The sequence below is a fragment of the Sphingorhabdus sp. genome (assembly GCF_044239045.1).
GTDB lineage: Bacteria > Pseudomonadota > Alphaproteobacteria > Sphingomonadales > Sphingomonadaceae > Sphingorhabdus_B.
In genome coordinates, this window is the sequence record NZ_JBIICD010000004.1 from 1 (window position 1) to 57,671 (window position 57,671).

The 57,671-nt window shown below is 56.5% G+C and carries 51 protein-coding genes and 3 tRNA genes (1 of these 54 running past the window's edge); 28 read left to right on the forward strand and 26 right to left on the reverse strand.

What is annotated here, in order from left to right; translation table 11 throughout:
- The 4 genes from ACILP4_RS02260 to guaA all read right to left on the reverse strand — a co-directional run.
- Positions 1–150: glycerophosphodiester phosphodiesterase family protein (locus ACILP4_RS02260; protein ID WP_395619232.1), on the reverse strand; the 150-nt coding region annotated here is incomplete at its 3' end.
- A 97-nt stretch (positions 151–247) separates the two neighbouring features.
- A complete protein-coding gene (locus ACILP4_RS02265) occupies positions 248–601 on the reverse strand; it encodes an arsenate reductase (RefSeq protein WP_395619132.1) in 354 nt (117 codons plus the stop codon).
- Positions 602–629: 28 nt separating this feature from the next.
- On the reverse strand, positions 630–839 hold the full coding sequence (locus ACILP4_RS02270) for a DUF2805 domain-containing protein (protein ID WP_395619133.1): 210 nt from the start codon (positions 837–839) through the stop codon (positions 630–632).
- Positions 840–852: 13 nt separating this feature from the next.
- The gene (guaA, locus tag ACILP4_RS02275) at positions 853–2,427 is read right to left on the reverse strand and encodes a glutamine-hydrolyzing GMP synthase (RefSeq protein ID WP_395619134.1); all 1,575 of its coding nucleotides are present in this window, start codon (positions 2,425–2,427) and stop codon (positions 853–855) included.
- Positions 2,428–2,499: 72 nt separating this feature from the next.
- Between guaA and ACILP4_RS02280 the strand changes: the two genes are divergently transcribed.
- Entirely contained in the window at positions 2,500–3,024 is a 525-nt protein-coding gene (locus ACILP4_RS02280) for a TetR family transcriptional regulator (RefSeq protein WP_395619135.1), read from the forward strand.
- Here ACILP4_RS02280 and ACILP4_RS02285 read toward each other — a convergent pair.
- The 7 genes from ACILP4_RS02285 to tgt form a co-directional block, all read right to left on the reverse strand.
- Positions 3,021–3,371: a hypothetical protein gene (locus tag ACILP4_RS02285; RefSeq protein WP_395619136.1), complete on the reverse strand. Its 351-nt coding sequence runs from the start codon at positions 3,369–3,371 to the stop codon at positions 3,021–3,023. The two genes, ACILP4_RS02280 and ACILP4_RS02285, sit on opposite strands and share 4 nt — an antisense overlap.
- A 198-nt stretch (positions 3,372–3,569) precedes the next feature.
- Positions 3,570–4,358: an exodeoxyribonuclease III gene (gene xth, locus ACILP4_RS02290; protein ID WP_395619137.1), complete on the reverse strand. Its 789-nt coding sequence runs from the start codon at positions 4,356–4,358 to the stop codon at positions 3,570–3,572.
- Between the two features lie 155 nt (positions 4,359–4,513).
- The gene (locus tag ACILP4_RS02295) at positions 4,514–4,840 is read right to left on the reverse strand and encodes a HesB/IscA family protein (protein ID WP_395619233.1); all 327 of its coding nucleotides are present in this window, start codon (positions 4,838–4,840) and stop codon (positions 4,514–4,516) included.
- A gap of 132 nt (positions 4,841–4,972) precedes the next feature.
- Positions 4,973–5,704, reverse strand: coding sequence for a M23 family metallopeptidase (locus ACILP4_RS02300; protein WP_395619138.1), 732 nt, complete (start codon positions 5,702–5,704; stop codon positions 4,973–4,975).
- A 324-nt stretch (positions 5,705–6,028) separates the two neighbouring features.
- A complete protein-coding gene (locus tag ACILP4_RS02305) occupies positions 6,029–6,487 on the reverse strand; it encodes a peroxiredoxin (RefSeq protein WP_395619139.1) in 459 nt (152 codons plus the stop codon).
- Between the two features lie 13 nt (positions 6,488–6,500).
- The gene (glnE, locus tag ACILP4_RS02310) at positions 6,501–9,191 is read right to left on the reverse strand and encodes a bifunctional [glutamate--ammonia ligase]-adenylyl-L-tyrosine phosphorylase/[glutamate--ammonia-ligase] adenylyltransferase (protein ID WP_395619140.1); all 2,691 of its coding nucleotides are present in this window, start codon (positions 9,189–9,191) and stop codon (positions 6,501–6,503) included.
- The gene (gene tgt, locus ACILP4_RS02315; RefSeq protein ID WP_395619141.1) at positions 9,188–10,315 is read right to left on the reverse strand and encodes a tRNA guanosine(34) transglycosylase Tgt; all 1,128 of its coding nucleotides are present in this window, start codon (positions 10,313–10,315) and stop codon (positions 9,188–9,190) included. The genes glnE and tgt overlap by 4 nt, the downstream gene beginning before the upstream one ends.
- A gap of 243 nt (positions 10,316–10,558) precedes the next feature.
- Here tgt and tldD point away from each other — a divergent pair, with 243 nt between their 5' ends.
- The 4 genes from tldD (at position 10,559) to ACILP4_RS02335 (ending at position 14,749) form a co-directional block, all read left to right on the forward strand.
- Positions 10,559–11,986 carry a metalloprotease TldD gene (gene tldD / locus ACILP4_RS02320; protein ID WP_395619234.1) on the forward strand — a complete coding sequence of 476 codons (1,428 nt, stop codon included), beginning with the start codon at positions 10,559–10,561 and terminating at the stop codon, positions 11,984–11,986.
- Between the two features lie 54 nt (positions 11,987–12,040).
- Positions 12,041–12,745, forward strand: a complete 705-nt coding sequence (locus ACILP4_RS02325) for an endonuclease/exonuclease/phosphatase family protein (protein WP_395619142.1) — start codon at positions 12,041–12,043, stop codon at positions 12,743–12,745.
- Between the two features lie 170 nt (positions 12,746–12,915).
- A complete protein-coding gene (locus tag ACILP4_RS02330; RefSeq protein WP_395619143.1) occupies positions 12,916–13,254 on the forward strand; it encodes a P-II family nitrogen regulator in 339 nt (112 codons plus the stop codon).
- 31 nt (positions 13,255–13,285) lie between these two features.
- Positions 13,286–14,749 (forward strand): ammonium transporter, encoded by a 1,464-nt coding sequence (locus ACILP4_RS02335; protein ID WP_395619144.1) that lies wholly within the window; start codon positions 13,286–13,288, stop codon positions 14,747–14,749.
- An 890-nt stretch (positions 14,750–15,639) separates the two neighbouring features.
- Here the strand turns inward: ACILP4_RS02335 and ACILP4_RS02340 are convergent.
- Both ACILP4_RS02340 and ACILP4_RS02345 read right to left on the reverse strand, forming a co-directional pair.
- A complete protein-coding gene (locus ACILP4_RS02340; RefSeq protein ID WP_395619145.1) occupies positions 15,640–16,053 on the reverse strand; it encodes a polymer-forming cytoskeletal protein in 414 nt (137 codons plus the stop codon).
- Positions 16,054–16,060: 7 nt separating this feature from the next.
- Entirely contained in the window at positions 16,061–17,239 is a 1,179-nt protein-coding gene (locus tag ACILP4_RS02345) for a peptidoglycan DD-metalloendopeptidase family protein (protein ID WP_395619146.1), read from the reverse strand.
- 290 nt (positions 17,240–17,529) lie between these two features.
- Between ACILP4_RS02345 and ACILP4_RS02350 the strand changes: the two genes are divergently transcribed.
- The 8 genes from ACILP4_RS02350 (at position 17,530) to ACILP4_RS02385 (ending at position 23,522) form a co-directional block, all read left to right on the forward strand.
- Positions 17,530–18,783, forward strand: coding sequence for a glutamate-5-semialdehyde dehydrogenase (locus ACILP4_RS02350; RefSeq protein WP_395619147.1), 1,254 nt, complete (start codon positions 17,530–17,532; stop codon positions 18,781–18,783).
- 14 nt (positions 18,784–18,797) lie between these two features.
- Positions 18,798–19,427 (forward strand): nicotinate-nucleotide adenylyltransferase, encoded by a 630-nt coding sequence (locus ACILP4_RS02355; protein ID WP_395619148.1) that lies wholly within the window; start codon positions 18,798–18,800, stop codon positions 19,425–19,427.
- Positions 19,428–19,490: 63 nt separating this feature from the next.
- Positions 19,491–19,835, forward strand: a complete 345-nt coding sequence (gene rsfS / locus ACILP4_RS02360) for a ribosome silencing factor (protein WP_395619235.1) — start codon at positions 19,491–19,493, stop codon at positions 19,833–19,835.
- A gap of 24 nt (positions 19,836–19,859) precedes the next feature.
- A complete protein-coding gene (locus ACILP4_RS02365; RefSeq protein WP_395619236.1) occupies positions 19,860–20,297 on the forward strand; it encodes a 23S rRNA (pseudouridine(1915)-N(3))-methyltransferase RlmH in 438 nt (145 codons plus the stop codon).
- Between the two features lie 82 nt (positions 20,298–20,379).
- On the forward strand, positions 20,380–21,747 hold the full coding sequence (locus ACILP4_RS02370; protein WP_395619149.1) for a S41 family peptidase: 1,368 nt from the start codon (positions 20,380–20,382) through the stop codon (positions 21,745–21,747).
- Positions 21,748–21,863: 116 nt separating this feature from the next.
- A complete protein-coding gene (locus tag ACILP4_RS02375; protein ID WP_395619150.1) occupies positions 21,864–22,343 on the forward strand; it encodes a disulfide bond formation protein B in 480 nt (159 codons plus the stop codon).
- On the forward strand, positions 22,322–22,870 hold the full coding sequence (locus ACILP4_RS02380; protein ID WP_395619151.1) for a demethoxyubiquinone hydroxylase family protein: 549 nt from the start codon (positions 22,322–22,324) through the stop codon (positions 22,868–22,870). The genes ACILP4_RS02375 and ACILP4_RS02380 overlap by 22 nt, the downstream gene beginning before the upstream one ends.
- A gap of 64 nt (positions 22,871–22,934) precedes the next feature.
- Complete coding sequence (locus ACILP4_RS02385) at positions 22,935–23,522, forward strand: hypothetical protein (protein ID WP_395619152.1); 588 nt, start codon at positions 22,935–22,937, stop codon at positions 23,520–23,522.
- Position 23,523: 1 nt separating this feature from the next.
- Here the strand turns inward: ACILP4_RS02385 and ACILP4_RS02390 are convergent, their stop codons facing one another.
- From ACILP4_RS02390 to ACILP4_RS02410, 5 genes are all read right to left on the reverse strand, one after another.
- Positions 23,524–25,275, reverse strand: coding sequence for a DUF885 domain-containing protein (locus ACILP4_RS02390; RefSeq protein WP_395619153.1), 1,752 nt, complete (start codon positions 25,273–25,275; stop codon positions 23,524–23,526).
- A gap of 114 nt (positions 25,276–25,389) precedes the next feature.
- Complete coding sequence (gene gltB, locus ACILP4_RS02395; RefSeq protein WP_395619154.1) at positions 25,390–29,916, reverse strand: glutamate synthase large subunit; 4,527 nt, start codon at positions 29,914–29,916, stop codon at positions 25,390–25,392.
- Positions 29,913–31,355, reverse strand: coding sequence for an NAD(P)-dependent oxidoreductase (locus tag ACILP4_RS02400; protein WP_395619155.1), 1,443 nt, complete (start codon positions 31,353–31,355; stop codon positions 29,913–29,915). The genes gltB and ACILP4_RS02400 overlap by 4 nt, the downstream gene beginning before the upstream one ends.
- 159 nt (positions 31,356–31,514) lie before the next feature.
- Positions 31,515–32,315 carry an undecaprenyl-diphosphate phosphatase gene (locus ACILP4_RS02405; RefSeq protein WP_395619156.1) on the reverse strand — a complete coding sequence of 267 codons (801 nt, stop codon included), beginning with the start codon at positions 32,313–32,315 and terminating at the stop codon, positions 31,515–31,517.
- Entirely contained in the window at positions 32,312–33,235 is a 924-nt protein-coding gene (locus ACILP4_RS02410; protein WP_395619157.1) for a complex I NDUFA9 subunit family protein, read from the reverse strand. Before ACILP4_RS02410 ends, ACILP4_RS02405 begins: the two co-directional genes overlap by 4 nt.
- A 196-nt stretch (positions 33,236–33,431) precedes the next feature.
- Here ACILP4_RS02410 and ACILP4_RS02415 point away from each other — a divergent pair.
- From ACILP4_RS02415 to ACILP4_RS02435, 5 genes are all read left to right on the forward strand, one after another.
- A tRNA-Leu gene (locus tag ACILP4_RS02415) sits at positions 33,432–33,518 on the forward strand.
- Between the two features lie 115 nt (positions 33,519–33,633).
- Positions 33,634–35,757 (forward strand): autotransporter assembly complex family protein, encoded by a 2,124-nt coding sequence (locus tag ACILP4_RS02420; RefSeq protein ID WP_395619158.1) that lies wholly within the window; start codon positions 33,634–33,636, stop codon positions 35,755–35,757.
- Complete coding sequence (locus ACILP4_RS02425; protein WP_395619159.1) at positions 35,757–39,914, forward strand: translocation/assembly module TamB domain-containing protein; 4,158 nt, start codon at positions 35,757–35,759, stop codon at positions 39,912–39,914. The genes ACILP4_RS02420 and ACILP4_RS02425 overlap by 1 nt, the downstream gene beginning before the upstream one ends.
- A 247-nt stretch (positions 39,915–40,161) precedes the next feature.
- Positions 40,162–40,833 carry a glutathione S-transferase family protein gene (locus tag ACILP4_RS02430; protein WP_395619160.1) on the forward strand — a complete coding sequence of 224 codons (672 nt, stop codon included), beginning with the start codon at positions 40,162–40,164 and terminating at the stop codon, positions 40,831–40,833.
- Between the two features lie 215 nt (positions 40,834–41,048).
- On the forward strand, positions 41,049–42,557 hold the full coding sequence (locus ACILP4_RS02435; protein WP_395619161.1) for a YifB family Mg chelatase-like AAA ATPase: 1,509 nt from the start codon (positions 41,049–41,051) through the stop codon (positions 42,555–42,557).
- Positions 42,558–42,619: 62 nt separating this feature from the next.
- On the opposite strand, the gene ACILP4_RS02440 is transcribed toward ACILP4_RS02435, so the two are convergent.
- The 5 genes from ACILP4_RS02440 to aroA all read right to left on the reverse strand — a co-directional run bounded on the left by ACILP4_RS02440 (position 42,620) and on the right by aroA (position 47,264).
- Positions 42,620–42,705 (reverse strand) — tRNA-Leu (locus tag ACILP4_RS02440).
- Between the two features lie 57 nt (positions 42,706–42,762).
- Entirely contained in the window at positions 42,763–43,041 is a 279-nt protein-coding gene (locus ACILP4_RS02445) for an integration host factor subunit beta (RefSeq protein ID WP_395619162.1), read from the reverse strand.
- 214 nt (positions 43,042–43,255) lie between these two features.
- Positions 43,256–44,962, reverse strand: coding sequence for a 30S ribosomal protein S1 (gene rpsA / locus ACILP4_RS02450; RefSeq protein ID WP_395619163.1), 1,707 nt, complete (start codon positions 44,960–44,962; stop codon positions 43,256–43,258).
- A 249-nt stretch (positions 44,963–45,211) separates the two neighbouring features.
- The gene (locus tag ACILP4_RS02455) at positions 45,212–45,838 is read right to left on the reverse strand and encodes a (d)CMP kinase (protein WP_395619164.1); all 627 of its coding nucleotides are present in this window, start codon (positions 45,836–45,838) and stop codon (positions 45,212–45,214) included.
- Between the two features lie 91 nt (positions 45,839–45,929).
- Positions 45,930–47,264, reverse strand: coding sequence for a 3-phosphoshikimate 1-carboxyvinyltransferase (aroA, locus tag ACILP4_RS02460; RefSeq protein ID WP_395619165.1), 1,335 nt, complete (start codon positions 47,262–47,264; stop codon positions 45,930–45,932).
- A gap of 155 nt (positions 47,265–47,419) precedes the next feature.
- On the opposite strand from aroA, the gene ACILP4_RS02465 reads away from it, so the two are divergent.
- The 7 genes from ACILP4_RS02465 (at position 47,420) to spt (ending at position 52,678) form a co-directional block, all read left to right on the forward strand.
- Positions 47,420–47,737 (forward strand): FYDLN acid domain-containing protein, encoded by a 318-nt coding sequence (locus ACILP4_RS02465; protein WP_125231048.1) that lies wholly within the window; start codon positions 47,420–47,422, stop codon positions 47,735–47,737.
- Between the two features lie 73 nt (positions 47,738–47,810).
- Positions 47,811–47,886, forward strand: a tRNA-Ala gene (locus ACILP4_RS02470).
- A gap of 163 nt (positions 47,887–48,049) precedes the next feature.
- Positions 48,050–49,102 (forward strand): GTPase ObgE, encoded by a 1,053-nt coding sequence (obgE, locus tag ACILP4_RS02475; RefSeq protein WP_395619166.1) that lies wholly within the window; start codon positions 48,050–48,052, stop codon positions 49,100–49,102.
- Positions 49,087–50,217, forward strand: coding sequence for a glutamate 5-kinase (gene proB, locus ACILP4_RS02480; RefSeq protein WP_395619167.1), 1,131 nt, complete (start codon positions 49,087–49,089; stop codon positions 50,215–50,217). Before obgE ends, proB begins: the two co-directional genes overlap by 16 nt.
- Positions 50,214–51,122, forward strand: a complete 909-nt coding sequence (locus ACILP4_RS02485) for an NAD-dependent epimerase/dehydratase family protein (protein ID WP_395619168.1) — start codon at positions 50,214–50,216, stop codon at positions 51,120–51,122. Before proB ends, ACILP4_RS02485 begins: the two co-directional genes overlap by 4 nt.
- 90 nt (positions 51,123–51,212) lie before the next feature.
- Entirely contained in the window at positions 51,213–51,458 is a 246-nt protein-coding gene (locus ACILP4_RS02490; RefSeq protein ID WP_395619169.1) for an acyl carrier protein, read from the forward strand.
- A gap of 20 nt (positions 51,459–51,478) precedes the next feature.
- Positions 51,479–52,678, forward strand: coding sequence for a serine palmitoyltransferase (gene spt, locus ACILP4_RS02495; protein ID WP_395619170.1), 1,200 nt, complete (start codon positions 51,479–51,481; stop codon positions 52,676–52,678).
- Positions 52,679–52,744: 66 nt separating this feature from the next.
- Here spt and ACILP4_RS02500 read toward each other — a convergent pair whose 3' ends face one another.
- Genes ACILP4_RS02500 through ACILP4_RS02510 form a run of 3 tightly spaced genes read right to left on the reverse strand, consistent with a single transcriptional unit; the run spans position 52,745 to position 55,160 of the window.
- Positions 52,745–53,668 carry a hypothetical protein gene (locus ACILP4_RS02500; RefSeq protein ID WP_395619171.1) on the reverse strand — a complete coding sequence of 308 codons (924 nt, stop codon included), beginning with the start codon at positions 53,666–53,668 and terminating at the stop codon, positions 52,745–52,747.
- A 33-nt stretch (positions 53,669–53,701) separates the two neighbouring features.
- Entirely contained in the window at positions 53,702–54,673 is a 972-nt protein-coding gene (locus ACILP4_RS02505; RefSeq protein ID WP_395619172.1) for a diacylglycerol/lipid kinase family protein, read from the reverse strand.
- 10 nt (positions 54,674–54,683) lie between these two features.
- Positions 54,684–55,160, reverse strand: a complete 477-nt coding sequence (locus ACILP4_RS02510) for a DUF2141 domain-containing protein (protein WP_395619173.1) — start codon at positions 55,158–55,160, stop codon at positions 54,684–54,686.
- 127 nt (positions 55,161–55,287) lie between these two features.
- Here ACILP4_RS02510 and lptF point away from each other — a divergent pair, with 127 nt between their 5' ends.
- The 3 genes in view from lptF to ACILP4_RS02525 are tightly spaced (at most 35 nt apart) and all read left to right on the forward strand, a layout consistent with a single transcriptional unit that may run on beyond the window.
- Complete coding sequence (gene lptF / locus ACILP4_RS02515) at positions 55,288–56,526, forward strand: LPS export ABC transporter permease LptF (RefSeq protein WP_395619174.1); 1,239 nt, start codon at positions 55,288–55,290, stop codon at positions 56,524–56,526.
- A gap of 3 nt (positions 56,527–56,529) precedes the next feature.
- Positions 56,530–57,618, forward strand: coding sequence for an LPS export ABC transporter permease LptG (gene lptG, locus ACILP4_RS02520; RefSeq protein ID WP_395619175.1), 1,089 nt, complete (start codon positions 56,530–56,532; stop codon positions 57,616–57,618).
- 35 nt (positions 57,619–57,653) lie between these two features.
- Positions 57,654–57,671 carry the 5' portion of an N-acetyltransferase gene (locus ACILP4_RS02525; RefSeq protein WP_395619176.1) on the forward strand. The gene runs 1,134 nt beyond the window's last position, so the window shows 18 of its 1,152 coding nt (coding positions 1–18); it begins with the start codon at positions 57,654–57,656; the stop codon falls past the right edge of the window.

Here is a 57,671-nt window from a genome sequence, read left to right on the forward strand (position 1 = left end):
GCCATCCTTGGTCAGCACAAGGTCCGGCTCAATATAGTCGGCGCCTTGTTCAATCGCGAGGCTGTAGCTTGCCAGCGTATGTTCGGGCCGCTCGCCACTCGCGCCGCGATGGGCGATGACGATGACGTTGCCTTCAAGTGGTTGTTCCATGGCGTAGCTTTCCGGAATGGAGAAGGGCGACAATAAGAGGGTGGCGATCAAGAGGGGAAGCAAAAGTTTCATAATGCCTCTTTGCCCCCGCGAAGTTTCAATTCTGCGACAAAATCCCGTCCCATTCGGGTTCCTTGAATCCCACGAGCAAAGTCGCGCCACCTTCGACCACGGGCCGTTTGATCATCGACGGGTTGGCGACCATCAGCGCAATCGCCTTGGCCGCATAGATATCTGCCTTGTCGGCATCGGGTAGCTTCTTAAACGTGGTGCCCGCCTTGTTGAGCAGTCTCTCCCAGCCAACAAGTTCGCTCCAACGTTCCAAATCGGCCGCCGTGATGCCCGCCTTTTTATAATCGTGAAATTGATAACCAAGGCCGCGCGCGTCCAAATAAGTGCGCGCTTTCTTGACGGTGTCGCAATTGGGAATGCCGTATAGGGTAAGGGTCATGTGCTGGGTCCGTTACTTGCCGTAAATATCACTTATAATGCGCGCGCCGGTCGCCGAAGTCGCGGACGCGCTTGCGCCATGCGCGATAGCTTCCGGGTTTCAATTGCGTGCGCATGATGATTTTGACTTCGTCGGGTGTCACCTTGTGCTGCGCTGTGATCTGAGCGAAGCTGACATGGTCGGACAGCGCCATTTCGACGATCTCGCTGATCTGTGCAGGCGATAGCAAGCTGGTCATGACGGTGGAACGCTTATTCCCACTCAATCGTCCCGGGCGGTTTCGACGTATAGTCATAGACCACGCGGTTAATGCCCTTCACCTCATTGATGATGCGCGTCGACACACGGCTTAGGAACGCGCTTTCGAACGGATAAATATCCGCCGTCATGCCGTCGGTGGAAGTCACCGCGCGCAAGGCGCAGACATTGTCATAAGTGCGGCCATCACCCATCACGCCCACAGTGCGGACGGGCAGGAGAACGGCGAATGCCTGCCAGATTGCGTCATATAATCCGGCATTGCGGATCTCTTCGAGATAGACCGCGTCCGCCTTGCGCAGCACGTCGCAACGTTCTTTGGTCACTTCGCCCGGAATACGGATTGCAAGACCGGGGCCGGGGAAGGGGTGGCGGCCAACAAATTGGTCATTCAGGCCAAGCTCACGGCCCAAAATGCGGACCTCATCCTTGAACAATTCGCGCAATGGTTCGACCAGTTGCATATTCATCCGCGCAGGGAGTCCGCCGACATTATGGTGGCTTTTGATCGTAACCGATGGCCCGCCGGTGAAGCTGACGCTTTCGATGACATCGGGGTAGAGCGTGCCTTGCGCCAGGAAATCTGCGCCGCCGATTTTCTTGGCTTCTTCTTCAAAGACGTTGATGAATTCCGCGCCGATAAATTTGCGCTTCTTTTCAGGGTCGGTCACACCCGCCAACCCAGCCATGAAGCGTTCTTCGGCGTCCACGACCACGAGCGGGATGTTATAATGGTCGCGGAACAGGGTTTCGACCTGTGCGCGTTCGTTCATGCGCAGCAAGCCATGGTCGACAAACACACAAGTGAGTTGAGCGCCAATGGCTTCGTGAATCAGGATCGCGGCGACCGAGCTATCGACGCCGCCCGACAGGCCACAAATGACGCGGCCGGAGCCGACCTGCGCGCGAATTTCTGCGATTTTCGTCGCGCGGAATTCGGCCATCGTCCAATCGCCGGCGAGGCCGCAGACCTTATGCACGAAGTTAGAAATCAGCTTTGCGCCATCGGGGGTATGCACAACTTCGGGGTGGAATTGGATGCCATAATATTGCCGCGCTTCGTCGGCGATGAAGGCATAAGGCGCGCCATCGCTGGTGGCTACCACTTCAAAGCCCGGGGCAAGGCTGGTGACCTTGTCGCCATGGCTCATCCACACCTGATGCTTTTCGCCCGTCTGCCAAAGGCCATCGAACAAGGCACAAGGTTTTTCCACCTCAATAAAGGCACGGCCAAATTCGCCGCCATCGCCTTCGCTGACATGGCCGCCGAGCTGCATCATCATTGTTTGCTGGCCATAGCAAATGCCAAGAATGGGTAGGCCGCTGTCGAACACGCATTGTGGCGCGCGCGGGGAACCGGCCTGTGTGGTGGACGCTGGGCCACCGGACAAGATGATGCCCTTTGGCTGCATCCGCGCGAACGCCGCCTCGGCATTATTGAACGGGGCGATTTCGGAATAGACCCCGGCTTCGCGCACGCGACGCGCGATAAGCTGCGTCACCTGGCTACCGAAATCGATGATCAGGATGGAGTCCGAAGGTTCGCTATGTGTTTTGGATTCTGGCATGCCCAGCCGATAGAGATACTGGCGCACGCTGTCCAGTTGCCACCTTTGTCTTTGACGCGCTATGCTGCGCGCGTGAACAAGAATGACACCCGCCGCGCGGAGATTATCCAGCGATTGACCGATTATGTCTTAATAGAGGGATTGTCGGCGGCGAGCCTGCGTCCATTGGCCAAGGCGGCGGGGACGAGCGACCGGATGCTGCTCTATTATTTTGCCGATAAGCGCGCGATTATCACGGCGGTGTTGGAACAGATTTCGGCGCGGCTGGTGGCGCTGATGTCCGAACGGACCGCGTCTGAGCCATTGCCGTTGGAGGATCTGCGCCGCTTATTGGCCGGAATATTATTTGAGGATGCTTTATGGCCCTATATGCGCATCTGGCTTCAGGTGGCGGCGCGTGCGGCGATGGGCGATGCCTTTTATCGCGGCGTTGGCGAACAGATTGGCCGTGGCTTTTTGGACTGGGGTAAAATGCAGTTGAAGGCAGAGAGCGCGGCGCAGCTGGAGGTTGATGCCGCGCGCCTGCTGGTCAGCATGGAAGGCATGCTGTTCCTCAAAAGCATTGGCCTGGACGACGTAAACGCCAAGGCGCTTTAACGCCGGTTGTCGGCCCGTGCTTTGCCTAATAATATCGCTGCGCTGTCGCCTTTATGCCGGACGCTTTCGACAAGCAGATAGGCCGCCAGAAATGGCGCGCCCAAGTTGAACGCCGCAATTCCCAAGATCAGCCCGCCCACCGAAAAGGCATGCCGCCACGCGACCCACAGGCCCGACATTAAGAGGAAGCCCAAAAAGTCGAGATTAAACTGCCCCGGCCACGCCATCGCGGCGATGTCACCGAAAAATATCGGATATAATCCCATGCCATGATTAATGATGACGATGGCAGTGTAGACACCGATAACGGCAATGATAATGACGAGAAAAAGGCGGAACAAGGTCATGGTTCGGCTCCCAAAGCTGGAGCCCCCTCATAACAAATGTAGCGAGTGCTACAAGCGCTGATTTAGTCTGCCAGCTCCACCTAACCCTATCGTCATCCCTAACTTGTTTCGGGATAACGCACTGCCGTTGCTTGTTATCCCGAAACAAGTTAGGGATGACGAAGGCGGTTCAGGATAACAGGTTGCGGTGGTTCAGGCTTACGAAGTGCGCACGTCGTCCGCCAGCTCCACCCAAGTCGGCGCATGGTCGCTGGCTTTTTCGCGGCCACGATGGTCCTTGTCGACGCCGCAGCTTTGGAGTCGGTCGGCGACGGCAGGGCTTAACAAGAGATGGTCGATACGAAAGCCATGGTCACGTTGCCATGCGCCTGCCTGAAAGTCCCAAAAGGTCCACACCCCGCCTTGCGGATAATGCGTCGCGAGCGCATCGGTCCAGCCTTGGCCAAGCAAGGCGCGATAGGCGGCGATGCTTTCGGGCTGACGCAGCGCATCATCCAACATCGCCGCTGGCGCCCAGATATCATGTGCGTGCGGGATGACATTATAATCGCCCGCCAACACGGCCGGAATTTCCGCCGCCAGCAGTTCCGCTGCGCGGGCATAAAGTCGCTGCATCCATGCCAGCTTATAGTCGAATTTTGGGCCGGGCTGCGGATTGCCATTGGGCAAATAAATGCTCGCGACGCGGACACCGAAAACATCGGCCTCCAAATAACGCGCATGTTCGTCCAACGGATCGCCGGGCAAAGTGCGCTGCGTCTCTACGGGCTGTGCGCCCTTGGCGAGGATGGCGACGCCATTGAACGATTTTTGTCCATGCCAGATTGCGCCATAGCCCGCGCGTTCAAAGTCGGCGATGGGAAAACCCTCATCTTGCGACTTCACCTCTTGCAAACAGGCAATGTCGGGCTGCGTTTCCTCCAGCCATTCGAGCAATCGGGGCAGACGCGCCTTGACGCCATTAATATTGTAAGTCGCTATACGCATGCTGGAGCTTTAGCCGGAAAATCGGGATTACGAACCTATTTTTCGGACTGCGGGCGTTTCTAACCGGCTTCTTTATGTCTTCATGTCTTTGTGCGAACCCAACATTTTTGAAGGTTCGCACGAAGACGCGAAGATATGAAGAAATGAAGCCTCGATTAAACCGAAAAGCTGGATCCACAGCCGCAGCCGGCTTGGGCTTGCGGGTTGGTCACCTTGAAGCTCTTGCCGCCAAGCGATTCGACGAAGTCCACGGCGGACCCGCGCACGAGATCAAGGCTGATGGGATCCACAACCAGCGACGCGCCTTCGCCTTGCGCCTGAATATCGTCGGCCTCAATCGAGTCAGCCAAGCCAAAGCGATATTGAAAGCCCGAACAGCCGCCGCCTTCCACCGACAGACGCAGCACGGGATCTTTGCCCAATTTGGTTGCGATTTCGGCTACGCGGCGCGCGGCGTTAGGTGTCATGGAAATATCTGTCATGGAGATGACTTCAGTGTCGGTCATGAAGCTTATGTAGGCCATGCCACAGATAAAGAAAAGGGGCGGCAAAGTATCCGATGCCAGCCCCCAAGATTACACCCTCTCCCAAAGGTGATGCGTTAGCCTGTCCGCTTACTCACCTTCAGCAGGACCGCCAATGGCATTGCTATCAGCAGATTTTGAGGCAAGCAAGAAATTTGCGCCAGTCGGGTCTGATTGCTGTGGGGCAAGGAAAGCAATAGGGTTGATCGCTTCACCAGCGATGCGGACTTCATAATGCAGATGGCTTCCGGTGGAGCGGCCAGTTGAGCCCATATAGCCCAAGATGTCGCCCTTGCGGATGCGTTGGCCGGGGGTCACATTCATCGCCGACAAATGGCCATAACGTGTCTGCACCGCGTTGCCGTGGTTCACTTCCACAAATTTGCCATAGCCGCCAACCCATTCAGCGCGGCCAACGGTGCCGTCTGCGGTTGCGAAAATAGGGGTACCCACGGGGCCGGGAATATCGATGCCCTTGTGATTGCGGCTTGCGCCACGTGTGGGTGCATTACGATAGCCGAACCCGCTGGAGAATTTCATAGTCTCAACAGGGTTGATCGACGGAACGGCAACGGCAACCTTATGAACGGCGCCGTTGATGCGGCCCCAGCTGTCGTTCAGCGCGCGAAACTCAGGGTCCGAAACGCCAAGCGCAGTTTGGTTGGCCTTCAAATCTTCGGGTGAAATGCGGAAAGTGTCAGATGAAGCGGCGGCTGAATTTGCAACAGCAGGCGTAGCGACTGCCACAGCCACCAAGATGCTGATCGCAGAGGCAGCTTTCAGGATCAGTGATTGGCACGAAGCCAAAGCGCTGGATACCATGTGTGACGTTACCTTGTTGTTGCGACCCGCACCGATTTTGGCGCAGCCCCGAAAAATGACCAAGGCAGATTATCTGCCCACTTCTTATGAAAAGGGTCGTGTCCGATGGCTCAAATGAATGCAAGTTCTGTGTCCTGAACGCGGGACAAGCCGCCGCTCAAACGCGTTGAGTCGTTGAATTGAGGCTATGGCGCCTTACAAAATGACGGTTTACCGATGTTTTTAACGCGGCCATCGGCGTTTTGTTCCGGATGAACTGCAGGCGATGAACAGGATTCGGCCTATGTACGTTGCAACGGCGAAGTGCTTTTCAGCTACGCGGCCTTATAAAGCCTTCGCCGCTGCTAAAACCTCGGCCGCATGGTCCTTAACCTTCACCTTGCGCCAAATTTGGGCCACTTTGCCGTCCTTGCCGATCAGATAAGTCGACCGGTCAATGCCCATATATAATTTGCCATACATCGATTTTTCGACCCAAGCGCCCATTTGCTCGGTGGCATCACTCGATTCGTCGGACAGCAAATGGACATTCAGCGCATATTTCGCCGCGAATTTGGCGAGCTTGGCGGGCTTGTCCTTCGACATGCCGTAAACGGGGCAATGCAACGCGGCAAATTCGGCGGCCAATTCCGTAAAATCCTTCGCCTCATTGGTGCAACCGGGCGTATCCGCTTTGGGGTAGAAATAGAGCACGAACGGGCCAGAAAGCGCCGCCAGATTGACCGCATTGCCGGCGCTATCGGCGACGGTCACGTTGGGCAGCGTGTCGTTGATATCGGTCATTTCTTGGTCCTTTTCAAAAATCGCGTGCACCAAATAGGCTGTGCCATTGGGGCATAACAACACCGCGATAATCCCTAAGCGCCTGTGTTAACCCATCCCAGTCGTTAAAGCCCAAGCTGTGTGCAATCAGCTTTTGTGCCGCCTCGGGCGGGGCGGCGCAATCGGGCGCAATTAGGCGCACCATGACCAACAACCGCGCCATCAAGGCAAAGGCCTTGGCAAAGTCCGCTTGCAAATGTCCGGCTGCCACCAACGCGTCAATTGCTGGGCCAAGCTGTGGTTGCATGCCATCATGCGTTTCCAACTGCAGTGCGTGAATGATGAACTCCATATCCACCAATCCGCCCGGCAGCAGCTTTACGTCCAGCTCCCCTTTTGCTGGCTTATGCGCCGCCATATCCTTGCGCATCGTTGCAATATCGTGGCGCAGCGTGTCGGCATCGCGTGGTGTATGCAAAACATCGCGGATGATCTCGGCGACATCTGTTCGCGCGCCGGCTGATCCAAAAAGCACGCGCGCCCGGGTGAGCGCCATATGCTCCCACGTCCACGCGTTCACCCGCTGATATTGGTCAAAGCTTTTTACCGACGCGCATAATAGTCCGTCCGCGCCCGATGGCCGAAGCCGTGTGTCAATTTCATATAAAGCGCCTGAGGCTGTGGCCACGGACATCGCCGCAATCACCCGCTGCGTGAGCCGGTTAAAATATTGCGTCGCACCCAGCCCGCGCGGTCCATCGGATTCCGCCAGATGATCGCCGGTGAATAGCAGGATGAGGTCCAGGTCCGATGCGTGCGTCAATGCCTCGCCACCCAGCCTGCCTAAAGCGAGAATGATCAGCTCGCCGCCATTTATCTTGCCATGCGCCTTTTCAAATTCGGCCACGGTCGCTGCCGTTAGCGTCTTCAGCGACGCCTCCGCCAAATGCGCATACGCCCGCGCAATCGCCAAAGCGTCGCTGCGGCCCTCAATCAACTGCACGCCCAGGGCAAAGCGTTTTTCGCCGACATAATCGCGGACGATGTCGAGGGTGGATTGATAATCGGAATTGCCAATCCGGCGCTGCATCGCGTCCTGCAATGCCGACACATCACCGGGCAAATGCATGGCGCTGGTATCGATCAACGCATCCAGATAGCGGCTTTGACGGCCCAGATCGTCGGCCAAAGTCGGCGCATAGCTTAAGATATCTGCGACCAGTTGCACGAGGCCGGGGCGCGCTTCCAGCAAGCGGAAGACGTTTATCGCGCTGGGCATTGCCTCAATCATATTGTCAAAGCGCGCAATCGCACGGTCCGAATCGGGCGCTTGCGCCAGCGCCGCCATGATTGCGGGCAACACCGCCTCAAACGCGTCACGCGCCGACGGGCTGCGGATCGCGCGGATTTTGCCGCTACGCCAACGGGCCAATCGCTGCATCACAGCGGCAGGGTCGGCATAACCAAGATCAGTGAGCTGTTCTTCCAGCGGCAGACCTTCCTCCGCCAATCTGGGCCCTTCGCTACCCCCTGCATCGACCATGCGGTCATAGATCGCCGCCACTTGCGCCGTGATTGGCGCAATCGCCGCAATCAACGCGTCGGCATCCTGTAAGCCATGCAGCCGCGCGACAGCATCGGCAGTTTCGCGATTGGCGGGTATTTCATGCGTTTGCCGGTCGCTGTGCATTTGCAAGCGATGTTCGAATATCCGCAATTGCGTATAGGCAAAGGACAAGGTCTCGGCCTCTTGCAAGCTGATCGGCCCTGCCGCCGCTAGCGCTAGGAGGGCCACGCGTGTGTCGGGGATTCGCAAAACGGGGTCGCGGCCGCCATGGATGAGCTGATGCGCTTGGGCGAAAAATTCGCATTCCCTTATGCCGCCATGGCCACGCTTGAGGTCAAAACCGAGGCCCATTTTCTGCCCCTTGGCATAATGGTCGCGGATTTGCGCGGTCATCGCAGTGATGTTTTTCAACTGTCCGAAATCAAGCGATTTGCGCCAGATGAACGGCTGAATGGCCTTCAAGAAATAATCACCCAATGCGCGGTCGCCTGCGCTGACCCGTGATCGGATGAAGGCCGCTTGCTCCCACGCCAAAGCGGACGATTCATAATAGCCGATAGCGGCCTCCACCGGCAGGACGATGGGGCTGACCTCCGGCGAGGGGCGCAGCCGCATGTCGACGCGAAAGACATAGCCATCTCCGTCCAGCGCGGAAAGCAGCTCAATCACCCGCCGGCCATATCGCACCGCCGCCTCCGCCACATCATCGCGTTCGCGGTGGGGCAAGGTTTTGGGATCGAACAAAAATATCGGGTCAATGTCCGACGAATAATTTAGCTCCTGCCCGCCATGCTTGCCCAATGCGATAACGGCAAAGCCTTGGTTGGGCGCACCCGGCACACGTTCTTCAATGGCCGCGGCGATGGCTTGATCGAGGGCATGGTCGGCAAAATCGGACAGGATGCGCGTGACGCAGCCGAGGTTCCAGATACCCGCTAGGTCCGCAATGGCGGTCACCAATGCAACGCCTTGACGCTGTTTCCGCAATGCCGTGCCGACCGACTCCGCGCTGCGGGCAAGGGCCATATTGAGCGCTTCGTCGAAATTGCCCGCGTGGATCAGCGGCATTAGGTCCGCATTGCGGTCGATCAGGCCCGAAAGAAACGGACTGTTGGCCTGCACGCGTTTCAGTGCATCATTGATCGATGCCGCGCTCATGCCTTCAAATAATCCCGTCGGAAATCTTGAGCGAAGGCTGCAAAGCGCTTTTGCGCTATCGCCGCGCGCATGTCGGCCATCAGCATCTGGTAATAATGCAGATTGTGCTGCGTCATCAGCATCGCGCCCAAAATCTCGCCCGAACGAATCAAATGATGGACATAGGCCCGCGTCCATGTCGCGCATACAGGGCAGGTGCAGCGGTCATCAATCGGGCCTTGGTCCTCCGCAAATTTGGCGTTGCGGATGTTGATGGGGCCATGATGGGTAAAGGCTTGGCCGTTGCGGCCCGACCGTGTGGGCAAAACGCAATCGAACATATCAATCCCGCGCTCGACCGCGCCGACCAAATCGTCGGGCTTGCCCACGCCCATTAAATAACGTGGCCGGTCGGCGGGCAATTGGTCAGGCGCATAATCGAGGCATCCGAACATTGCCTCTTGCCCTTCACCCACCGCAAGGCCGCCAACGGCATAGCCGTCAAAGCCAATGTCGATGAGCGCATCGGCGGACCGCTTGCGCAATTCTTCGTCCAAGGATCCTTGTTGAATGCCGAACAAAGCCGCGCGCGCCGCATGTTCGCCGCCGCTGTCAAAGCCGTCACGGGAACGCTTTGCCCAGCGCATCGACAACTCCATCGATTTGATAGCTTCGTCCCGTGACACGCCATTGGCAGGGCATTCGTCAAAGGCCATAACAATGTCGGAACCCAATAGGCGCTGGATTTCCATCGAGCGTTCGGGGGACAGCATATGTTTCGACCCGTCCAAATGGCTTTGGAATGCTACGCCTTCTTCGGTGATCTTGCGCAAGGCCGACAGGCTCATCACCTGATAGCCACCGCTGTCGGTCAGGATCGGACGGTCCCACCCCGAAAATTGATGCAAGCCGCCCAACCGCGCCACCCGCTCCGCACCGGGACGCAGCATCAGATGATAGGTATTGCCAAGAATGATGTCCGCACCCGTCGCCCGCACTTCGTCTGGGCGCATGGCCTTGACCGTGGCAGCGGTGCCCACGGGCATGAAGGCGGGCGTACGAATTTCGCCGCGCAACATCTGAATGCTGCCCGTGCGGGCCTTGCCATCCGTGGCGGAAATCGAAAAATGGAATCGCGTGGTCATGAGGAAGCTTTACTAGCATCCAACAGCTTTGTCATTGCTGCCTTCGCCAAATCCATAGTCATCCGAAGTTAAACCTATCGTCATCCTGAAACAAGTTCAGGATGACGAGGAAGGTGTATGTTCAGGATGACGAAGCGGGGTGAGTCAGTTCAGGATGACGAAGCCGTGGCGTTTGAAAGTCGCTGGCGCACAAAAACACAAATTGCCCTTTCAACCGCCGCCGCACAGGCCCATATAGGCGCCATGACTTATACAGACCCACGCGCCTATCTTTATCAACCCGGCTTGCTTGATCCTGACGCAGCGCAGCGCATTACGCGGGATGCTTTGAAAGCCTGCGATGATGGCGAGCTGTATCTCCAATATAGCGCGACCGAGAGCTTTGGTTTTGATGATGGTCGCCTCAAAATGGCGGATTATTCGACCGGATCGGGTTTTGGCCTGCGCGGCGTTTCGGGCGAGATGACAGGGTTCAGCCATGCCAATGACATGAGCGAGGCCGCGATCCGCCGTGCTGGCGAGACGTTGAAGCTGCTGGATCCCACAAAGGATCAACCCGCGCCGCCACCGCGCCAGAACAACCGGCATTTATACACCGATGGCAACCCGCTGGAGCTGGTGCCCTTTGCGCAAAAGGTCGCGCTTTGCCAACAAATCGACGCTGCCGCCCGCGCCCGTGATCCGCGCGTTGCGCAAGTGAGCGTCAGCCTGTCGGGCAGCTGGAGCGTGGTAGAAATCGTCCGCGCCGATGGCTTCATCGCCACCGATGTCCGGCCCTTGGTGCGCCTCAATGTCGGTATCGTCGCGCAAGATGGCGAACGCCGCGAAACTGGAAATCATGGTTTTGGCGGACGCTATCTCTACGATAAATTATTTGAAGAACAGGAATGGGAACATGCCATTGACGTCGCCTTGGCGCAGGCGTTGACCAATTTGCGGTCCGTCGCTGCGCCCGCCGGCGAAATGACCGTGTTGCTTGGGCCTGGTTGGCCCGGCGTTTTGCTGCATGAGGCAGTTGGCCATGGTTTAGAAGGCGACTTCAACCGCAAGGGCAGCAGCGCTTTCTCCGGCAAAATCGGGCAGCGCGTGGCCGCGCCCGGCGTTACCGTGGTCGATGATGGCACGATGCAGAACCGACGCGGGTCGCTGTCCATTGATGATGAAGGCACGCCGACTCAGGAAAATGTCCTGATCGAAGACGGCATCTTGCGCGCTTATATGCAGGACCGCATGAATGCACGCCTGATGGGTGTGGAGCCCACCGGCAATGGTCGCCGCGAAAGCTTCGCCCATGCACCGATGCCGCGCATGACCAATACATTTATGCGCAGCGGCCAAGATGATCCGGCTGAACTGTTTAGCCGCGTCAAAAATGGCATTTTCGCCAAAAGCTTTGGCGGCGGCCAAGTCGACATCGTGTCGGGGAAATTCGTGTTTAGTTGCACCGAGGCTTATTTGGTGAAGAACGGTAAGCTTGGTGACCCAATCAAGGGCGCGACCTTGATCGGCGATGGCCCAACGGCGCTCAACAAGGTCATTGGCCTTGGCAATGACATGGCGCTGGATGAAGGCGTTGGCGTCTGCGGCAAGGCGGGGCAAAGCGTGCCTGCGGGCGTTGGGCAACCTACGACTTTGGTCAGCGCGCTGACGGTGGGCGGGACGGCTGGTTGATCGGTGCCTGTATTCGGCCAGAACGCCGATAGGGCCTGACCTTGTGACCGATATATGAGCCACGCGGTCAAGATTGCGACCTATAATATCCGCAAGGCGGTGGGGTTGGATCAACGCCGCAACCCAGAACGAATCTTGTCGGTGCTCAACGAAATCGACGCGGATATTGTTGCGTTGCAAGAGGTGGACCGCCGTTTTGGCGCACGGGTCAGCGCGCTTCCCTTGGCGATGTTAGCGGCGGATACGCCTTATGTGCCCGTGCCGTTGAACTTTCGCCCTGCGGCGATTGGCTGGCACGGCAATGTGATTTTATTGCGCAAGGGTATTGAGGTCCGCCATGCCCAACCCATCGATATGCCAACGCTGGAACCGCGCGGCGCGGTGATGGCGGAACTGTCCGTAAGCGGGCATAGCTTGCGCGTGATTGGCGTGCATCTGGATTTGTCGGGGCTATGGCGGCGTAAGCAAATTCGGGCTTTATTGGCCGCTGTGGATGCCAGCCCCCGATACATGCCCACGGTGATGATGGGTGACTTTAACCAATGGTCGGACAAAGGTGCACTCAGCGAGCTTGCCTTTCACCATCACCGCTTGGTGCAGACGCCCAAAAGCTTCCACACGGCGCGCCCAGTCGCGCGATTGGACCGGATAATTGTCAGCCACGATGTGCGCGTCACTGCTGCGGACAGCCATATTTCGGCTTTTTCGAAACAAGCATCGGACCATCTGCCTTTGTGGGCGACGATAGAGATTGGTTAATTGCCTAAATATTAGGCATCAAAAAATGCCTGATTAAATAATAGGCACATATTGCTTCTGCGCAGCGCCAGCGCCTCTCACCATAACTGAATAGCGACGCTTTTGCGTGCTTCCTGCGTTCTGGCACGGGGTTTGCATATTGCATTGCACAACCAAAATTGGGGGCGTGCATGAAATATATTATCGCTGTGATTAAACCGCACAAGCTGGACCCGGTGCGCGAAGCGCTCACCGCGTTGGGCGTGTCCGGCATGACCGTGACTGAGGTCAAAGGCTTTGGCCGGCAAAAGGGTCAAACCGAAATCTACCGTGGCGCCGAATATGCAACCAATATGGTGCCAAAGGTAAAGATCGAGATTGCCTGCGCGTCCGATCAAGCGCCTGCGGTTATTGAGGCCATTCAGATTGCCGCCGAAACCGGCGCCATTGGGGATGGCAAAATTTTCGAATTCGATCTTGCGGGCGCGTTACGCATCCGCACCGGCGACACCAACGAAACCGCGCTTTGACGCGATCATATCAAGCTAGGGGAACCAGATAATGTCAAAGGCACTGAAATTTTTAGGCGCGGCGGGGGCGACAATATTCGCTGCCTTGCCTGCCTTTGCGCAGGAGGTTGTGGAGAAAGCAGCTGACGGCGCGGCGGCGGCTGGCGCTGCTGTTGCAGACGGCCCGATCAAGGCCCCGACGGTCGAACAAATGGCGGGCATGGTCGACAAGGGCGATACCACATGGATGCTGATCAGCTCTGCCTTGGTATTGCTGATGTCTATTCCGGCATTGGCCTTATTCTATGGCGGCCTGGTCCGTACAAAGAATATGTTGAGCCTGTTGATGCAGGTGTTCATGATTGTGTCGGTCGCGGCACTTGTCTGGGTGACCTATGGCTACAGCCTGTCCTTCACCAGCGGTAACGCCTTCATTGGTGGCTTCTCTAAGATATTCCTTCAAGGGGTCGATACGACTACGTTCGCTGCGACATTCAGTAATAATGTCTACATCCCTGAATATGCCTTTGTGGTGTTCCAGATGACCTTTGCTTGCATTACGCCGGCGTTGATCGTCGGGGCATTTGCCGAACGGATCAAGTTCACGCCGTTGATGATTTTCACGATATTGTGGCTGACCTTCGCATATTTCCCCATCGCGCATATGGTTTGGTATTGGGCAGGGCCAGATTTCCTCGCTGATGCACCAACGGACATGGGCCTGTTATGGGGCTGGGGCGCGCTGGATTTTGCCGGTGGTACCGTCGTACACATCAACGCAGGCATCGCAGGGCTTGTAGGCTGCCTCATCATCGGCAAGCGTGTTGGCCATGGCAAGGAAGCCACGCCGCCACATTCGATGACGATGACGATGATCGGCGCGTCGCTTCTCTGGGTGGGCTGGTTCGGCTTTAACGCGGGCTCCAATTTGGAAGCCAATGGCTTGGCGGCTCTGGCGTTCATCAACACCTTTGTCGCGACGGCTGCGGCGGCGGTGGCATGGTGCCTGATTGAGCAATTCCACCATGGCAAGCCTTCGTTGCTGGGTGCGGTTACCGGCGCTGTTGCGGGTCTGGTTGCGATTACGCCTGCCAGCGGATTTGCCGCGCCCATGACCTCAATCCTGCTTGGCTTTGCCGCATCAGGCCTGTGCTATGTCTTCGTCGCTTATGTGAAGAACAAGCTGGGCTATGACGACACGCTCGACGTCTTTGGCGTGCATGGTGTCGGCGGTATTGTTGGCGCGATTGGCGTCGGCATCGTGGCGGACCCCGCTTTGGGTGGTCAGGGCTGGATCGACTATACGGTGTTCCCGGCGATTCCCGGAGAATATGACATGGCCAGCCAAGTGATGACGCAGCTTTGGGCGGTCGGCACGACTGTTTTGTGGACGGGTATTGTCTCGGCCATCCTGTTCTACGCGCTGAAATTCACCACGGGCCTGCGTCCAACCGAAGATGCTGAGCGTGAGGGCCTAGACCTCACCGAACATGGTGAGCGTGCTTACAACTATTGAGTTTTACGACTTGGCGGCGGGGCGTTCTCTCCTCTCCTTTTGCGCCCCGCCCCCTCCCGATGTTCCTCCCGCGAACATCCAACTTATGGCCCGGACCCTTTATGGTTCGGGCCTTTTTTATGGGATGCGCGCCTGTGTAAGGCTGCCACCCCCCACTTCGTCACCCTGAACTTGTATCCGAATGAATTCACAAAACTCGTCATCCTGAACTTGGTTCAGGATAACAGGTGACGTCGGTGTGTTATCCTGAAACAAGTTCAGGATGACGATAGTTGGTTCAGGATGACGATGCGGAACTTAAAAAACCACTTTCCTACAAATAACCAGATAGGTTATTTGATTCGCGTCATGCAGGCTGCGGTCTAGAACGTGGGTCGGGATGATGGGAACGCTGGCGCGGAAACGCGCTGGCACGGCCGGCGCGATAGGGTGCTTGCTTCAGCCTCTCAAAAGGGCCTGTTGCATCAAGCTCTGAACAGCGCACAAAAGGCTGGGTGTGGCGGCGTTATCCGCCCCGTTCGTCATGGACGGCCTTGGGGTCTTTAGGAACCTTCACCCCCAAGGAAGCAGCCCAGCCAAGATAAAGGCGGCTCCTGGAATGAGACTGATGGAACAAACGAGCCTTAATCCACAAACACCATCAGCCGGAAGCAGCACCAGCGCTTCCGCGTCGGCCGTCCCCCTTTTCATGCGTGTAAACGCGCGCGGATTTTGTTGGAAATATTGTTGCGCGTGTAGGAAATTATGCTGTCGGCTTCAAAACCGCCATCCTGAACTTGTTTGACCTGCGGTCATTTCATTCCAGGATAACACGCCACGATTGTGCGTTATCCCGAAACAAGTTAGGGATGACGATGAGGGTTGTGCGATGAGGGTGGCGCACCTTCCGTTTAAGCGACTTTGGAATCGCTTGTGAGGATTAAGGGATCGCTATTCTTGCCGACATTCGCCTGCGCGCCTGAACTGCTTGGCTTGGTGGCGGACTTGTGGCTGAACTTGCCCTCAATCTGGCCGCCGGGTGCGATGGTCAGATTGCCGTAGATCACGTCGCCTTTAACACGGGCGGACGATTCGATGACGAGGTCATTGGCCTCGATCGAGCCTTCGACATGGCCAGAAAGCTTCGCCGATTCGGCGGTAACTTTGCCCGCGATAATGCTGCCTTCGCCCTGCACCAGATTGCCGCAGGTCACATCGCCCTGCACCTTGCCGTCGATATGAAGGTCGACTCGCGCCGACAGATTGCCGACGATTTCGACGTCGGATGCAATGATCGAGAATGTATGACCTGAATTGTTGCGCACGCTTATATTATTCCTTTGTGGCAGAGTCGGCTCGGTTTCCGGCGACTGTTTGGACCTTGAGAACATCTGGATTTGCCTCCAAAAACTTACGTGGGTTAATCGCCTGACCGTTTAAGCGCACCTCGAAATGCAGATGGCTTCCGGTTGACCGACCCGTGCTGCCCATCCGTCCGATTTGAACGCCGCGTTCAACCATCTGACCCCGCCGGACATTTAAGCCCGACAAATGTGCATAGCGTGTAACCAAGCCATTGGCATGTCTAATTTCGATCGTCTTCCCATAGCCGCCATTAAAGCCAGCCAGCACGACCGTGCCTTTCGCTGCAGCAAGGATGGGGGTGCCGACAGGGCCTTTAAAATCCAGACCAGCATGCATCGCGCCGCCGCCGGTGAAGGGATCGCTACGATAGCCAAAGCCGCTCGACATCATCATCGAGGCAGCAGGCATTGCGGTGGGGATTGCGGCCAGGGCGCGTTCCATCGCGTCCATGCGGCCAAGCGCTGCGGCGAGTTTCAAGAAACGCGGGTCGCGGACATCCTTTTTACCTTTGCCGAAGAATGGCTCAAACAGACCGCCCTGCGCATTGCGGGCTTGGCGGGCCAAGACTTCGGGATTGAGCCCGAATTGGCGGATGGCGGCTTCGGCCTTCAATGTCCGCGCGTGCGCCACCTTCGTCATTTTTTCGGCGAACCGAATTTGCCGGGCTTCGACACGGGCAAGGCCCGCAGCTTCGGGGACCATCGCGCTAATGGTCTTCACGGCCTTTTCTTCTTCACGCGACTCGGTCGATGCTGCGGGCGCTTGGGCTTCGGCCTCGGATAAATCACCCAGATATTGGTCGCCCAGGCTTTCCAGCATTTCCTGCCGACGTTCCAAATCTTTCGTCACTTCGTCGATAGAGCCACGATAGCTGGCCACGCGCTCTTCGGCGGATTCCACCTTTGCCTCTTGCTCGGTCAGCGCCAGGCGCTGTGCGGTGACGGTCATTTGATTGATGGCCATGCCAAAAGTGACCAATAACCAAACACCGATTACGGACGCCAAGGTAAAAGCGGTGCGGCGTTGCAATTGCGCCGATATTTTCAAAAACCGGACTTGGCCATTGGCCCGCATGAAAAATTCGCGGTCAATAAACCATCCAGCTATCCGGTTTTTCCAACCGGACATTCTGATTTTTAGCGACACGACCCACCCCGTTATATTGGATGTCCGTATCTAGCAGAGGAGATGGGGCCCGGCGAATCAGCGAAAGCCGACTCGTGACGAGTCGGTTGAGTCGTGCGATGAGCTGTGGAAAACCCTCTCAAATGCCTCTCCGGATATGCCCGAATCGGCATTCATCATTCACGTTAAGTACGTAAAATTACGTAAATTCAGATATATATCTTCGATTCGCATTTGTTCCTTCTGCGATGCATGTGAAATAGGGACGACCGCTTTCCCTTTTGGAACCATTTCTCTACGAGTATCTGGCAATGACACACAGCAACATTTTGATGACCGAGCTAACGGCGAAGGCGCGCATCGCAGCCCGGCATTTGGCGGGCGTGGATGACGCGGCGAAGGCGACTGCGCTCACCGGCGCGGCGCAGGCATTGCGCGATCGCATGGCAGAGATTCTCGCGGCCAATGCCCGGGATGTCGACGCTGCGGTCGCGGCTGGAATTTCACCTGCAATGCTGGACCGGTTGACGCTGGATGCCGCGCGCGTTGCGGCGATGGCGTCTGCGGTCGAAGTGGTCGCAACGCTGGACGATCCTGTTGGCAAAATCATCGACCGTAGCGAACGACCCAACGGCTTAGTGATGGAGCGCGTGCGCGTACCCGTCGGCGTGTTGGGGATCATTTATGAAAGCCGGCCCAATGTGACCGCCGATGCGGCGGCCTTGGGGCTGCGGTCGGGTAATGCCGTTATCCTGCGCGGCGGCAGCGAAGCGGTGCATAGCAACCATGCTATCCATGCCGCGATGGTGCAAGGCGTGACGCAGGCTGGCCTTCCCGCCGAGGCGATTCAGCTTGTCCCAACACAGGACCGTGCGCTGGTCGGCGACATGCTGCGCGCGCAAGGGCAAATTGACATGATCATCCCGCGCGGCGGGAAATCGCTTGTTGCGCGGGTTCAGGATGAAGCCCGCGTCCCTGTGCTCGCGCATCTGGACGGGATTTGCCACAGCTATGTGCACAAGGACGCCGATCCCGATATGGCGCAAGCGATTGTGGTCAACGCCAAAATGCGGCGCACCGGCATTTGCGGCGCGACTGAGACGGTATTGATTGATCAGGATTATCCCGCGCCTGCCGCGTTGATAACGGCGCTACTCGATGCCGGTTGCGAAGTGCGGGCGGACGATGTGTTGATGGAACTGGATGCACGGACGGTCTCTGCCGATGCGCAGGATTGGGATACCGAATATCTCGATACGGTCATTTCGGCTTGCGTCGTGTCCGGCCTAGATGAAGCTATGGCGCATATTGCCCGCCATGGGTCGCACCATACCGACGCGATCATCACGCAAGATACGTCCGCCGCCGCACGTTTCTTGGCAGAGGTCGACAGCGCGATTGTCATGCATAACGCCTCCACCCAATTTGCCGATGGCGGCGAATTTGGCTTGGGCGCGGAGATTGGCATTGCGACGGGCCGCCTGCATGCCCGTGGCCCGGTCGCGCTGGAGGGGCTGACGACCTATAAATGGGTCGTGCGCGGACAGGGCCAGACGCGCCCTTGAAAAGAGATGCGTCCTTGAAAACCATTGGTCTCATGGGTGGATCATTCAATCCTGCGCATCAAGGGCACCGCGCGATTAGCCTGTTCGCGATAGATTCGCTTGGCCTAGATGCATTTTGGTGGATGGTCTCGCCGGGTAACCCGCTAAAGCCCAAATCGGACATGGCCCCCTTGCCCGCGCGCATGGCATCGGCCAAGGCGCAGGCGCGCGGCACGCCGATTAAAGTCACCGCTATCGAGCGTGAATTTGGCACGGTGTACACCGCAGAAAGCTTACAAAAACTGGTGGCGCGCTATCCGAAAACCCGGTTCATCTGGATCATGGGGGCGGACAATTTGTTGCAATTTCACCACTGGCGGCGGTGGCGCGATATAGCGCGGTTGATGCCGATTGCAGTTATCGCCAGACCCGGCTATAAGGGTCAAGTCGTTGCGGGTCCCGCAATGGCCTGGTTCAGACGGTTTGTCCGGCGTCCGGAACAGCGTCATCACTGGACGAAATGGAGTACGCCAGCGCTTGTCTTTTTGCGCTTTCGTCCAGATCCGCGTTCGGCCACCGCTCTTCGGCGCGCTGACCCATATTGGTTTCACCGATATAAGGAACTTGGAACGCGGGACGGCGTTACCCGAAATATTGTGCTTTAAGGAGCCATCTTGATCGACACTGCTTCCGTTCCTGCGCCGACTGCAAAGTCCAAGGAACCCACATTGACCCCTGACGCGCTCCACGCGCTGGTTCTCCAATCGCTCGACGATGATCAAGCGCAAGAGGTGGTCACCATCCCGCTTGAAGGGAAAAGCAATATTGCCGACCATATGGTCGTCGCATCTGGCCGCTCGTCGCGCCAAGTCGCGTCCATGGCGCAGAAACTTGCCGAGCGTATCAAAAAGGCTGGACGGCATGCCCGTATTGAAGGTCTGCCCTCGGCGGACTGGGTGTTGATTGATGCCGAAGATGTCATCGTGCATCTGTTCCGCCCCGAAGTCCGCAGCTTCTACAATCTGGAACGCATGTGGGCCTTTGGCGACGCGCCCGAAGTCGCGTCGCAATAAGACCGATTGCCCGCGCCGATGGCGATGCGCCTGCACATCATCGCGCGCGGCAAAATTGGCCGTTCCCCGGAAGCGGAACTGGTCAATCGCTATCTGAAACGGATTAGCTGGCCGACCAAGCATAGCGAACTTCCAGATGTTCCTGATAAGGGGCGGGGCGGAGATCTTCCGGCATCCGATTCTCCTTACAAAACCATCATTTTGGATGAAAAGGGGGCGCAGCTCAGCTCGGTTGAACTGGCGCGCTTGTTGGAACGCTGGCGCGACGATGGCGTCCGCGAAGTGCGCTTCCTCATCGGTGCAGCCGACGGCTTTGACGATACGGCCCGTGCAGGCGCTGACAAGCTGATCGCCTTTGGCACAGCGACATGGCCGCATTTAATGGCGCGCGCGATGTTGGCCGAACAATTGTTCCGCGCGACATCGATTATCGCCAACCATCCTTATCATCGCGAGGGATGACGGCCCTGCACATTGCAAAGCTGCTTTCACACTGGGTTAAGGCGGGATATAGCAGCGACAATAAGATGAATTGGAAATGTTTATGAAGAACCGCTTGCTGACCGCCACCCTTGCCATTGTCGCGGCCATAGCCGTGCCCGGTACGGTGCTCGTTGCGCAAAATATGCAGCAACAACAAGCTCAGGCACAGCAGATAGAGGATCTTGACGCATTCCTTGCTGTCTATCGCAAGGTCAAATCCAGCTATGTCGACAAGGTCGATGACAAAAAATTGATGGAAGGCGCAATTCAAGGGATGCTGTCCAGCTTGGATCCGCATAGCGGTTTTCTGGATCGCTCCGACTTTAGTTCGCTGCAGACGCAAATTGATGGGGAATATGGCGGTCTTGGGCTTTCGGTAACGCTTGAGGACGAAGCGGTGAAAGTCATCGCGCCGACTAAGGATACGCCCGCCGACAAAGCAGGCATCAAATCCGGCGACTTCATCACCCATCTCGACGGCAAGCTGATTGTCGGCGGCACCTTGGATGAAGCGGTGGAGGCCATGCGCGGCGCGCCGGGCACAAGAATTAAGCTCACAATTTTCCGCCCCGGCCGCGATGCGCCATTTGACGTCACGCTGACCCGCGCGATTATCGATCTGAAACCCGTGCAGTGGGAAGTGAAAGACCGCATCGGCATTATCTCCGTCTTGGGCTTTTCCGAACAGACAGGTGCCGACGTTGTTTCTGCAGTGGCGGGCATTAAGAAGAGTTTGGGCGGCAATCCGCTGGGATATATCATCGACCTGCGCTCCAACCCGGGCGGCATATTGGATGAGGCGGTTGTCGTATCCGATGCGTTTTTGACGAAGGGGGAGATTGTGTCCGAGCGGGGTCGCGACCCGCGCAATGTGGACCGCTGGTGGGCCGAACGCGCCGTTCCTGGTGACGTGACGGGCGGTGCGCCGATCATTGTGTTGATTGATGCCGGGTCGGCTTCGGCCTCTGAAATCGTCGCGGGCGCCTTGCAAGACCATCATCGCGGCCTCGTCATGGGGGAACGCAGCTTTGGTAAGGGATCGGTGCAAAATGTGCTGCCCCTGACACGCGACACGGGCTTACGCCTGACGGTCGCGCGTTACCATTTGCCATCGGGCCGTTCGGTTCAGGAAGGCGGGATCAAGCCTGATATTCGCGTGCCGCAGTTGACGGACCCGGATTACAAAAACCGCGTGTCGATCCGCGAATCCGACCTGCGCCGTCATTTGGTCAATGAATTGAAAGACAATAATAAGGATCTCGAACAAGACCTTACGGACGATCCCCGCTTCGCCATGACTGCCGAGCAGTTGAAGGCAAAGGGCATAGAGGATTTCCAGTTATATTATGCGATGGAAACGCTGCAACGGCTTGGCCCCCGGACGATGAAGTTGGCGGCAAAGCGGGTGATGAGCAAAGCTAAGAATTGAGGGCGCCCCTCTTCCATCGTCATCCTGAACTTGTTTCACCATCTTACTTTTGTTGCGATGCTGTAGTAAGATACTGACATTAAATCAGCATGACAGATTTCTAGGGTTCACCGCATATGGCATCAAAATTCGATAAGGCCCATTGGTTGGCATTTCTGTTACCCGCTGCGTTGCTCGTGGGCGCTTATGGGTCGCAATATATTGGCGGGCTTTTCCCGTGCGAAATGTGTTGGTGGCAGCGTTATCCGCATTTTGCGGCGGTTGCGATTGCGCTGGTCGCTTTTGGCGTCAGCAACGCTGCCTATCGTAACGCCTTGGTCGCGCTGGCGGCATTGGCGATCGCCAGCAGCGGTCTCATTGGCGGGTTTCATGCAGGCGTGGAATATGGCTATTGGGAAGGGCTCACCGCCTGCACCGCGACGATTTCGGGTAGCGGCGATGATTTGCTCCGGTCGATTATGAACGCCCCCTTGGTGCGTTGTGACGTTGCGCCGTGGACCTTATTTGGCATTTCTCTCGCAGGGTATAATTTTCTCTTGTCGTTCGGCGGCGCAATGCTCATCTTGGCAATGATATGGCGCAACAAGAAAATTTGAAAACCACCGCGCAGCGGACACAGGCAATCAAACGCATGATCCGCGTGAACCATGCGGGTGAGTTTGGTGCGAAACGGATTTACGCGGGGCAGCTTGCGGTGATGGGCGATCGCACGCCTGCAGCGCGCAGCATTGCGCATATGGCGGAACAAGAGGAACGCCACTTAAGTGCCTTTGACAAAATGATGACCGAACGCGGCGTGCGTCCCACGGCTCTGCACCCGGTCTGGAATGTCGCGGGCTTTGCGCTTGGCGCTGTTTCTGCGGCCATCGGGCCGGAGGCCGCCATGGCGTGCACCGTTGCCGTCGAAACCGAAATCGACCGCCATTATAGCGAGCAGTTGGCCGAAATTGGCGACAGTGACCCCGAATTATCAGCGATGATTTTGGATTTCCAAGCCGATGAACTAGAACATAAGGCCACAGCCTTGGAACAAGGCGCGGAACGTGCGCCGGCCTATCCGTTGATGAGCGCGTTGGTCCGCATGGGTTGCCGCACCGCGATTGCCGTGTCGAAACATATTTAAGCTTCATAAAGCATTCAGCCGGCAATGTTCAAAAGCAGGCACACAGAAATTTGGAGATGATCTCGTGATAGCAATAACCAGAATTTCGCTCGCGAGCATTGCCTTGATGCTATCGGTTCAGGCATCGGCGCAGGATGCACCGGCTGCGAAGCCTGGCGATGAAAAAATCAATCAGCTCATCATCTATGGCAATGACAAATGCCCCGAAAGTGTTGGCGATGAGATCGTCGTCTGCGCGCGTATGGGGGAGGCGGAGCGCTATCGCATCCCGACCAATTTGCGCAGTGACCCCAATGACTCGCGCAACCAAGCGATGTCCGAGCGGATTAAATCCTACGAATATGTCGCGGCAAGCGGCACGATGACCTGCTCACCATCTGGCGCTGGCGGTTTTACTGGTTGCGGCTTGGCGGAGATTAACAAGGCTTATGCCGAAAAGGCACAAGACCCCGGCATTACTTTTGGTCGCTTGATCGCTGCCGAACGCGCCAAGCGCATGGCGGGCATTGATGCCGAAGCCGCCGAAGTGGAAGCGCGCGTCGTCGAATTTGAAAAAGGCCGCGCCGAGCGGGAAGCCAAGTTGCAGGCTGAGCTTGACGCCAAAGAAGCGGCCAACGTTGAGGCCGAACCGCTTCCGCAGCCAAAAAGCTAAATCAGCTTTTCGCTTTTTCGCCTGCAATCCAGTCCGTAATCTGCTGCTCTAGGACGTCTAGGGGCACAGACCCTTGCCCAAGCACCGCATCATGGAACGCGGCCAGATCAAATTTGGGGCCCAGTTCTTGTGTCGCCTTGTTGCGCAATTCGCGGATTTTCAGCTCACCCAATTTATATGCGAGCGCCTGACCCGGCCAGCTAATATAGCGATTCACCTCCGCCTCGATATTGGCGGCGGACAAAGCGCTATTGTCGGTCATGAAGGCTATGGCCTGTTGCTTGCTCCAACCCTTGGCGTGAATGCCCGTGTCGACCACCAAGCGGCACGCACGCCACATTTCATAGGACAGGCGGCCCATATCTTTGGCAGGGGTGTCATAGAGCCCCATTTCAATTCCAAGCCGCTCGGAATACAGTCCCCAGCCTTCGGTAAATGCCGTGAAGGACGCGCCATATTTGCGGAAATCGGACAAAGGCAGCTCCTGCTGCAAGGCTATCTGATGATGATGCCCCGGGACCCCTTCATGCACCGATAGCGCTGGAATTTCCCAGAACGGGCGCTGGTTCAATTTCGACGTGTTGACAAAATAGGTGCCGGATATCCCGATTTCGGGTGAACCCGGATTATAATAAGCCGTGGTTGTGCCTTCGGCTGTTTCCGCCGGAATTTCCCTTATGCCATAGGGCAGGCGGGGTAGGCGGCCGAACAGGCTGGGCATTTTACCGTCGATGATCTTGGTCACGCGCGCGACCTTCTCCATCAGCTCCTCTGGCGTTTTGGCATAATATTGCGGGTCAGTACGCAGATGCTCAATAAAGGCTTCGCGGCTCGGATAGCCTGCCTTTTTCGCGACCTCGACCATTTCTGCGCGAATACGCGATACTTCGCTGAGGCCAATCTGGTGGATTTGCTCTGCGGTCAGATTGGTCGTTGTTTCCTCGCGGATGCGAAAGGCGTAAAAAGCCGCGCCATTGGGCTGCGCTGAAACGCCGGGGGCCTTGGCACAAGCGGGCTTATAGCTTGCGGTGTACCACGCCAACTGCTTGGCCAGCGCCGGGTGGATGACGTTACTTATCGTCGCTTCCGCCTTGGCGGCCAGTGCGGCAAAGTCGCTTTCCGAAATGCCCTCGGGGCGCTTGGCCGCATAAGGGCCGTAAAAACGTGACTGGCGAATGTCGGATGTGATCAGTCCGCGCACCGTCCCTTCAAATCCCGTCAGCGTTTCACAAGGCTGCGTAAATTTGCCTTTGATGGCGACATTGGCGACGGCAATATTCTCGTCATTGACGCGGCCATATTGTGTCAGCCGGGCATTGTAGCTTTCAAAATCCCTTTTGGTCTTGAACGGCAAGTTGCGCGACATACTAGCGAGTTGTTGGTGCCAGCTTGAATAGGTCGTGAAGTTGATGGCGCGCTGCCCAAACTGATTGCCTTCGATGGTGGACACCAACGACCGCCTTAATATGCCCGCCTCCACCTTCGATGCTGCACTTAATGCATTTGCGGGAATGGCATCCAAACGGGCGAGGAACTTTGCCGCATCGGCGGCCCTACGGTCCTGCGCCGCCAGCGTATAATCGCCAAGTTCAAGAGCATAATCATTCACGCCCAGCGCGCTGGCGTAGACAGGCGCCTCTTTCAACGTCGTCGCCCAAACATCATCCACCAAAGCAGTGAGATCATTATTGGCATCCGCATAAGCAGGCGCCGACAGCGCAAATAAGGATCCGGCGATTAACAGGCTACGCATAAAACAGGCTTCTCCGTCACAACTCAAGGTGACGAATAAAGCAGGGAAAGCGGCAATTGACCAGTGGCGATTCCGTATGCGCAACAGGCCTAGCGGCCTGCAGCATATCTCATTCTACTCGGCGGCTTCCAATGCTTCATGATCGGACAGTGGCTGGCTGAGCCGCGTGCGCATTTCCTTCGGGCAAATCTGCCAGAATTCGCCGCGCCGGCGGTCCCAATCTTCGATGATTGATTTCGACCAAGCGCTATCGGTTTTTTCGGCATGCGCGGTGATCAGGGCCTTAAGCTCTTCTTCCCAATAAGCGCTTTCAAGGCGTTGCCATATAATGCTGTCGGGGTTCGCCATGTCGGCAAAGTCGCGTTCGGTATCGAGCACGAATGCCATACCGCCGGTCATGCCAGCGCCAAAATTGCTGCCGACTTTGCCCAAGATAACCGCCATACCGCCGGTCATATATTCAAGGCCATTGGATCCGCAGCCTTCCACCACAACATGCGCGCCGGAATTACGGACGGCAAAGCGTTCACCCGCTTGTCCTGCCGCGAACAGATGGCCTGATGTCGCGCCATAGAGCACAGTGTTGCCGATGATGCTATTTTGCTGACTGGTGAGCGGGCTGCTGACCGTTGGGCGTACGATGATTGTCCCGCCCGACAGGCCCTTGCCGACATAGTCATTGGCATCGCCAAAGACTTCCAGCGTAATGCCCTGGCACAAAAACGCGCCAAGCGACTGGCCAGCGGATCCACGCAGACGGACATGGACATGCCCTTCGGACAAGTCCTTCATGCCATATAACCGCGTGATTTCGGAGCTCAACCTTGTGCCCACCGCACGATGCGTGTTGCGAACATTATAGGTCAGCTGCATCTTCTCACGCCGTTCGAACACGGGCCGGGCATCATGGATCATCTGCGCATCCAGGCTGTCGGGCACTTCATTGCGGAAGGTCGGGATGCTGAAACGGCGCGCGCTGTCGGGCGCGTCAACCTTGGCCAAAATCGGGTTGAGGTCGAGATCGTCGAGATGCTCGGCCCCGCGGCTGACCTGCCGAAGCAGTTCTGTGCGGCCGATGACTTCATCAAGGCTGCGATAGCCAAGCTTAGCGAGTATCTCACGGACTTCTTCGGCGATGAAGGTCATCAGGTTGATGACTTTCTCCGGCGTGCCCGTGAATTTCTTGCGCAAGGCCTCATCCTGAACACACACGCCAACGGGGCAGGTGTTCGAATGACATTGCCGCACCATGATGCAGCCCATGGCGACAAGGCTGAGTGTGCCAATGCCAAATTCTTCAGCGCCTAAAATCGCGGCGACCACAATGTCGCGTCCGGTTTTTAAGCCGCCATCGGTCCGCAATTTGACGCGGTGGCGCAGGCCGTTGAGCGTGAGCACTTGGTTCGCCTCGGACAGCCCCATTTCCCATGGGGTACCTGCATATTTGATGCTGGTTTGCGGGCTTGCGCCCGTGCCGCCGACATTGCCGGAGACCAAGATGACATCGGCATGCGCCTTGGCAACGCCCGCGGCGATCGTGCCAATGCCCGCCGCGCTGACCAGCTTCACACAGACCCGCGCACGCGGGTTAATCTGCTTGAGGTCGTAAATCAGCTGCGCCAAATCTTCGATCGAGTAAATGTCATGATGCGGTGGCGGAGAAATCAGCGTCACGCCCGGTGTCGAGTGCCGCAGACGCGCGATCATTTCGGTCACCTTGAAGCCCGGCAATTGCCCGCCTTCGCCCGGCTTTGCGCCCTGCGCGACCTTGATTTCGATTTCCTCGCAAGCGCCGAGATATTCGGCGGTGACACCAAAGCGGCCGCTGGCGATCTGCTTAATCACGCTATTGGCATTGTCGCCATTTTCATAAGGCTTGAAACGCTTGCTGTCTTCGCCGCCTTCACCCGAAACGGCCTTCGCGCCGATGCGGTTCATAGCAATGGCCAATGTCTCATGCGCCTCTGGCGATAGTGCGCCAAGCGACATTCCGGGTGTCACGAAACGCTTGCGGATTTCGGTGATGGCCTCAACCTCGTCGATCGCGACAGGTTCTTTGGCGAAGTTAAATTCCAGCAAATCGCGCAAATAAATCGGCGGCAGTTCCTTCACGCCCTGCGCAAATTGCGTGTAGGTCGAGTAGCTGTCATTCGCGACCGCGCTTTGCAACAAGTGCATCAGGCCGGCGGAATAAGCATGTTCCTCACCACCGTCACGTTGCTTATAAAATCCGCCCACAGGCAGGCGGGCAACGGCGGCATCAAACGCGTCATCATGACGGTCGCGGGCGTTGACATATAATGAGTGATATCCTTCGCCCGAAATTTTGTTCGGCATGCCGGGGAAGAAGTCGTTGACCAACGCGCGCGACAGGCCAACCGCCTCAAAATTATAGCCGCCACGGTAGCTAGAGATGACGGCAATGCCCATTTTGGACATGATCTTCAGCAGCCCCTCGTTGATCGCGGTGCGGTAATTTTCGACCGCTTGCGTCAAGCTATAGCCATCGAGCAGGCCGCGACTATGCCGATCGGCAATCACCGCCTCAGCAAGATAGGCGTTCACTGTGGTCGCGCCCACGCCAATGAGTACAGCGAAATAATGCGTGTCCAAACATTCGGCGGAACGGACATTGATTGAAGAGTAACTGCGTAGGCCATTGCGGACCAAATGCGTGTGCACAGCCGCCGCCGCGAGGATCATCGCGATGCCCACGCGATCCGCGCTGATATTCTCGTCGGTCAGGAACAGTTCGGATTTGCCCATGCGCACCGCGGCCACGGCCTCTTCACGGATCCGCGCAATGGCAGCCCGCAGGCCCTCTTGCCCGGTCGAGATGTCATAGGTGCAATCAATCTCGGCACCAAGCGGGCCAAATGCAGCCTTCAGCCTGCGCCAATCGTGCGCGGTCAGGACGGGGCTATCGAGCACCAAGACATCGGCATTTTGGCTCTTCTCTTCCAAGATATTGGCAAGGTTGGAGAAGCGCGTTTTCAGGCTCATCACATGCCGCTCGCGCAAGCTGTCGATGGGCGGGTTGGTGACTTGGCTGAAATTCTGGCGGAAAAATTGGCTGATCAGCCGTGGCTTGTCGCTGATGACGGCAAGCGGCGTGTCGTCGCCCATCGACCCAATGGCCTCCTTACCATCCTCGATCATCGGCGCCAGGATCATTTCGACATCTTCCAATGTCATGCCCGCAGCGATCTGACGCTTGGTCAGTTCCGCGCGCGACCATGCGGGGGGGGCATCCCCACCAGCGTCGGGCAGGTCGGCGATGCGGCGGAATCCGGCGACCAATGCGCCATAATCCTGCTCGGCCGAAATGCGGTCCTTCAACTCGCCGTCACGGTATAATTTGCCTTCATCTAGATTGACGGCAATCATTTGGCCTGGACCAAGGCGGCCTTTTTCCAATATCGTCGTTTCGGGCAGGACAACCATTCCGGTTTCCGAGCCGATCACCAGCAAATTGTCCGACGTCCTACTGTAGCGCAACGGACGCAGCGCGTTGCGATCGACGCCAGCAACGGCCCATTGGCCATCGGTCATCGCCAAAGCCGCGGGGCCATCCCATGGCTCCATGACGCTGGACATATATTCATACATGGCACGGTGGGTGGCCGGCAAATTGGGGTTGGATTGCCAAGCTTCTGGGATGAGCATAAGCTTGGCCGTCGGTGCTTCCTTGCCGGACCGGACCAAGGTTTCAAACACGGCGTCCAATGCAGCAGTGTCCGATGACCCTGCCGGAATCACAGGCTTGATATCATCCGACTGCGCGCCAAAGGCGATGCTGGCCATCTTGATTTCGTGGCTCTTCATCCAATTTTGGTTGCCACGGATGGTGTTAATCTCACCATTATGCGCAAGGCCACGGAATGGCTGCGCCAACCACCATTGCGGGAAAGTGTTGGTCGAATACCGCTGATGGAAAATCGCAACGCGGCTTTCAAAACGGTTGTCTTGCAGATCGGGATAAAAAACCGACAGCGATTCTGCGAGGAACAGACCCTTATAGACAATCGACCGGCACGACAGCGAGCAGATGTAGAAATCACGGATTTGCGCCGCGATAATCTTCTTTTCGATCCGGCGACGGACCAAATAGAGTTTCTTTTCAAACTCGGTTGCGTCAACCTCTTCGGGCATTGGGCCAGCGATCATGATCTGCTCAATCTCAGGCCGCGTTGCTTGCGCCTTATCGCCGATCACCGAGACATCAACTGGCACCTGACGCCAGCCATAAATGGTGTAGCCCGCGTCGATAATCTCCGCCTCGACAATCGTGCGGCAATTTTCTTGCGCGCTCAGGTCGGTGCGCGGCAGGAACACCATGCCAACCGCCAACCGGTTGGGCATTGGCCGGTGGCCGCTGTCTGAAATGGCATCGTCGAAAAAGCGGACGGGCAAGTCGATATGCAGGCCTGCGCCATCACCGGTTTTGCCATCGGCATCGACTGCGCCACGATGCCAGACGGCTTTCAGCGCCTCAATTCCCGCCGCAACAACCCGCCGTGACGGCTTGCCATCGGTTGCCGCAATCAAGCCAACGCCGCACGCATCGCCTTCGGACTCCGGATGATACATGCCTTCACGGGCAAGGCGTTCATGTTCGGGCGTGGGGTAGAATATAGTCATGCTGCAACCTTTTCGCGGCTTGCTTTCGATTTCAGATAATTGTGCATATGCTGCGTCACGTCGCGGCCATCGCGGATTGCCCAGACAACAAGGCTTGCGCCGCGCACGATGTCGCCAATGGCGAACACCCCGTCGAGGTTTGTCATCTGCGTCGTGTGATCGACACGCACGGTGCCCCAGCGTGTGACGTTGAGGTCAGGCGCGTTAAACAAGACGGGCAGGTCTTCGGCTTCAAAGCCGAGCGCCGTAATCACCATATCGGCGTTCAGCGTGAAGTCGCCCTCAGGATCATTTTCCGGCGTGCGGCGGCCAGAGGCATCAGGCGCGGCAAGCCGCATTTTGGCGACATGCACGCGCTCGACCTTGCCATTGCCGTCAAAGCCTTTCGGCCCGGATAGCCAAACAAACTCGACGCCTTCTTCTTCGGCATTGGTCACTTCGCGCTGCGACCCCGGCATATTCTCGCGGTCGCGGCGGTAAAGGCATTTGACTGATTTTGCGCCTTGGCGGATTGCGGTGCGGACACAATCCATCGCGGTATCGCCGCCACCAATCACTACTACGTCTTTGCCATGCGCATTCATCGCACCGCTGTCAAAGGCAGGCACCGCATCACCAAAGCCTTTGCGGTTGGATGTGGTGAGATAATCCAGCGCTGGGACAATGCCCTCCAGCCCAATACCTGGCGTTGCAATCGCGCGCGCTTTATAAACGCCCGTGGCAATCAAGACCGCATCATGCTTCGCGCGCAAATCGTCCAACGACGCATCGCGGCCAACCTCAAAATTGGCGTGGAAGTGGATGCCTGCATCCTCAAGCCGCTTGACGCGGCGCATGACAATGTCTTTTTCCAGCTTGAAACCGGGGATGCCATAAGTCATCAATCCGCCCATGCGATCATAGCGGTCATAAACATGAACATCATAGCCCGCGACGCGCAGATATTCTGCTGTCGTCAGTCCGCCGGGCCCAGCGCCGATGATGCCCACGGACTGGCCGCGTGATGGCCCGACCTCGACAGGTTCAACCCAGCCCTGCTCCCATGCGGTATCGGTGATATATTTTTCAACCGAACCAATGGTGACCGCGTCATGGCCCGAAAATTCAATAACGCAATTGCCCTCGCACAAGCGATCTTGCGGGCAGATGCGGCCGCAAATTTCGGGCATAGTGCTGGTCAGGTTCGACATCTCATAGGCTTCACGCAAACGCCCTTCGGCGGTCAGGCGCAACCAATCGGGAATATGATTATGCAACGGGCAATGGACCGAGCAATAAGGCACACCGCATTGCGAACAGCGCGATGCTTGATCCGCCGCTGCGGCGGGCGCATAGCGATCTGCAATTTCCGCAAAATCCTCCGCACGCAATTCGGCTTCCCGCTTGTGCGGATAAGCCTGCGGCTTCGAAACAAATTTCAGCATCGGATCTTTTGCCACAATACGCTCCTTCAGAAGCGCTGCGCGTAACGCGGCGGGCAAGTGCTGTCACGCAAAAATCCAATAATAGGGCAGCTTTATTGACTAAACCAACCCATTTTGAGACGATAATTTACGCGCGCGCAATTATATTTCAAATTAAAAGGTCCGTTTCGGAACTTAGCGCATACTAAGCCATATCAACGCCGCCGTTCCCGCAATGATTCGGTAATAAGCAAAGGGTGCAAAGCCATATCTGCCGACAATGGCGACAAAGGCCTTCACCACAAAGACCGCGACCAGAAATGCCATGGTGAATCCAATGCCAATCATCCCCAGATCGTCCGCGTTCAAAAGCGCCCTGTCTTTCCACAATGCATAGACCGTCGCCGCCATCATGGTGGGTACCGCCAAGAAGAAGGAAAATTCCGCTGCTGTCTTGCGCTCCACACCCATCATCAGGCCGCCCATGATCGTCGCGCCCGAACGGCTTACGCCCGGCAACATCGCTGTGCATTGAACAAGGCCGATGGACAAAGCGGTGCCAAAGGGAATTTCCTCAACCGCATGGAAACGCACTGTCTTCACCACGCGTTCCAACACAAGGATGATGATGCCGCCAACAATAAGCGCTATGGCAACAATCTCTGGCGTCTGCATCGCGGCGCGAATGGCATCATACGCCACCACGCCAATCACCAAAGCAGGGGCAAAGCCCAATAGGATATTGCGTGTAAAGGCGACAGGGCCAGCCTCCCGCTTCAGCAGCCCTGTGCCTACCGCCCAAAACCGCCGCCAATACACCAATAAAACCGCCAAGATCGCGCCGAGCTGGATTGCGATCTTAAAAGCCACGGAGCTATTGTCGGTAAAGCCAACCAGCTCACCCGCTAAAATAAGGTGCCCAGTTGATGATACAGGCAAAAATTCGGTTAGCCCCTCAATAAAGCCGAGAAGCAACGCGATCATTGTATCGCTCATGCTTTGGAACCGCCGCCAAAGCGGCCATGCTTGCGGTAAATGTTCAACCAATCGGCGGCAATGACATCTAACGGCGTCGGCACGATGCCATAAGCCGCCAGCCCGTCGGTGCCTGTCACCACATTGTCGCTGCCTAGCATTTTAAGCTGGTCGTTGGTAATCGGCGCACCGGGCATCCAGCCTGTGCCCTTGGCGAGTATCTTTGCCGCGATATCGGGCACTTCAACGAATAGGGGATCATGACCGATAGCCTTGGCGATCCAGCGGTTGAGTTCCATCATTGAGAAGATCTCCGGCCCACCAAGCTCAAGCACGCGCCCATCCTGATGCCCCAGCGCAGCAGCAACAGCATGTGCGACATCGCCGGCATATACTGGCTGAAATTTTGTGGCTGCACCAATGACAGGCACTACAGGCAGCATGCGGATCAGTCCGGCAAAGCGGTTGATGAACTGGTCTTCGCGGCCGAACACAATCGATGGCCGCAAGATGACGGCCGATGGAAACGCCGCATGAACGGCAGTTTCGCCGCCCGCTTTGCTTTGACCATATTCGGCGTTGCTATGCGCGTCGGCGCCAATCGCGGAGATGTGGACCAAAGCGCCAACGCCTGCCTCTGCTGCGGCCTGCGCCACGATGCCTGCGCCAATATTCTGAACGGCATCCATATTGGCAAAGCTGCCCACCAGATTGACGACAGCATCGGCATCCATAATCGCGCGCTTTACGCTGGCGGTCTTGCGAATGTCGGTTTCCATCAATTGCACTTGGCCCAAATTGCCCAGTGGCTTGATGTGGTTGGCGCTATTGGCGTTGCGGCTCGCAATACGCAGCCGGGCGCCTTGACTAAGCAGTGCTTGCGCGACGTAGCGGCCTAAAAACCCGCCGCCACCAAAAACCGTTATCAACTTGCCTTGCATATATGCTCCGTCAGCCAGCGAGAAATCATGCGCGCGCTTTGCACCACCGCTCGGCAGCTTTCAAGGCCGACCTGCGCATGGCCCTGGCAACAGCCACATTTAATCCGCCGCGTAGGCGGCACAGACGTTGACAATATCACCTAATCGCTTAAATGAGCGCGCCTACCCGACACAAGGAAAAGCCCGCGTGTCTCGTGCCCGGATGGCGGAATTGGTAGACGCACCAGCTTCAGGTGCTGGCGCTGGCAACGGCGTGGAGGTTCGAGTCCTCTTCCGGGCACCATTTTTTACTTGGCGTTGCGTTCTTGTTTGCAACCCTTGTCTTTCGCACTATCGAATGTTCCCGAGCCGAGCGGAACCTTTTTGCATGAGGGGCGTTGGTGCCGGGGAATGTCTGTTTGATCCGAACAATTGCCATTTTGTATTTGAGCAGCGCGGCAGCGCCGTTGCTTGCCCAAAATCCGGCGGATGGGAAGGCCAATACGGCGCAGCACGCGCCGATCATAACCGACACTGAATTTGATGCGGCAATCCCTTCGTTGGATGATGCTCCATTGGAAAGCATCGAAGTTTGGAATGTCGAGCAGGAAAATCGTGAGGCAGACGGATCTGTAGCGGAGCCGGCGGCGCAGGGCGCTGTCGACCCGCTGTTAGACGACCCCTTGCCGCTTATCGAAAATTTTGATGCAGAACCCCCGCCTGCAACAACGCAGGCTGCGGAACGCGAGGCGGGCGCCGTGCGTTATATTCTGCGGCTTGATGGCTTGGATGCGACGAGAACGACAGATTTGGCTAAGGACGCTGACGGCATTGCGGTTGAGGCGGCGGCTTGGAATGATGTCAGGTCGCGTTTTTATGATCTTTCGTCTCTGAAAGATAATGGCGGCCGCGCAGATAGCCGCGCGGAGATTGGCCAACGTGCTCGTGCTGATCGGCAATTGTTGTTGGACATTTTGAACGGGCAGGGCTTTTTTGACGCCGATGTTCAGGTGAAGACCGAAACATCGGCAACCGAAGGCGGACCGGTCAATGTCGTCCTGACGGTTCTGCCGGGCCGACGTTATTATTTGGGGCAGATCGCTTTTGCAGCCCCAGCGGTGCAGCCGGCTGACCTTATCAGCGGTAACTTTACGCCAAAAACGGGCGATGCGATTATTGCCGATGTCATATTGGCTGCCGAAGCGAAGCTTTCCGTTGAACTGCCGCAAAATGGCTATCCCTTCGCCAATGTCGGCCAGCGCGACATATTGTTGGATAGTGGTTCCGGAATTGGCGATTATACATTACCCGTGGACCCCGGCGTACGCAGCTATTTCGGGCAATTGCGCACGGAGGGCATGCCAACATTTGAAGCGGGCCATATCGCAATATTGCGTCGCTATAAAACGGGCGATCTCTATGACAGCCGCAAAGTGGATGACCTGCGCGCCGCGTTGATTGCCACAGGATTGCTTTCTACTGTTTCGGTCGAAGCCGTACCGGGTGAAGGCGTAGCACTAGACGGAACGTCTTATGCCGATTTGCTTGTCCGCCAAGAGGCCGCCCCGCCACGCAGCTTAGCGGCAAGTGCTGGCTATGGGACGGGGCAAGGCTTTCGTGCGGAGGGTAGCTGGACGCACCGAAACCTGTTCCCCCCCGAAGGCGCCTTGCGCGTGGCAAGCTTGTTTGGCACGCAAGAGCAAGCAGCAAGCGTCACATTTGACCGCGGCAATGCCGGGCGGCGTGACCGTAATATCGAGATATCTTTGTCGGCACTACACAGCAATTATGATGCGTTTGAGGCCTATACTGGTCGGCTGGCAGTGACCATGGCGCTCGTTTCGACCCCAATTTGGCAAAAGAAATTCACATGGTCGATCGGGGCGGAAATCTTGGGTACGTCCGAAGATGCGTTTGAATTGGCCCGCGGTGTCCGCGACCGGCAGCTTTATTATGTCGCCGCTTTGCCGGGGCAGGTAGGCTTTGACCGATCAAACGACTTGCTTGACCCCGTGCGGGGCTATCGCATGAACTTACGCATATCGCCTGAGGCGTCTTTAGGCACGGGCAAACAAATTTATGTGCGCGCCATATTGGATGGATCTTATTATCATCCGGTGAAGGATAATATTGTGGTGGCTGCCCGCGCCCGCGTTGGAACCATATCGGGCAGTTCGCGGGATAACCTAGCGCCATCACGCCGACTTTACGGGGGCGGTGGCGGCTCTGTCCGGGGCTTTGGCTATCAGCGGCTTGGACCATTGGATCCGAACAATGATCCGATCGGCGGACGCAGCGTGAACGAATTTGCGCTGGAGGGGCGCTATCGCTTTGGAAATTTGGGCGTTGTCGGCTTTGTCGACGCGGGACAAGCCTATGAATCAACCATCCCTAAATTTGACGACTGGCGCGTTGGTGTTGGTATTGGTGGCCGTTTCTACACCAATTTTGGTCCCGTCCGGCTTGACCTCGCAACGCCATTGAACCGACGTCCTGGTGACTCTCGTTTTAGTGTGTACGTGTCGATTGGGCAGGCATTTTAATGGCGTGGCGGCGGATTTCCATTGGTGTAGCTGCCGTAACGGCGCTGCTGCTGGTCCTATTGGCTGGCAGCATGGTTTGGCTCGACAGCTCCTCCGGACGGAGTTTTGCCGCAAGGCAGATTGCAGCCTTTGAATTTGAAAATGGCCTGAATATCCGCATCGGGAACATTGACGGGTCGATTTATGGCGACGCGACACTGTCAGACGTCCGCTTTCGCGATCCCAAGGGCGAATTTGCGCGCGCGCCTATAATCCGGCTCGACTGGAACCCATTGTCTTTTTTTAGTCGCGGTGTTGCGATCCATGCCCTGACGGCGAAAGAGTTGAACATGACGCGCTTGCCCGCGTTTCGTGCGATCCCTGACCGTGGCGACCCGCTGCTCCCCGATCTCGATATACATATCAAACGACTGCAGGTGGACCGCATCGTCTTTGCCAAGGCCATGACGGGTGAAGAACATATCGCTTCATTTTCTGGCAAGGTGCAGATTGCAGACAGGCGCGCGATTATCAACGCGACCGCAGGCAGCTTGAGCGGTGACCGCATTATTCTGAAACTCGATGCCGTACCCGAGCATAATCGCTTCGATATCGATGTGCAGTTGAATGCACCGGTCAAGGGCCTACTGGCTGAGCTGGCCGGCCGTGAAGTCCCGATGAAAGCCAATTTAAGCGGTCGCGGTGACTGGCGCAAATGGGATGGCGCGCTGACCGCGCAATTGGCGTCTACGGACATTGCAGACCTTGCGCTGACGGCGCGCGAAGGGACGTTTACGATGACTGGCACGGCAGCGCCTGGCAAAGTCTTCGCCGATAGTTTGCTAATGCGAACGTTATCGCCGGTTGCCAATGTCAGTATAGCCGCGACCTTTGCTGATCGCGTTGCGAAGATTAGCGGGACTGTTCGTTCTGCCGCAGCGGAGGTTGATGCCGACGGGGCGGCTGATTTGGGCAAAGGCAGCTTTGAGGACTTCGCACTAGATTTCCGCATTCTTCGCCCGAGCATCATCGGTTTGAATGTCAGTGGGACAAATATCCGCGGTAAGGCGTTACTCAATGGTTCCTTCGTTGGCCCCACGGTCGCTTATTCCGCCAACGCAAATCGGCTGGCCTTCGACGTCACGGCATTTGAGGATGTGACCGTCACCGGCGAGATGCAAGTAAAGGCAGATCGCTTCATCATCCCTATTAACGCCACAGCGCGCCGGGTCACGGGTATTAACCAAGCCGCTGGCGGCTTGCTGACCAATGTTCGCGTTAACGGCGATATTGCCATCGCCGATGGGCGACTGCTTTCCGACAATTTTAAAGTTCGTTCCGACCGAATCAATGCAAAGGCTTTGCTGGTAGGGGACATGAACAAGGGCGTTTACAAAACGGCATTAAACGGAAAGCTAGATGGATTTCAGATCAACTCGGTCGGCCTGTTCAATGTCGTTGCCGACGTTGATATCGAAACAACTCGCGGCCGTGGCTATGCCTTGGTCGGCAGCATAAAGGCGGGTTCCGCGCGGCTATTCAGCCAGGGTTTCCAAAATTTCCTTGGCGGCCAAATGTTCGTCAATGCCGGCATCCGTTATGGCAATAATGGCATATTGCAAATCACCCGCGCGACATTGGTGTCGCCCTTATTCCGGCTCAACAGCGGCGGCGGCACCTATGTGACCCAAGGGGGTCGCGTTGTGTTCAATGGTCAGGGCTATTCCAACCAATATGGCCCTATTCAGGTAGGCATGACGGGTACATTCGCGCGTCCAGAATACCGCATTACCGCAACCAATCCCGGGTTCGGCATCGGCATGTCCAATGTCGTTGGCGTCGTAACGCGCAGTCCGCGTGGCTATGCCATCGCGATGACGGGTTCGACTGATTATGGGCCGATCAGCAGCGATGTCGACGTGCTGTCGGGCAATGGCCCGCTGATTATTATTCTGCGCGGTAACTTTGCAGGCATTGGCGTGACAGGCCGCATAAGGCAGACCGCGTCGGGACCATTTGTGGGAACGTTGACGGGCGCAGGTTCTGGCTTTGACGGAACCATAGCTTTGTCGGCGCAAGGCGCGTTTCAGCGTGCAGTTATTGATGCCACAGCATCCAATGCGGCGCTTTCTGGTGCGCAAAAACTCACAATTGGGCGCGGAATGATGCACTCAGACATCACCTTGTTTGATAGCCCGCAGGTCATTGCCGATGTGCAAGTTGAAAACGCCGTGGTGAACGACATTGGAATCGCCGCAGCGCGCGTAAAGGTGCATTACAGGGCGGGTTCCGGCACGGCGCAAGTGCTAGCCGAAGGTCGGCGCGATGTGCCTTTTCGCTTTGCTGCCAATGCCGACTTCACGCCGCAATTGTGGCAGGTGGCTGCCAAGGGCCGCGCTAATAGTGTCAATTTCGCGACCGATGGCGCTATGCGCATTGTTCCACGCCGGAACAGCTATGACATTTTGACGAGTAATATCAACGTTGCGGATGGCAGCTTGCGTATAGTGGGCAGCTATGGAGACTCCCTTGCCCTTCAAGCGCGCATCGACAAGGTCGATATTGCGGTACTCGACCCCTTCCTACCCGGCCTTGGGATGAGCGGGCGGGCGAGCGGAAGTCTGGATTGGTCTCAGGCGTCCATGACTGCATTCCCGAATGCAAACATGCGGCTGGAGATAAGCCGCTTTGTCCGGGCAAATTTGGGGTCGCGATCACAGCCTGTGGATATCAGCATGGTCGGAAGACTGATGCCTACAGGCGGTAACGCACGTTTTATCATCCGGCGGCGGGGTGCAGCGGTGGGCCGACTTCAGATTGACATGACGCCATTGCCGCCCGGTAACGCACACTGGACCGAACGGTTGCTCGCGGCACCCTTATCCGGCGGCATTCGCTATAACGGACCTGCCGACACATTGTTTTCCTTGGCCGAGCTTGCGGACCAAAGCCTGACTGGCAATATCGGCGTTGCCGCCGATTTTTCAGGTAGGTTGCAGGCCCCGATATTGACCGGCGTCGTCCGCGCCAATGACCTTGTGTATGAAAATGATAGTTATGGCACGCGACTGACCAATCTACGCGTGCGGGGCGTATTCACAAATGACCAGTTGGACGTGACCGAGTTGAGCGCAAAAGCGGGCGATGGCACCGTTACAGGCAAAGGTATCGTCAACTTAAGTGCAGCCAAAGGCTTTCCTGTGCAGCTAAACCTTGACCTCGATCGCGCCCGCGTTGCGCGCAGCGAATTGATTTCGACAACCGCTACGGGCCAAGTCAGTGTCACCAAAACGCCCGACGGTGAAGCGCTGGTCAGCGGCACATTGCGCCTGCCAGAAACGCGGTTCAAGATTATTAGGCAAGGTGCGGCTAAGGTTGCAACCTTAACTGGCGTGCGCCGCAAGGCACCAGCGGGCCGGGCACGTGTGTCCGGCGATGCCGATGCGATCAGAAGCCTTCCAAGCAATTGGAAACTCGACATCCGACTGGAGGCCCCGGACGAATTATATGTGAGTGGCATGGGACTGGAGTCCGAGTGGGGCGCGAATTTGCGGATTACCGGGAACAGCGACGCGCCGTTGATTTCGGGCGATATGCAACTTGTGCGCGGGACTTTGGGCTTTGCCGGTCGATCCTTTGAACTGGAAAGCGGACGCATTTCCTTCAACAGCGGACCTGCAAGCAATCCATCGATCCGCGTGACAGCCGCAAGCGAAGTTGATGGAACAACGGTTCGCGTTAATATTGCCGGTACCGGACAAAATCCTGCGATTAGCTTTAGCTCAACCCCTGCCTTGCCGCAGGACGAAATCATGGCACGGATCTTATTCGGTAACTCCATCGCGGAATTGTCGGCCATTCAGGCGGTCCAGCTTGCGGGGTCATTAAACAGCTTGCGTGGCGGGTCGGCCGGGCTAAATCCGCTGGGTGTGCTGCAGTCGGCGACGGGTCTTGATCGCTTACGCCTGCTGAATGCAGACGCGAGTAACGGGCGCGATATGGCGGTTGCCTTTGGCCAGTATATAACCAATGACGTCTATGTTGAAATCGTCACGGACGCCCGCGGTTATACCGCAACACAATTGGAAATCAGTCTGACACGCGCGCTTTCCGTGCTGAGTCAGATTGGAACCAGCGGAACATCGAACGTCAATATTCGCTATAAAAAGGATTATTGATGCGTCGCCCCCTGCCTTTGCTAACACTGGTGATATCTTCCTTGCTAGCGGCGGGGTGTCAGCAGGACTTTAACACCCAATATGCGGAGACAGAGCGCAGGGTGAAAGCGACAGAAGCAAAAATCGATGCTGAAATGGCAAAAGAAGCTGAGCGCCAGCCTCATCAAAATGGCAAATCGGACTAATGCCCTAGCTTTTGGGACAACGCCCTCTTCACTTTCTGTGCGACCGGTCCTAACAGATTCACATGTGGCATCTCCATCAATATCCGCTCTGTCCCTTTTCGCGCAAAGTACGCCTGCTGCTTGGCGAAAAAGGCGTGCCATACAGCTTGGTGCGCGAGAATCCGTGGGAGCAACGCGACGAATTTGTGCACATGAACCCTGCGGGGCGCACGCCCGTGATGCGCGATTCCGAACGTAATATTACTTTGTCCGATTCGGTGGCGATTTCGGAATATATTGACGAAACCGTGCCCACCAACCCGATGATTAGCGGCACCGCGCAATATCGCGCCGAAATTCGTCGCCTCGTATCTTGGTTCGACGAACAATTTTATGGCGATGTGACTCAGCCGCTTTTGCATGAGCGGATGAAGAAACGACTGATTGATCGTCAGCCGCCCGAAGCCAAAATATTACGAGAAGCGATGAAGTTGGCCAATGGGCATCTCGATTATATTGACTATCTCATCGACCACCGCGCGTGGTTGGCGGGATCAACAATGACGATGGCCGATCTGGCGGCAGCGGCGCAGATTTCGGTAGCTGACTATCTTGGCGGCATCGATTGGAATGGGCATGAACAGACCAAGGCGTGGTACGCCATGTTTAAATCGCGTCCCAGTTTTCGGCCCTTATTGTCCGAGCGGATGGAAGTCATCGCACCTCCCAAGCATTACGAGCATGTCGATTTTTAAGTTGCGAAAGCGGCTGATTTGCAAGATTTTTCCTGCCCGCGTTGCGTATTGATAACGCCAAATTGGATATACCAACCGTTGGTATACTAATCGCCAGCGGTTGCCATAGGGGCCGTTCGCGGCGCAGTTGTCCATGTCGACCACTGGACCGGTCGGCCGGACCTCCGCTGTCATGACATCCCAGCGCAGCGGAGGTCCACCCTTGGGGAAACAATATGGTGTCGATTGTTTCCACAGTCGCATATCTCGGTTTAGAAGCCCGCAGCGTTGAAGTGCAATGCCAAGTTGCACCAGGGATGGTCGGCTTCGCGGTTGTAGGTCTTCCTGATAAGGCAGTCGCTGAAAGCCGTGAGCGGGTTCGCGCCGCAATCTCTGCGCTGGGCTTGGCTTTGCCGCCCAAGCGGATCACTATTAATCTTTCGCCAGCTGACCTACCCAAAGAGGGTTCACATTATGACTTGCCAATTGCGTTGGCTTTACTCGGCGCAATGGGGCTGGTGGATGCGGAGGCGCTGGCGCAATTTGTGGTGGTCGGTGAGCTCGGTTTGGATGGCAGGGTGGCTGCGTCACCTGGTGTACTGTTGGCGGCGCTACATGCCTCGTCGCGCGGTCTCGGACTAATCTGTCCGGCTATGCAAGGATCAGAAGCAGCTTGGGCTGGTGAAATCGAGGTTGTCGCCGCACCCGATTTGCTTGGCTTGCTGAACCATCTGAAAGGGCAATCCTTGCTGCGCCCGCCTGCGCCAGGAGTCGCCGAGCCGCGCCAAACGGGCCCTGATCTCAAAATGGTAAAAGGGCAGGAGACCGCAAAGCGTGCGCTGGAGATTGCTGCTGCTGGGGGGCACAATTTGGCGATGGTTGGACCTCCGGGCGCGGGCAAGTCGCTATTGGCGTCGTGTATGCCGGGTATCTTGCCAGAACTTTCGCCTGCTGAGGCATTGGAGGTGTCCATGATTGCATCCGTTGCCGGATCCTTGGACGGTGGCCGCTTATTGCGTACACGTCCGTTCCGTGCACCGCATCATAGCGCGTCCATGCCAGCCTTGGTCGGGGGCGGTTTGCGCATTCGTCCGGGCGAAGTCAGCCTGGCGCATCTTGGGGTCTTGTTCCTCGACGAATTGCCCGAGTTTCAACGCAGCGTACTCGACAGTTTACGGCAGCCTTTGGAAATCGGCGAAGTCAGTGTCGCTCGGGCCAACAGCCATGTGACCTTTCCAGCCAATGTCCAATTGGTCGCTGCGATGAACCCATGCCGCTGCGGACATCTTGGCGACGCCGCTTTGGCATGTAGCCGAGCACCGCGCTGCGCTGCGGACTATCAGGCGAAGATATCGGGGCCATTGCTTGATCGTATCGACCTGCATGTTGATGTGCAGGCTGTGCGCGCTGCCGACTTGGTCCTTCCGCCCCCTGCCGAAGGTTCGGCTGAGGTCGCAGCGCGGGTCCATGCCGCGCGCATTCTACAAAGCGCACGGTTACAAGGTACTGGCCTGCGAACCAATGCAGATTTGGATGGTGATGCACTTGCGGCTTTCGCCGCGCCAGACGTTGCGGGTCAGAGTTTGCTAGCCCAAGCGGCAGAGGCCATGCGTCTATCGGCGCGCGGCTACACACGCATATTGCGGGTTGCCCGCACCATCGCAGATTTGGCCAGTGCCACTGACGTTAGCCGTATCCATATAGCCGAGGCGCTGAGTTACCGACGGCAACCGCCACGCAATTGAGTAGTCCTACCAGGTGCGCTTTGCATTCATGATCAGTGATGTAAAGGGCGCCTAAGGCCAGTTGGTGCGGATGGCGGGACTCGAACCCGCACGCCCTTACGGACAACAGATTTTAAGTCTGTAGCGTCTACCATTCCGCCACATCCGCTTAGCCATACGCAGACAGCATTACGCCCGCAGGGTCAAGTGTCTTTACACAAACAAGTTATTTGTTGAGGCTCTCGCGGACTTCTTTGCCCGGTTTGAAATAGGGTACGCGCTTCGATGGCACATCGACCGATGCACCGGTGCGTGGGTTGCGGCCCTTGCGTGGACTGCGGTCGCGGGTCGAAAATGCTCCAAAGCCACGTAACTCAACGCGTCCACCGTCGGAAAGGCGTTGAATGATCTGGTCAAAAAACAGGTCGACGATCTTTTCGACTTCCTCTGTTTTGAACTCCGGATTCTCGGTCTCAAGCTTTTTGATCAACTCGGAACGGATCATATTATGTCCCTCTCTTACGGTTATCTCATAGGACGCAGCGCACTTATCAGATTTCGCTTTACATCGCTTTACAATAATCATGCACGCTGGCAGAAAATTTTCATTATTACAACGGCCTTGCAAATGTTTCGTGCCAAAGGCAGCAAAAAACCCGCTCCTTATGCAAGGAGCGGGTTTCTATTCCGATATTTCGGATGTCGTTTTTAGCCGAAGCTTATTTCTTCACGCCCTTGAGTGCTTCACCCAAGATGTCGCCAAGCGATGCGCCGGAATCCGACGAACCATATTGCTCAACAGCTTGCTTTTCTTCCGCGAGCTGAAGCGCCTTGACCGAGAAGTTTGGCTTTTTCGAGCGGTCGAAACCGGTGACCATGGCATCAAACTTCTGACCAACCTGGAAGCGATCAGGACGCTGTTCGTCACGGTCACGGCCAAGGTCGGCGCGCTTGATAAAGCCAGTTGCGCCGTCTTCGCCCGCTTGCACTTCAAGTCCGCCATCGCGCACTTCAAGAACGGTCACGGTGGTGGTTCCACCCTTCTTCAAGCCGCTTACCGAAGCAGCGCCGGCTGCCGATGGGGCACCCTTTTCAAGCTGCTTAATACCAAGCGAAATGCGCTCTTTCTCGGCGTCGATGTCAAGAACGATTGCCTTAACGGTTTCGCCCTTGCGATGAAGGTGCAAAGCTTCCTCGCCCGTGATGCCCCATGCGATGTCGGACATGTGGACCATGCCGTCAACGTCGCCGTCGAGACCAATGAACAGACCAAATTCGGTCGCATTCTTAACTTCACCTTCAACGGTGGAGCCAACTGGGAACTTGTCCGCGAACGATGCCCATGGATTGTCATGCGCTTGCTTGAGACCAAGCGAAATACGGCGCTTTTCCATGTCGATGTCGAGAACGACAACGTCGACTTCTTGTGAAGTCGAAACGATCTTGCCTGGGTGAACGTTCTTCTTTGTCCATGACATTTCCGAAACGTGGACCAGACCTTCGATGCCGGCTTCGAGTTCGATGAATGCACCATATTCGGTGATGTTCGTGACCGAACCCTTGAGCTTTGTGCCAACTGGGTACTTGGCAACTGCTGCATCCCAAGGATCGCTTTCCAACTGCTTCATGCCAAGGCTGATGCGCTGTGTGTCCTTGTTGATACGGACGATCTGAACCTTTACGGTGTCACCAATGTTGATGACTTCGCTTGGGTGGTTGATACGCTTGTAGCTGATGTCGGTGACGTGCAGCAGGCCATCGATTCCACCCAGGTCGACGAACGCACCATAATCGGTGATGTTCTTGACAACGCCATCGATGATCTGACCTTCGGCGAGGTTCTGGATGAGGCCCGTGCGCTGTTCTGCGCGTGTTTCTTCCAATATGGCGCGACGCGATACAACGATGTTGCCACGCTTGCGGTCCATTTTGAGTATGACGAAAGGCTGGGCGATGTCCATCAATGGCGCAACGTCACGGACGGGGCGGACGTCAACCTGGCTGCCGGGTAAGAATGCCACTGCGCCGCCAAGATCAACGGTGAAACCACCCTTCACGCGGCCGAAGATAACGCCGTCAACGCGGTTGCCAGCGTCGAATTCGCCTTCAAGCACGTCCCAAGCGGCTTCGCGACGGGCGCGATCGCGGCTCAGCATGGCTTCGCCGTTCATATTTTCTACGCGGTCAACGAAGACTTCGACTTCGTCGCCAACCTTGAGGTCGGCTTTCTGGCCGGGCATAGCGAATTCACGCAGCGCCACACGGCCTTCGGATTTGAGACCTACATCGATGACAGCATGGTCATTGTCGATTGCGGTTACGGTGCCTTTTACGACACGGCCTTCAAAGCCTGCGTCTGCGCCACCAAGTGATTCGTCGAGAAGTGCCGCGAAATCGTCGCGGGTCGGGTTTGGCGAAGTTGCCATAGGTTAGAGTGTCCTTACGTACATTTTGTCCGGCCAGTCGGTTGGTTCCGACGGTCTTTGACCAGAGTTGCCCTGATGCCCGAATAGCAGCAAGGCATTCAAATACGGCGTATGTCGAGCAAAATACCCATATCATGCTGAACTCGTTTCAGCATCCATCCATCAACTTAGACCAATGGCCAGCGAAGCGTAATGGACCCTGAACCAAGTGCAGGGTGACGGTGTGTTCTATCGATACACTCCGGCCACTTAGCTCTTGCGAAGTCGAGACTCCACCAAAGCGATCGCGGCTTGAACGGCGTCGCCTATAGTCAAATCACCGGTATCAAGCAATAGCGCGTCTTCGGCGGGTTTTAATGGCGCGTCGGCGCGTCCCATATCGCGCGCATCGCGGATGTGGATATCGGCAATGATATTCGCCAGATCTATATTTATGCCCCGCCGCTGCATTTCATCATATCGTCGCTGTGCGCGGACCTCCGCAGGCGCCGTGATGAACAGTTTCATGTCCGCATGAGGGGCGATGACTGTCCCGATGTCGCGCCCGTCGAGTAACGCGCCGCTGGGCTGGTTAGCAAAGTCCACTTGCCGCTTGTTGAGTGCCGCGCGCACCTCGGGGTGGGTCGATACGCGACTTGCTAACCCGCCAACTTCCTCATTTCGCAAGACAGGGTCATCCAGCAAACTGTCAGGGAACATGCATCCCGCCAAAGCGTCCGCCGGTTCTTCGGGGCTTCCTTGGTTCAATTGCACCTGCCGTCCCACAGCACGGTACAACAGGCCAGTATCCAGAAACGGTAGGCCAAAATGCGCCGCCAATGCCTTGGAGATTGTGCCTTTGCCAGAGGCAGTTGGCCCGTCAACGGCGATAATCATGCATCTACACGGCGCTTCATCTGCGCCGCCTCGATTAAAAAACTGCCAACAAAGCCAATAAGGTCGGCGGCAAAGGGCGATAGATATTCGCTCAATTTTGAACCTGTAAATTTTGAAGGATGGTTTCAAATGTCGGGAAACTCGTTGCGATGGGCGATACGTCATCCACATGGACAGCGTGATAGACATTCTGGCCAGCAACGGCGAAGCTCATAGCGATACGGTGGTCAAGTGCGCTTGTCACGGTCGCATTGCCCTCAAGTGGTTCCCCGCCACTGCCGTCGATGATCAGGCCGTCTTCGCGTTCGTCTACCTTTGCGCCAATAGCTTTCAAGCCAGTCGCCATGAGCGTGAGCCGGTCTGATTCTTTAACGCGCAGTTCATCGAGGCCGCTGGTCGTTGTCCGGCCCTGCGCCATGCTGGCAGCTACGAAGAAAACCGGAAACTCGTCTATCATGCTCGGCGCAACATCTGGTGGCACATCGATGCCGCGCAAAACTGAATGCCGCGCGGTGATATCCGCCACGGGTTCTCCTCCAACTTCGCGCATGTTGGAATATGTAAGATCAGCACCCATCGCTTCCAGCATTTTGTAAATGCCTGTGCGGGTCGGGTTCATGCCGACATGGGTGACGGTGACCTCACTACCGGGCGTAATTAGTGCCGCAACAATGAAGAAGGCTGCGGAGGACGGATCGCCGGGAACCTCAATTTGCTGCGGCTGCAGTTCGGCCTCCCCCATCAGGCGGATATGTCGAACGCCATCGGCGTCAATCTCAACCGTCAAATCCGCGCCAAATCCGCGCAGCATGCGTTCGCTATGGTCGCGAGTGGGTATAGGCTCAATCACTTCGGTAATGCCCGCGATGTTCAACCCTGCTAGTAAGACCGCACTTTTGACTTGCGCGGAAGCGACCGGCAGGCGGTAACGGATAGGCACGGCAGGCACCAATCCGCGCACCATCAATGGCAACATTCCGCCGGGGCTTGGCGTAAACTCCGCGCCCATCTGGCTGAGTGGGTCAATTACGCGGCCCATCGGGCGTTTGGACAGGCTTGCATCGCCAATGAAGGTTGCGGTTAGCCGGTGGCTGGCGACCAGTCCCATCAGTAACCGTGTTGATGTGCCGCTATTGCCCATATCAAGCGCGCCATTAGGCTGCATCAGGCCGCCCACGCCGACGCCATTCACGGTCCAATTGCCTTCACCATTGCGTTCTATCTGCGCACCCATTGCCCGCATGGCAGCAGCGGTAGCGAGCACGTCTTCGCCTTCCAGTAAGCCGGAAATCTGGCTTTCCCCTACCGCAAGCGCGCTCAACATAAGCGCGCGATGCGAAATCGATTTATCTCCAGGAACCTTAAGCGTGCCACGTAAAGGGCCGCTGGGCTTAAAACTGCCGGGTCGGGAAGGGGCGTTGTGCATGATGTTCTGCGCTTTGCGGATGATGTGCGTTCAAGTCAACGACCACAGTAATTTTTGACAGCGGCGCGTCGCTGTGGCAAAGGCCGCGCCAATTGACGGTGATTCACAGATGTGCGTTGCCTTTCCAAGCCAGTTTAAAAGGATTTAAGCCCGCCATGATCAAGGCTGAATGGGGAACCAAGCGCACTTGCCCGAAATGTGGCGTTCGTTTTTACGATCTGACCAAGGACGAGCCGGTTGAGTGCATCGAATGCGGCAATCAGTGGACACCAGAGCCAGTTCTGAAATCGAAGCAGCCATTGCCGTTTGAAGAAGCCGAGAAGAAGAAGGACGACTCGGACCTGGCGGATGATGATCTCGACATTGACGTCGATGCCGTTGACGGTGACGTTTCGCCCGACAATGATGTCGACTTGGGCGGTGACGAAGATCTTGGCGTTGCTGGCACAGAAGACGAGCCCGACGACATCTAATCTTCGGACTTGATATATAAAGGAGCGCCCGCTAGTGGCGCTCCTCACCAAGGCCGCCAATGGGCGGCAAGATGGGGCCTTAGCTCAGCTGGTAGAGCGCTACACTGGCAGTGTAGAGGTCAGGGGTTCGACTCCCCTAGGCTCCACCAACCTTCTTCTTCACGTCATGCTGAACTTGCCTCAGCATCCATTTGCCAGCTTCGCCCGAAGAGTGGAGACGCACGATGGACCCTGAAAGAAGTTCAGGGTGACAAGCTTGGGTATTGAACCCAGCGCTGGCTAAAACCAGCATTCTCCCCTAAAGGCCGCAATATGCATTTTCTTGACCAAGCAAAAATATTTGTCCGTTCCGGCGCAGGTGGCCCGGGCGCGGTCAGCTTTCGGCGGGAAAAATATGTTCAATATGGCGGCCCCGACGGCGGCAATGGCGGCAAAGGTGGCGATGTCATTTTTGAAGCTGTGGCGGGGCTGAACACACTTATCGACTTCCGCTATGCACAGCATTTCAAGGCAATGCGCGGCATTCAAGGCATGGGCCGTGACCGCCATGGCGCTTATGGCGATGATCTTGTCATTCATGTGCCCGTAGGAACGCAGGTGCTGGCCGATGACGAAGACCGCACTTTGTTGCTCGACTTGACCGAGGTTGGCCAGCGCGTCGTGTTCTTGCGCGGTGGCGATGGTGGCCGTGGCAACGCGTCTTATAAAAGCTCCACTAACCGTGCCCCACGCCAACATGGTCCCGGCTGGCCGGGTGAGGAAATGTATGTCTGGTTGCGGTTAAAGCTGCTCGCCGATGCTGGCCTTGTCGGCATGCCAAATGCGGGAAAATCGACCTTCATCAATCAGGTGTCGAATACCAAGGCGAAAGTCGGCGACTATCCGTTCACCACCACCCGCCCGCAACTGGGTGTCGTCGACCATAAATCGCGTGAGTTCGTGTTGGCTGATATTCCGGGGCTAATCGCTGGCGCTGCCGAGGGCGTTGGTATTGGCGACCGTTTCTTGGGCCATATTGAGCGCTGCCGCATACTCATTCATTTGATTGATGCGACGCAAGATGACCCGATTGCCGCCTGGCACATCGTGTGTGACGAATTGAGCGAATATGGTGCAGCTTTGGATGAAAAGCCCCAGATTGTCGCGCTTAACAAGGGCGATTTGCTGGATCCGGAATTGATGGCCGACATTGCCGAGCAGCTGCATGCCGCTGGCGCGCAGGATGTCATCGCGATTTCGGGCGCGACGGGTCAAGGCGTCGACTTGGTCCTTGACCGGGTTTTGGAGGCACTGCCTGCCAAAAGCGGGATTGAAGGCGCAAAGGCCGATGGCATCACTGAGGATGGGACATGGTCGCCAATCTGAACGCCGCATTCCTACCGGCATTTTGCCCCTTATTGGTGGTGAAGGTCGGCTCGTCGTTGCTCGTACAGCCTGACGGGACTGTAAGGCGGGAATGGCTTCAGACGCTCGTTGCGGACATCAGTGCGCGGCATAAGGCGGGGCAGCGGTGCATCATTGTCACCTCGGGCGCGATTGCGCTTGGTGCCCGCCGCTTGGGTTTTGACAAGGGTGGCCGCGCGAGTCTTGCCGATGCGCAAGCTGCCGCGTCAGTGGGGCAGATTGTGTTATCGGGCATTTGGGCGGACTTGCTGGAAGGCCAGTCCTTGGCTGCAGCACAAATGCTGGTGACGCTCGATGATCTTGAGGATCGCCGCCGGTATTTGAACATCGCCGCCACGCTTGACCGACTTTTGGGCGCAGGTGCGGTGCCCGTCATCAACGAAAATGATAGCGTCGCTACCGAAGAAATCCGTTTTGGCGATAATGACCGTTTGGCCGCACGTGTTGCGCAAGCGGCTGGCGCGACAGGCGTCATATTGCTGTCCGATGTTGATGGTCTTTTCGACCGCGCACCCCATTTGCCGGGCGCCGTGTTGTTGCCGAGCATAGACAAGATTGATGGCCGCGTGCGGGTGATGGTGGCGGAAGGCTCCTCCTCCGGCATGGGGTCCGGCGGGATGGCGTCAAAATTGGATGCAGCGGATATTGCGACGCGGGCCGGGATTGGCCTTGTGATCGCGTCCGGTCTACGTGACCATCCGCTTGCCGTGCTGGAGCAAGGCGGTCCGGCGACCTTCTTCGCCCCGCGCGAGGGTGGCTCAGCGCGCAAAAGCTGGCTTGGCGGACGGCTGACAGTCAAAGGTCGGATCCGCATTGATGATGGCGCGGTGCAAGCGCTTAAGACAGGCAGCAGCCTTCTGCCGGCAGGAGCGCTGTCGGTTGAAGGCGAGTTTAAGCGCGGTGACGTCATTGACATCAGCACCGATGACGGCATTCCGATTGCGCGCGGACTGTCCGAATATGACGCAGTAGATGCCGCGCGCATTTGCGGACATCGATCCAGCGAATTGGCAGGCATATTGCGCACCGTGCCACGATCGGTGCTTGTCCACCGCGATCAACTGGTGCTTTTGTGAAGACCGTTGCGCTGACGGGAGCGACGGGGTTTGTCGGGCGGATCACGCTGGACCGATTGGTAGCCGATGGCTGGCACGTGCGGGCGCTAACGCGGCGGGACCAGCATAAGAAAGCAGCTGTGTCATGGGTTCATGGCCGTCTGGATGATCCGGCCAGCCTCAATGAATTGTGCAAAGGTGCGGACGTCGTGTTGCACATTGCTGGCGTCGTCAACGCGCCCGATGCGGCAGGCTTCGAAAGCGGGAATGTGACAGGTACGGCCAACATGATTGCCGCTGCACAGTCGGCGGGCATACACCGTTTCGTCGCGGTCTCCTCACTCGCCGCCCGCGAACCGGGGCTGTCATTATATGGCGCGAGCAAGGCCAATGCTGAAAATTTAGTGAAGGCATCGACGCTGGACTGGACCGTCATTCGACCGCCCGGCGTCTATGGCCCCGGTGATACCGAAATGTTAGATATGTTCCGTATTGCGGCCAAAGGCTGGGCTTTGCTGCCGCCGCGCGGCCGCGTGTCGGTAATCCATGTCGATGATCTGGCGCGTTTGCTGGTGACCTTGTTGCCGGCCGAAAATGTGTCAAAATGCCTGTTTGAAGCTGATGATGGCACGGCTGGCGGGTGGAGCCATGAAGCCTTTGCCAAAGCCATCGGCGCGGCGGTCGGCCGCAACATTAGGGCTGTGCACGCACCGGGCTTTCTTTTGAAATTCGCTGGATGGGCGGACCGCGCAATTCGTGGTCCAAAAGCGAAGCTGACGCCGGATCGCGCCAATTACCTTGCGCATCCCGACTGGACAATTGACCCAAAAGCGATGCCAGAGACTGCGCTTTGGCAGCCGGAAATTGCAACGGCTTCTGGCCTGAAAGACATCGTAGACTGGTATCGCAAGCATGGGTGGATGTAGCGCCTTAGCCTTGCCCTTTTGCCGCCTTATTCGCTTGCCATAGCGCAGACTTATGGGGCATTGGCCGCTTATCATATCGAGGATGTAAGAATGACAGACCGAAGCGAAATGTTTGATCGCCTCAAGGGCTTGATTGAACCATTTAACAAAAAAGGCGTCGAGGTTGTTGAGACAACGACTTTTGCAGGCGACCTCGAATGGGACAGCCTGACCGTTATGGATTTTGTCGCTGAAGTCGAAGACAGCTTCGACATCATCATCAGCATGAATTTGCAGGCTGAGATCGAAAATGTCGGCCAGTTGGTCGATGCCGTGACCAAGCTAATCACTGCTTAAAATTTGCACGAGAGACGGTAATGACTGACTTATTTTCAAAATTTGACGCCTTGATCGCTCAGCGCGAAGGTCTGCTCGCCACCGGCGTAAAAGACCCGTTCAGCCTGGTGATGGAAGAAGTGAAATCGCCCACCGTCGCTGTCGTCAATGGCAAGGAAACGATCTTGCTCGGCACCTATAATTATATGGGTATGACTTTTGACGATGACGTCATTGCGGCAGGTAAAAAGGCTTTGGACGAATTTGGCGCCGGTACGACCGGCAGTCGCGTCCTGAACGGTACGTTTCAGGGCCACAAGGAATGCGAAGACGCGTTGAAGGAATTTTACGGGATGGACCATGCCATGGTCTTTTCTACGGGCTATCAGGCGAATTTGGGCATCATTAGCACGATCGCTGGCAAGGGTGATTACATCATCCTCGACATCGACAGTCATGCCTCGATTTATGATGGCTGCAAAATGGGTGACGCTGAAATCGTCGCCTTCCGCCACAATGACGTTGAGGCCCTCGAAAAGCGCCTGAAGCGGCTTCCGGCGGACGCAGGAAAGCTTGTCGTGCTTGAGGGCGTTTACTCCATGCTGGGTGACGTTGCGCCACTGAAGGAAATGATCCGCCTCTCGAAAGAGGCAGGTGCGATGATCCTCGTCGATGAAGCGCATTCGATGGGCTTTATCGGCGAAAATGGTCGTGGCGTGGCCGAAGAGCAAGGCGTGCTCGATGATGTCGACTTTGTCATTGGCACCTTTTCCAAATCGGTGGGCACCGTGGGTGGTTTCTGCGTGTCGAACCATCCCAAGTTTGAAATCATGCGGTTGGTATGCCGTCCTTATGTGTTCACCGCCTCGCTTCCGCCGGCGGTTGTCGCTTGTTCCGCGGCGAGCATTCGCAAACTGATGCACAATAAAAACAAGCGTGCGCATTTGTGGGAAAATTCAAAAAATCTGCATCAGGGGCTGCGCGATCTGGGCTTCCAATTGGGTACGCCAAACGCACAAAGCGCCATCATCGCAGTCGTCATGCCCGATCTGGAAAAGGGCGCGGCGATGTGGGCAGCATTGCTTGAAAATGGGCTTTATGTGAACTTGGCCCGCCCACCTGCAACACCTGCGGGCATGACTTTGCTGCGTTGCTCATTATGCGCAGAGCATAGCAGCGAGCAGGTGGTCGATATTCTCGATCGTTTCGAACGCGCGGGCAAAGCCGTCGGGATTATCTGATAGGAAGATCGTGACCAAGCGGGATCGCAATGCCCGCTTCTTGCTTCCGCCCAACATTTTTAACGGTTAACGCACGGCGCCCTTTGCCCATAATTTCGGCACCAGAAAGAGCGCTGCGACCAATGGCCATTTGCGTTGCCATGGCCGGATGATGATCTGTGTTCCGGCGTGGCGGTTTATCTTCCACGCCAGATAATCAATCCCACCGGCATAGGTGAACGCGGCCTTGGCAAGCCTTGCGATGGTCAGCAATTTGCCGCGCCGGCGCAAGCTAGGCCAACGATTTTTCTCCTGCGCAATTCTGCCATCTACATCCGGCAACAACAGGACTTTGTCGCCCCGCATCTCGTTTGCTATATGGGTGTGACCTAACGCCGCGATACCAAAACGACGATAACGTTCGGGGTCGAATGCGATGACCGATGACGGCCGGTCTTTGCGTTCGGCACGCAGTTCGGCACCATAGGTCATCTGGAACCCAGACTGCCACAAATCGAGAACGTCTACCGGACGTTCGACAAATGCCAGTGCAGCATTGAGCAAAGTTGGCGCGGCCCCGGAAATGGCGATGACCGCCGCATGTTGCGCCCTATCATCGGCGCACCAAACGAGGCGCGAAGGCTGCGCAAATCTGGCCCAAACGGACACGGCGGATGCGGCTGGTCGGTTAAGGTCGTGAAAGTCGCTTTCGCTTAAAACCGCCACTTTGGCGATTAGGCCATCATGTTGAAACGGGAAAACATTGGGCGGCAGACGCCGGTTCCATGTCGCGAGCCAAGATTTGCCATAAGCAGCGTCATAATCCGATACGATCAGGTAGAAATCGAGCATTTCGCCTAGCAATTGCTCTGACCGCAAACAGGATCCATAGAATAACACCGCGCGCGCGGCGTCGCCATATTGCGCCGCAATGTGGGCGGCGAAGTCACACACTCCGGACTGCACTGGAACAGCCAATTCTTCAGCGACAAGTTGCGTGAGCGAGAGCATATTTTGGGCCTTAGCCGCCTTTATCGACGCTTGTTAAGCGGCCAGTTTCAAGAACGGGACGGGCGGTGTCGAACGAAGAACAATGGGACTGCCGCGATGGGCCTGAAATACTTCGCCGTCCAGAACAACGCTGCTTTGTTCACTGTCAATGCGGATGACATCACCTTGTTGGAAATGCACGCCGGTCATTGGGGTTTGCCCTAATTTGCCCCGTAGCGACGCGGCGATCATTTTAAGCATGGCCATTGGTTTTTGGTCCACCGCTAGAAATTTCATCAGCCCGCGTTGCTTGTCATTGCCAGCCTGGCCACCCAATAACAGCTTTTCCAACGTCGTCACAATCAGCACGGAAAATGTGCCATGCAACTCACCATTGCGGATGAATGAGATGCTGACGGGTTTGGATCGTTGGGGCAGGAAGCTTGCCGGAACACGAACAATTGTCGAAAACAAAACGGCAATTGCGGTCAAAAAATGGCTCAGTCCGTTGGGCAGGCCCAAGGGGTAAATTTTGTGCCGACAATATAAAATCGTTTCGGCAAGTCCTGCACCGCCCAAAAACATGCCCAGAACCGGACGCGCACCTTCGCTGCCATCGCTCAGGGCAATGAGTTCGCGCACCACGATATGCTTTGACAGGTCGCCTTTTGCGACTTCAATAATCCGCGAAAGCGCCTCCAACGGGTCGCCTTCTGCGCCCAAGTCCAAGGCAATGAGGTTCGTCTTGCCATTGGGCAATACAGCCACTGGTGGCGGAGTGCCTTCGAAATGACCGCCATGATAAAGTTCTGTCAGGGCGGATTGCACCGTGCCATCGCCGCCGTTGATGACCAGCACCTTGGGCTTGACGCGCGCAATCATCTCCAAAGCTTTGGCGATCTGGCCGATTTCCTCGACTTCATAATGGAATATATCCGGATTTTTGGCGCAATAGGTGCGAACGGCTGGCAACATAGATCGGTTGCCAGTTGAATTCGGGTTCGAAAGGAGCGCCACTAAAGCCAAATAACAACCCTCACATATATTTCAGATTGACTGTAATACGCGTAACGCCCGGTCCAGCTTCGAAAGCAACCTTGTTAACCGACGGCTTGCCCAAATTCAGAATGCTGATGCTTGGGTTGTTGGAAAAACCGCCGCCGTCTTGGCTAATGTCAGTCTTGCCATTGCCATTGCGATCATGCCGGACTGCGATGCCATATTTGCCTTCGGCAGGAACCGGGATACAGATATTCATGCTGCCTTCAGTGGCGGGGCTTTCGACACGTTGCAGCCAGCGGCCCTTTGCCAACCATGCACCGGGAATTGCGGGATAGGACTGAACGCGGATTTTCCCGCTCGATTCCTTAACGCCGCGTATCTGAACGAGCACAGCCGGCCCATTGCCCGACGTGCATCGTGACATATCATTATTCAGCTCTTGGTTGGCCGCAGACGCGCCGGAAACCAAAATCAGACCAACCACAGCCACAAGAGCGACACATTTTTTCATCTCAATACTCCTGGAACTTCATGTCTGTGATCCGCACTTTTTCGGATAGCATCGATATTGCCCCTGAACCTGTAAACGTCTATCGGGTGAGTTTGCGGCCAAATTAGGGTGACAGGGCGACCATAAGTTGAAATTTCTAACTGCCACTGACCGCTACATCTTCCGGCTGGTAATGTTGCCGCTGCTTGCGACCCTCGCAATTGCCGCATCATTATTGCTGCTGGAAAAGATGCTGAACCTGTTTGACTTTGTGGCAGCAGAAGGCGGACCGGTCAGCGTCGTGTGGCGCATGCTTGCCAACCTTGTGCCCGAATATTTGTCCTTGGGTATCCCCATCGGCCTGCTGCTTGGCATCTTGCTGGCCTTCCGCCGATTGGCGACATCCTCAGAACTCGACATTTTTCGCGCAGTGGGCATGAGTTATTTTCGCCTGTTGCGTGTTCCATTCATGCTCGCAATCGCCCTTGCCGCCGTCAATTTTGCGATCGTTGGATTTATTCAACCAAGCTCGCGCTATTTGTATGAAGAGCTGCGCTTTGAACTACGTTCAGGTGCCTTTGGCGCGAAAGTACGGGTGGGGGAGTTTAACAATGTTGGCAAAAACCTGACCGTCCGCATCGAAGAGAGCCGCAATAACGGCAATGCACTGTCGGGTCTTTTTGTTTTCGCGCAAAGCAACAGCGGCCAAACCATTGCAGTAACATCGGAGCAGGGTCAGTTTCTGCGGACTGATGATCCTGACACGATTTTGCTACGGCTTGAGAAAGGAACCCTTGTTCATGATGCACCCAATTATTCATCGCCGCGGGTGTTAAGCTTTACCAGCCATGACATCCCCATTCCATTGCCAAAGATCGAAAATTTCCGCACACGTGGTGGCAAAGATCGCGAATATCTAATCACTGAGCTGGTACAAATCGGCTTGGATGCCCAGAAACCAGCGCTTGATCGCAACCGGGCTTGGGCCAATTTCCATTTCCGCTTGGCGGAAGTCGCCATGATGCTGTTGCTACCATTGCTTGCATTGGCATTGGCGATTCCGCCGAAGCGATCAACGTCGGCGCTTGGGGTGTTTTTGTCAATTGTGATGGTGGTGACCTATCATAAGATCAATGAATATGCCGAAGACGTGGGTGGTATGGGCATCGTTGACCCCATCATTGCTCTGTGGGTGCCATTCTTGCTTTTTGCAGCACTCATTCTTTGGATGTACCATATCATCGCGCATGTACCGGGCGGGCAACCGATTGGCGCGCTAGAAATATTTGCTACAAAAAGCGGCAAATGGGTAAAGCGCATATTCCGGTTCGGCCGAAAATCGCGGCTTGCGACCATTGGCATGCCTGCTCAATCGGCGGAGACATAGGCCATGCATTTCTTCCCATCGCGTAACATCACCATCTATATGGCAAAGCTATTCATCATTCGCAGCTTTGCGGTGCTGATGATGCTCGTTTTGATATTGATGACGCTGGATCTGCTGGGTGAAAGCGGCAAAATCCTCTCGGTTCCTGGGAATGACCAAGGCGATGTGCTGCATTATATTTCGATGCGCGCGCCGCAGATTATTGCAAGATTTCTGCCATTCTCCGTATTGCTTGGAACCCTGATCACTTTTGCCGGGCTAAGCCAGAACAGCGAAGTGGTGGCGATGAAAGCAGCTGGATTATCGGCGCATCAAATTTTGGCGCCTATGTTTGTTGCCAGCCTGGGTGTTGCACTAATATCCTTTGTTTTCAACGATACCGTCGTTGCACCCAACACCGCGCAGTTAAAAGTATGGCAAAAAGCGGAATATGGCGCGGTGGCACCCGATAACAACGGCCGCAGCATTATATGGGTGCGTGAGGGCGACGATCTTATCAAAGCCGGCAATGTTCTTGGTTCTGGCAACGACACTGTGCTGGAGGACGTCCGGGTATATCTGCGCGCCAATGGCGGGCTGCGACAAGTGATCACCGCTACCCGCGCGCGCTATACCGGCGAAGCTTGGCAACTTGAAAAGACACGCTCGTTCAATGTGGCGACAACAACCGAAACGCGCGCCGAAGCCCTTATCGTGGGTAAAGGTATCACACCCGACAGGTTCAATGTGGTCAAAGTGGATGGTGACAGTCTTGCTTTCCTGCCACTCATGCGTGCAATCGACGATCTTAAGGCCGCTGGCCGCCGCACGGATAACCTTGAAGGCATATTATGGCACAAGCTATCCGGGCCATTGTCCACATTGTTGATGCCCTTGCTCGGCGCTGTGGCGGCTTTTGGCCTTGCTCGGTCCGGCGCGCTCTTTTTGCGGGCGGTCATCGGTATGGCCTTGGGCTTTACCTATTTTGTGGCGGATAACTTTGCCTTGGCGATGGGTAATCTGGGCGCATATCCGCCTTGGATTGCGGCATGGGGGCCGTTTTTGTTGTTCTTCTTGATAGGCGAAACGGTTTTAGTCCGCACCGAAGAATGAACGGCGCAGATCGCATAAGGTTTCAGGGATAGCATATGACAGATATCAACATT

What these genes read in the sequence shown, in the direction of transcription:
- ACILP4_RS02265 (WP_395619132.1), bottom strand. Translation starts at nt 601, where the DNA reads ATGACCCTTACCCTATACGGCATTCCCAATTGCGACACCGTCAAGAAA.
- ACILP4_RS02270 (WP_395619133.1), bottom strand. Translation starts at nt 839, where the DNA reads ATGACCAGCTTGCTATCGCCTGCACAGATCAGCGAGATCGTCGAAATG.
- guaA (WP_395619134.1), bottom strand. Translation starts at nt 2,427, where the DNA reads ATGCCAGAATCCAAAACACATAGCGAACCTTCGGACTCCATCCTGATC.
- ACILP4_RS02285 (WP_395619136.1), bottom strand. Translation starts at nt 3,371, where the DNA reads ATGACCTTGTTCCGCCTTTTTCTCGTCATTATCATTGCCGTTATCGGT.
- xth (WP_395619137.1), bottom strand. Translation starts at nt 4,358, where the DNA reads ATGCGTATAGCGACTTACAATATTAATGGCGTCAAGGCGCGTCTGCCC.
- ACILP4_RS02295 (WP_395619233.1), bottom strand. Translation starts at nt 4,840, where the DNA reads ATGACAGATATTTCCATGACACCTAACGCCGCGCGCCGCGTAGCCGAA.
- ACILP4_RS02300 (WP_395619138.1), bottom strand. Translation starts at nt 5,704, where the DNA reads ATGGTATCCAGCGCTTTGGCTTCGTGCCAATCACTGATCCTGAAAGCT.
- ACILP4_RS02305 (WP_395619139.1), bottom strand. Translation starts at nt 6,487, where the DNA reads ATGACCGATATCAACGACACGCTGCCCAACGTGACCGTCGCCGATAGC.
- glnE (WP_395619140.1), bottom strand. Translation starts at nt 9,191, where the DNA reads ATGAGCGCGGCATCGATCAATGATGCACTGAAACGCGTGCAGGCCAAC.
- tgt (WP_395619141.1), bottom strand. Translation starts at nt 10,315, where the DNA reads ATGACCACGCGATTCCATTTTTCGATTTCCGCCACGGATGGCAAGGCC.
- tldD (WP_395619234.1), top strand. Translation starts at nt 10,559, where the DNA reads ATGACTTATACAGACCCACGCGCCTATCTTTATCAACCCGGCTTGCTT.
- ACILP4_RS02325 (WP_395619142.1), top strand. Translation starts at nt 12,041, where the DNA reads ATGAGCCACGCGGTCAAGATTGCGACCTATAATATCCGCAAGGCGGTG.
- ACILP4_RS02330 (WP_395619143.1), top strand. Translation starts at nt 12,916, where the DNA reads ATGAAATATATTATCGCTGTGATTAAACCGCACAAGCTGGACCCGGTG.
- ACILP4_RS02335 (WP_395619144.1), top strand. Translation starts at nt 13,286, where the DNA reads ATGTCAAAGGCACTGAAATTTTTAGGCGCGGCGGGGGCGACAATATTC.
- ACILP4_RS02350 (WP_395619147.1), top strand. Translation starts at nt 17,530, where the DNA reads ATGACACACAGCAACATTTTGATGACCGAGCTAACGGCGAAGGCGCGC.
- ACILP4_RS02365 (WP_395619236.1), top strand. Translation starts at nt 19,860, where the DNA reads ATGCGCCTGCACATCATCGCGCGCGGCAAAATTGGCCGTTCCCCGGAA.
- ACILP4_RS02370 (WP_395619149.1), top strand. Translation starts at nt 20,380, where the DNA reads ATGAAGAACCGCTTGCTGACCGCCACCCTTGCCATTGTCGCGGCCATA.
- ACILP4_RS02375 (WP_395619150.1), top strand. Translation starts at nt 21,864, where the DNA reads ATGGCATCAAAATTCGATAAGGCCCATTGGTTGGCATTTCTGTTACCC.
- ACILP4_RS02380 (WP_395619151.1), top strand. Translation starts at nt 22,322, where the DNA reads ATGGCGCAACAAGAAAATTTGAAAACCACCGCGCAGCGGACACAGGCA.
- ACILP4_RS02390 (WP_395619153.1), bottom strand. Translation starts at nt 25,275, where the DNA reads ATGCGTAGCCTGTTAATCGCCGGATCCTTATTTGCGCTGTCGGCGCCT.
- gltB (WP_395619154.1), bottom strand. Translation starts at nt 29,916, where the DNA reads ATGACTATATTCTACCCCACGCCCGAACATGAACGCCTTGCCCGTGAA.
- ACILP4_RS02405 (WP_395619156.1), bottom strand. Translation starts at nt 32,315, where the DNA reads ATGAGCGATACAATGATCGCGTTGCTTCTCGGCTTTATTGAGGGGCTA.
- ACILP4_RS02410 (WP_395619157.1), bottom strand. Translation starts at nt 33,235, where the DNA reads ATGCAAGGCAAGTTGATAACGGTTTTTGGTGGCGGCGGGTTTTTAGGC.
- ACILP4_RS02425 (WP_395619159.1), top strand. Translation starts at nt 35,757, where the DNA reads ATGGCGTGGCGGCGGATTTCCATTGGTGTAGCTGCCGTAACGGCGCTG.
- ACILP4_RS02430 (WP_395619160.1), top strand. Translation starts at nt 40,162, where the DNA reads ATGTGGCATCTCCATCAATATCCGCTCTGTCCCTTTTCGCGCAAAGTA.
- ACILP4_RS02435 (WP_395619161.1), top strand. Translation starts at nt 41,049, where the DNA reads ATGGTGTCGATTGTTTCCACAGTCGCATATCTCGGTTTAGAAGCCCGC.
- ACILP4_RS02445 (WP_395619162.1), bottom strand. Translation starts at nt 43,041, where the DNA reads ATGATCCGTTCCGAGTTGATCAAAAAGCTTGAGACCGAGAATCCGGAG.
- rpsA (WP_395619163.1), bottom strand. Translation starts at nt 44,962, where the DNA reads ATGGCAACTTCGCCAAACCCGACCCGCGACGATTTCGCGGCACTTCTC.
- ACILP4_RS02455 (WP_395619164.1), bottom strand. Translation starts at nt 45,838, where the DNA reads ATGATTATCGCCGTTGACGGGCCAACTGCCTCTGGCAAAGGCACAATC.
- aroA (WP_395619165.1), bottom strand. Translation starts at nt 47,264, where the DNA reads ATGCACAACGCCCCTTCCCGACCCGGCAGTTTTAAGCCCAGCGGCCCT.
- ACILP4_RS02465 (WP_125231048.1), top strand. Translation starts at nt 47,420, where the DNA reads ATGATCAAGGCTGAATGGGGAACCAAGCGCACTTGCCCGAAATGTGGC.
- obgE (WP_395619166.1), top strand. Translation starts at nt 48,050, where the DNA reads ATGCATTTTCTTGACCAAGCAAAAATATTTGTCCGTTCCGGCGCAGGT.
- proB (WP_395619167.1), top strand. Translation starts at nt 49,087, where the DNA reads ATGGTCGCCAATCTGAACGCCGCATTCCTACCGGCATTTTGCCCCTTA.
- ACILP4_RS02490 (WP_395619169.1), top strand. Translation starts at nt 51,213, where the DNA reads ATGACAGACCGAAGCGAAATGTTTGATCGCCTCAAGGGCTTGATTGAA.
- spt (WP_395619170.1), top strand. Translation starts at nt 51,479, where the DNA reads ATGACTGACTTATTTTCAAAATTTGACGCCTTGATCGCTCAGCGCGAA.
- ACILP4_RS02500 (WP_395619171.1), bottom strand. Translation starts at nt 53,668, where the DNA reads ATGCTCTCGCTCACGCAACTTGTCGCTGAAGAATTGGCTGTTCCAGTG.
- ACILP4_RS02510 (WP_395619173.1), bottom strand. Translation starts at nt 55,160, where the DNA reads ATGAAAAAATGTGTCGCTCTTGTGGCTGTGGTTGGTCTGATTTTGGTT.
- lptG (WP_395619175.1), top strand. Translation starts at nt 56,530, where the DNA reads ATGCATTTCTTCCCATCGCGTAACATCACCATCTATATGGCAAAGCTA.